Origin of the sequence: Nonomuraea typhae (assembly GCF_009760925.1) — a bacterium.
Lineage (GTDB): Bacteria > Actinomycetota > Actinomycetes > Streptosporangiales > Streptosporangiaceae > Nonomuraea > Nonomuraea typhae.
Genome location: NZ_VRLV01000005.1, coordinates 163,262 through 218,162, shown reverse-complemented (window position 1 = coordinate 218,162; position 54,901 = coordinate 163,262). Strand labels below are relative to the sequence as shown.

The 54,901-nt window shown below is 71.1% G+C and carries 56 protein-coding genes (2 of these 56 cut by a window edge); 24 read left to right on the top strand and 32 right to left on the bottom strand.

From position 1 onward, the window contains the following. A protein-coding gene (locus FVE25_RS20475; protein WP_157248613.1) for a TetR/AcrR family transcriptional regulator crosses the window boundary here: on the top strand, window positions 1-360 show its 3' portion. Its footprint begins 297 nt before the window's first position; the window shows 360 of its 657 coding nt (coding positions 298-657); its start codon lies beyond the left edge, outside the window; its stop codon occupies window positions 358-360. On the opposite strand, the gene FVE25_RS20470 is transcribed toward FVE25_RS20475, so the two are convergent. From FVE25_RS20470 to hisC, 3 genes are all read right to left on the bottom strand, one after another. Then, window positions 326-640, bottom strand: a complete 315-nt coding sequence (locus FVE25_RS20470; protein WP_157248612.1) for a hypothetical protein — start codon at window positions 638-640, stop codon at window positions 326-328. The two genes, FVE25_RS20475 and FVE25_RS20470, sit on opposite strands and share 35 nt — an antisense overlap. Window positions 641-743: 103 nt before the next feature. Beyond that, a complete protein-coding gene (locus FVE25_RS20465) occupies window positions 744-1,154 on the bottom strand; it encodes a glycine-rich domain-containing protein (RefSeq protein WP_157248611.1) in 411 nt (136 codons plus the stop codon). A 391-nt stretch (window positions 1,155-1,545) separates the two neighbouring features. Beyond that, a complete protein-coding gene (gene hisC, locus FVE25_RS20460; RefSeq protein ID WP_181019652.1) occupies window positions 1,546-2,601 on the bottom strand; it encodes a histidinol-phosphate transaminase in 1,056 nt (351 codons plus the stop codon). A gap of 90 nt (window positions 2,602-2,691) precedes the next feature. Between hisC and FVE25_RS20455 the strand changes: the two genes are divergently transcribed. Genes FVE25_RS20455 through FVE25_RS20440 form a run of 4 tightly spaced genes read left to right on the top strand, consistent with a single transcriptional unit; the run spans window position 2,692 to window position 8,672 of the window. Then, window positions 2,692-3,366: a TetR/AcrR family transcriptional regulator gene (locus FVE25_RS20455; RefSeq protein WP_157248610.1), complete on the top strand. Its 675-nt coding sequence runs from the start codon at window positions 2,692-2,694 to the stop codon at window positions 3,364-3,366. Beyond that, window positions 3,366-5,903: an ABC transporter ATP-binding protein/permease gene (locus tag FVE25_RS20450; RefSeq protein ID WP_157248609.1), complete on the top strand. Its 2,538-nt coding sequence runs from the start codon at window positions 3,366-3,368 to the stop codon at window positions 5,901-5,903. The genes FVE25_RS20455 and FVE25_RS20450 overlap by 1 nt, the downstream gene beginning before the upstream one ends. Continuing rightward, complete coding sequence (locus tag FVE25_RS20445) at window positions 5,900-7,633, top strand: ABC transporter ATP-binding protein (RefSeq protein WP_157248608.1); 1,734 nt, start codon at window positions 5,900-5,902, stop codon at window positions 7,631-7,633. Before FVE25_RS20450 ends, FVE25_RS20445 begins: the two co-directional genes overlap by 4 nt. A 40-nt stretch (window positions 7,634-7,673) precedes the next feature. Beyond that, entirely contained in the window at window positions 7,674-8,672 is a 999-nt protein-coding gene (locus tag FVE25_RS20440; RefSeq protein WP_157248607.1) for a nuclear transport factor 2-like protein, read from the top strand. Here the strand turns inward: FVE25_RS20440 and FVE25_RS20435 are convergent. The 3 genes from FVE25_RS20435 to FVE25_RS20425 form a co-directional block, all read right to left on the bottom strand. Next, window positions 8,662-10,038 (bottom strand): MFS transporter, encoded by a 1,377-nt coding sequence (locus FVE25_RS20435; RefSeq protein ID WP_246267227.1) that lies wholly within the window; start codon window positions 10,036-10,038, stop codon window positions 8,662-8,664. The two genes, FVE25_RS20440 and FVE25_RS20435, sit on opposite strands and share 11 nt — an antisense overlap. Window positions 10,039-10,136: 98 nt before the next feature. After that, complete coding sequence (locus FVE25_RS20430; RefSeq protein ID WP_157248605.1) at window positions 10,137-10,619, bottom strand: MarR family winged helix-turn-helix transcriptional regulator; 483 nt, start codon at window positions 10,617-10,619, stop codon at window positions 10,137-10,139. Between the two features lie 35 nt (window positions 10,620-10,654). After that, window positions 10,655-11,245: a DUF2867 domain-containing protein gene (locus tag FVE25_RS20425; RefSeq protein WP_157248604.1), complete on the bottom strand. Its 591-nt coding sequence runs from the start codon at window positions 11,243-11,245 to the stop codon at window positions 10,655-10,657. 95 nt (window positions 11,246-11,340) lie between these two features. Between FVE25_RS20425 and FVE25_RS20420 the strand changes: the two genes are divergently transcribed. Then, window positions 11,341-11,925: a TetR/AcrR family transcriptional regulator gene (locus FVE25_RS20420; RefSeq protein ID WP_219825580.1), complete on the top strand. Its 585-nt coding sequence runs from the start codon at window positions 11,341-11,343 to the stop codon at window positions 11,923-11,925. Window positions 11,926-12,017: 92 nt separating this feature from the next. On the opposite strand, the gene FVE25_RS20415 is transcribed toward FVE25_RS20420, so the two are convergent. The 8 genes from FVE25_RS20415 to FVE25_RS20380 form a co-directional block, all read right to left on the bottom strand. Next, window positions 12,018-12,566: a GNAT family N-acetyltransferase gene (locus tag FVE25_RS20415; protein WP_157248602.1), complete on the bottom strand. Its 549-nt coding sequence runs from the start codon at window positions 12,564-12,566 to the stop codon at window positions 12,018-12,020. A gap of 54 nt (window positions 12,567-12,620) precedes the next feature. Continuing rightward, window positions 12,621-12,938, bottom strand: coding sequence for a hypothetical protein (locus tag FVE25_RS20410; RefSeq protein WP_157248601.1), 318 nt, complete (start codon window positions 12,936-12,938; stop codon window positions 12,621-12,623). A 79-nt stretch (window positions 12,939-13,017) separates the two neighbouring features. Then, window positions 13,018-13,473, bottom strand: a complete 456-nt coding sequence (locus FVE25_RS20405; protein WP_157248600.1) for a hypothetical protein — start codon at window positions 13,471-13,473, stop codon at window positions 13,018-13,020. A 78-nt stretch (window positions 13,474-13,551) separates the two neighbouring features. Continuing rightward, entirely contained in the window at window positions 13,552-14,208 is a 657-nt protein-coding gene (locus FVE25_RS20400) for an NUDIX hydrolase (protein WP_157248599.1), read from the bottom strand. Between the two features lie 10 nt (window positions 14,209-14,218). Then, a complete protein-coding gene (locus FVE25_RS20395; RefSeq protein ID WP_157248598.1) occupies window positions 14,219-16,009 on the bottom strand; it encodes a DUF4434 domain-containing protein in 1,791 nt (596 codons plus the stop codon). A gap of 43 nt (window positions 16,010-16,052) precedes the next feature. Beyond that, window positions 16,053-17,141 carry a glycosyltransferase gene (locus FVE25_RS20390; RefSeq protein ID WP_181019651.1) on the bottom strand — a complete coding sequence of 363 codons (1,089 nt, stop codon included), beginning with the start codon at window positions 17,139-17,141 and terminating at the stop codon, window positions 16,053-16,055. 18 nt (window positions 17,142-17,159) lie between these two features. Further along, window positions 17,160-18,422, bottom strand: coding sequence for a nucleotide sugar dehydrogenase (locus FVE25_RS20385; protein WP_157248597.1), 1,263 nt, complete (start codon window positions 18,420-18,422; stop codon window positions 17,160-17,162). 115 nt (window positions 18,423-18,537) lie between these two features. After that, window positions 18,538-20,202 (bottom strand): glycosyltransferase family 4 protein, encoded by a 1,665-nt coding sequence (locus FVE25_RS20380; RefSeq protein WP_246267225.1) that lies wholly within the window; start codon window positions 20,200-20,202, stop codon window positions 18,538-18,540. Between the two features lie 57 nt (window positions 20,203-20,259). On the opposite strand from FVE25_RS20380, the gene wecB reads away from it, so the two are divergent. Both wecB and FVE25_RS20370 read left to right on the top strand, forming a co-directional pair. Next, window positions 20,260-21,390 (top strand): non-hydrolyzing UDP-N-acetylglucosamine 2-epimerase, encoded by a 1,131-nt coding sequence (gene wecB, locus FVE25_RS20375; RefSeq protein WP_157248595.1) that lies wholly within the window; start codon window positions 20,260-20,262, stop codon window positions 21,388-21,390. Between the two features lie 58 nt (window positions 21,391-21,448). Beyond that, entirely contained in the window at window positions 21,449-23,488 is a 2,040-nt protein-coding gene (locus tag FVE25_RS20370) for a glycosyltransferase family protein (protein ID WP_157248594.1), read from the top strand. On the opposite strand, the gene FVE25_RS20365 is transcribed toward FVE25_RS20370, so the two are convergent. The 5 genes from FVE25_RS20365 to FVE25_RS20345 form a co-directional block, all read right to left on the bottom strand. Beyond that, on the bottom strand, window positions 23,481-24,104 hold the full coding sequence (locus FVE25_RS20365) for a phosphatase PAP2 family protein (protein ID WP_157248593.1): 624 nt from the start codon (window positions 24,102-24,104) through the stop codon (window positions 23,481-23,483). The genes FVE25_RS20370 and FVE25_RS20365 overlap by 8 nt on opposite strands. Beyond that, window positions 24,104-25,660, bottom strand: a complete 1,557-nt coding sequence (locus FVE25_RS20360; protein ID WP_157248592.1) for a phospholipase D family protein — start codon at window positions 25,658-25,660, stop codon at window positions 24,104-24,106. The genes FVE25_RS20365 and FVE25_RS20360 overlap by 1 nt, the downstream gene beginning before the upstream one ends. After that, complete coding sequence (locus FVE25_RS20355; RefSeq protein WP_246267223.1) at window positions 25,657-26,454, bottom strand: DUF1206 domain-containing protein; 798 nt, start codon at window positions 26,452-26,454, stop codon at window positions 25,657-25,659. Before FVE25_RS20355 ends, FVE25_RS20360 begins: the two co-directional genes overlap by 4 nt. A gap of 78 nt (window positions 26,455-26,532) precedes the next feature. Beyond that, on the bottom strand, window positions 26,533-27,201 hold the full coding sequence (locus FVE25_RS20350; RefSeq protein WP_157248591.1) for a DUF1206 domain-containing protein: 669 nt from the start codon (window positions 27,199-27,201) through the stop codon (window positions 26,533-26,535). Window positions 27,202-27,253: 52 nt separating this feature from the next. Continuing rightward, on the bottom strand, window positions 27,254-28,081 hold the full coding sequence (locus FVE25_RS20345) for a helix-turn-helix domain-containing protein (protein ID WP_157248590.1): 828 nt from the start codon (window positions 28,079-28,081) through the stop codon (window positions 27,254-27,256). 103 nt (window positions 28,082-28,184) lie between these two features. Between FVE25_RS20345 and FVE25_RS20340 the strand changes: the two genes are divergently transcribed. Beyond that, window positions 28,185-28,919 (top strand): SDR family oxidoreductase, encoded by a 735-nt coding sequence (locus tag FVE25_RS20340; RefSeq protein WP_219825579.1) that lies wholly within the window; start codon window positions 28,185-28,187, stop codon window positions 28,917-28,919. A gap of 43 nt (window positions 28,920-28,962) precedes the next feature. Beyond that, a complete protein-coding gene (locus FVE25_RS20335) occupies window positions 28,963-29,388 on the top strand; it encodes a MarR family winged helix-turn-helix transcriptional regulator (protein ID WP_181019650.1) in 426 nt (141 codons plus the stop codon). Window positions 29,389-29,393: 5 nt separating this feature from the next. Here the strand turns inward: FVE25_RS20335 and FVE25_RS20330 are convergent, their stop codons facing one another. After that, entirely contained in the window at window positions 29,394-30,266 is an 873-nt protein-coding gene (locus FVE25_RS20330) for a LysR family transcriptional regulator (protein ID WP_157248589.1), read from the bottom strand. An 82-nt stretch (window positions 30,267-30,348) separates the two neighbouring features. Between FVE25_RS20330 and FVE25_RS20325 the strand changes: the two genes are divergently transcribed. Then, window positions 30,349-31,293 (top strand): quinone oxidoreductase family protein, encoded by a 945-nt coding sequence (locus FVE25_RS20325; RefSeq protein ID WP_157248588.1) that lies wholly within the window; start codon window positions 30,349-30,351, stop codon window positions 31,291-31,293. Between the two features lie 42 nt (window positions 31,294-31,335). On the opposite strand, the gene FVE25_RS20320 is transcribed toward FVE25_RS20325, so the two are convergent. From FVE25_RS20320 to FVE25_RS20310, 3 genes are all read right to left on the bottom strand, one after another. After that, window positions 31,336-31,983, bottom strand: a complete 648-nt coding sequence (locus FVE25_RS20320; protein WP_157248587.1) for a hypothetical protein — start codon at window positions 31,981-31,983, stop codon at window positions 31,336-31,338. A gap of 89 nt (window positions 31,984-32,072) precedes the next feature. Further along, window positions 32,073-33,542, bottom strand: a complete 1,470-nt coding sequence (locus FVE25_RS20315; protein WP_157248586.1) for an SPFH domain-containing protein — start codon at window positions 33,540-33,542, stop codon at window positions 32,073-32,075. A gap of 9 nt (window positions 33,543-33,551) precedes the next feature. After that, a complete protein-coding gene (locus FVE25_RS20310; protein ID WP_157248585.1) occupies window positions 33,552-33,752 on the bottom strand; it encodes a hypothetical protein in 201 nt (66 codons plus the stop codon). 133 nt (window positions 33,753-33,885) lie between these two features. Between FVE25_RS20310 and FVE25_RS20305 the strand changes: the two genes are divergently transcribed. Together FVE25_RS20305 and FVE25_RS20300 are read left to right on the top strand one after the other, a co-directional pair. Beyond that, window positions 33,886-35,853, top strand: a complete 1,968-nt coding sequence (locus tag FVE25_RS20305; protein WP_246267221.1) for an NAD(P)-binding protein — start codon at window positions 33,886-33,888, stop codon at window positions 35,851-35,853. Further along, on the top strand, window positions 35,850-36,680 hold the full coding sequence (locus FVE25_RS20300) for a PrsW family intramembrane metalloprotease (protein ID WP_246267219.1): 831 nt from the start codon (window positions 35,850-35,852) through the stop codon (window positions 36,678-36,680). Before FVE25_RS20305 ends, FVE25_RS20300 begins: the two co-directional genes overlap by 4 nt. Here the strand turns inward: FVE25_RS20300 and FVE25_RS20295 are convergent. Next, complete coding sequence (locus tag FVE25_RS20295) at window positions 36,661-37,428, bottom strand: SDR family NAD(P)-dependent oxidoreductase (RefSeq protein ID WP_157248584.1); 768 nt, start codon at window positions 37,426-37,428, stop codon at window positions 36,661-36,663. The two genes, FVE25_RS20300 and FVE25_RS20295, sit on opposite strands and share 20 nt — an antisense overlap. A gap of 153 nt (window positions 37,429-37,581) precedes the next feature. On the opposite strand from FVE25_RS20295, the gene FVE25_RS20290 reads away from it, so the two are divergent. From FVE25_RS20290 to FVE25_RS20275, 4 genes are read left to right on the top strand one after another with little or no spacing between them, the layout of a single operon-like run. Beyond that, window positions 37,582-39,678: a sensor histidine kinase gene (locus tag FVE25_RS20290; protein ID WP_181019649.1), complete on the top strand. Its 2,097-nt coding sequence runs from the start codon at window positions 37,582-37,584 to the stop codon at window positions 39,676-39,678. Then, window positions 39,675-40,082 carry a roadblock/LC7 domain-containing protein gene (locus tag FVE25_RS20285; RefSeq protein WP_157248582.1) on the top strand — a complete coding sequence of 136 codons (408 nt, stop codon included), beginning with the start codon at window positions 39,675-39,677 and terminating at the stop codon, window positions 40,080-40,082. Before FVE25_RS20290 ends, FVE25_RS20285 begins: the two co-directional genes overlap by 4 nt. After that, the gene (locus FVE25_RS20280) at window positions 40,079-40,435 is read left to right on the top strand and encodes a DUF742 domain-containing protein (protein WP_157248581.1); all 357 of its coding nucleotides are present in this window, start codon (window positions 40,079-40,081) and stop codon (window positions 40,433-40,435) included. Before FVE25_RS20285 ends, FVE25_RS20280 begins: the two co-directional genes overlap by 4 nt. Then, the gene (locus tag FVE25_RS20275) at window positions 40,416-40,988 is read left to right on the top strand and encodes a GTP-binding protein (RefSeq protein ID WP_157248580.1); all 573 of its coding nucleotides are present in this window, start codon (window positions 40,416-40,418) and stop codon (window positions 40,986-40,988) included. The genes FVE25_RS20280 and FVE25_RS20275 overlap by 20 nt, the downstream gene beginning before the upstream one ends. Here the strand turns inward: FVE25_RS20275 and FVE25_RS20270 are convergent. The 5 genes from FVE25_RS20270 to FVE25_RS20250 form a co-directional block, all read right to left on the bottom strand. Next, window positions 40,985-41,953: a DUF4331 family protein gene (locus FVE25_RS20270; protein WP_157248579.1), complete on the bottom strand. Its 969-nt coding sequence runs from the start codon at window positions 41,951-41,953 to the stop codon at window positions 40,985-40,987. The two genes, FVE25_RS20275 and FVE25_RS20270, sit on opposite strands and share 4 nt — an antisense overlap. 54 nt (window positions 41,954-42,007) lie before the next feature. Next, complete coding sequence (locus FVE25_RS20265; RefSeq protein WP_157248578.1) at window positions 42,008-42,385, bottom strand: DUF742 domain-containing protein; 378 nt, start codon at window positions 42,383-42,385, stop codon at window positions 42,008-42,010. Then, window positions 42,382-44,547: a sensor histidine kinase gene (locus tag FVE25_RS20260; RefSeq protein ID WP_181019648.1), complete on the bottom strand. Its 2,166-nt coding sequence runs from the start codon at window positions 44,545-44,547 to the stop codon at window positions 42,382-42,384. The genes FVE25_RS20265 and FVE25_RS20260 overlap by 4 nt, the downstream gene beginning before the upstream one ends. A gap of 63 nt (window positions 44,548-44,610) precedes the next feature. Then, complete coding sequence (locus tag FVE25_RS20255) at window positions 44,611-45,267, bottom strand: DUF998 domain-containing protein (protein WP_157248576.1); 657 nt, start codon at window positions 45,265-45,267, stop codon at window positions 44,611-44,613. Between the two features lie 79 nt (window positions 45,268-45,346). Beyond that, window positions 45,347-46,795 (bottom strand): PucR family transcriptional regulator, encoded by a 1,449-nt coding sequence (locus tag FVE25_RS20250; RefSeq protein ID WP_157248575.1) that lies wholly within the window; start codon window positions 46,793-46,795, stop codon window positions 45,347-45,349. Between the two features lie 104 nt (window positions 46,796-46,899). On the opposite strand from FVE25_RS20250, the gene speB reads away from it, so the two are divergent. Beyond that, the gene (gene speB, locus FVE25_RS20245) at window positions 46,900-47,829 is read left to right on the top strand and encodes an agmatinase (protein ID WP_157248574.1); all 930 of its coding nucleotides are present in this window, start codon (window positions 46,900-46,902) and stop codon (window positions 47,827-47,829) included. Next, entirely contained in the window at window positions 47,826-49,334 is a 1,509-nt protein-coding gene (locus FVE25_RS20240; protein WP_157248573.1) for a purine-cytosine permease family protein, read from the top strand. The genes speB and FVE25_RS20240 overlap by 4 nt, the downstream gene beginning before the upstream one ends. Window positions 49,335-49,397: 63 nt before the next feature. On the opposite strand, the gene FVE25_RS20235 is transcribed toward FVE25_RS20240, so the two are convergent. Continuing rightward, the gene (locus FVE25_RS20235; protein ID WP_157248572.1) at window positions 49,398-49,640 is read right to left on the bottom strand and encodes a hypothetical protein; all 243 of its coding nucleotides are present in this window, start codon (window positions 49,638-49,640) and stop codon (window positions 49,398-49,400) included. Window positions 49,641-49,761: 121 nt separating this feature from the next. Here FVE25_RS20235 and FVE25_RS20230 point away from each other — a divergent pair, with 121 nt between their 5' ends. Both FVE25_RS20230 and FVE25_RS20225 read left to right on the top strand, forming a co-directional pair. Beyond that, the gene (locus FVE25_RS20230; protein ID WP_157248571.1) at window positions 49,762-50,388 is read left to right on the top strand and encodes an ATP-binding cassette domain-containing protein; all 627 of its coding nucleotides are present in this window, start codon (window positions 49,762-49,764) and stop codon (window positions 50,386-50,388) included. Further along, window positions 50,385-52,886 carry a YhgE/Pip domain-containing protein gene (locus tag FVE25_RS20225; protein WP_157248570.1) on the top strand — a complete coding sequence of 834 codons (2,502 nt, stop codon included), beginning with the start codon at window positions 50,385-50,387 and terminating at the stop codon, window positions 52,884-52,886. Before FVE25_RS20230 ends, FVE25_RS20225 begins: the two co-directional genes overlap by 4 nt. Here the strand turns inward: FVE25_RS20225 and FVE25_RS20220 are convergent, their stop codons facing one another. Next, a complete protein-coding gene (locus FVE25_RS20220; RefSeq protein ID WP_157248569.1) occupies window positions 52,887-53,396 on the bottom strand; it encodes a VOC family protein in 510 nt (169 codons plus the stop codon). A 77-nt stretch (window positions 53,397-53,473) separates the two neighbouring features. Between FVE25_RS20220 and FVE25_RS20215 the strand changes: the two genes are divergently transcribed. From FVE25_RS20215 to FVE25_RS20205, 3 genes are read left to right on the top strand one after another with little or no spacing between them, the layout of a single operon-like run. Further along, window positions 53,474-53,932, top strand: a complete 459-nt coding sequence (locus tag FVE25_RS20215; RefSeq protein ID WP_157248568.1) for a MarR family winged helix-turn-helix transcriptional regulator — start codon at window positions 53,474-53,476, stop codon at window positions 53,930-53,932. 41 nt (window positions 53,933-53,973) lie between these two features. Then, a complete protein-coding gene (locus FVE25_RS20210) occupies window positions 53,974-54,162 on the top strand; it encodes a hypothetical protein (protein ID WP_157248567.1) in 189 nt (62 codons plus the stop codon). 45 nt (window positions 54,163-54,207) lie between these two features. After that, window positions 54,208-54,480: a hypothetical protein gene (locus tag FVE25_RS20205; protein ID WP_157248566.1), complete on the top strand. Its 273-nt coding sequence runs from the start codon at window positions 54,208-54,210 to the stop codon at window positions 54,478-54,480. A 154-nt stretch (window positions 54,481-54,634) separates the two neighbouring features. Here the strand turns inward: FVE25_RS20205 and ligA are convergent, their stop codons facing one another. After that, window positions 54,635-54,901, bottom strand: the final stretch of a protein-coding gene (gene ligA, locus FVE25_RS20200) for an NAD-dependent DNA ligase LigA (RefSeq protein WP_157248565.1). It continues 1,791 nt past the right edge of the window; the window shows 267 of its 2,058 coding nt (coding positions 1,792-2,058); the start codon falls outside the window, past its right edge; the stop codon is at window positions 54,635-54,637.

Sequence of the window (54,901 nt, the reverse complement as noted above, 5' to 3'; positions counted from 1 at the left end):
GCGCACGTGCTGCACTCGGGCGTGCTGAGCGAGCCGGTGCTGCGCATGCGATCGCTGGTCGCCACGGAGTCCGCGCGCTTCCCGGACGTCGCCGCCGACTACGTCGAGCGCAGCTGGACCCGCAACACCCAGTTGCTCGCCGACGCACTGGCCGCCCTGGCGGCGCGGGGCCTGATCAAGGCCGAGGACACGCTCGCGGCGGCGCAACAGTTCACCTGGCTGGTTCTCGGCGACCCGCTCAACCGCCGCACACTCGCCGCACAATCCGCACCGGCGGAGGACGACGAGCTGGCGCGGCAGCGCGAGGAGGCGGTCACGACGTTCCTCAGCCGCTACGGCCACGCCAGCGCGTGGCAGTGAACCCCTTCTCCTTGCCGAAGGCGAACACCTGGGCCGGCTCAAGAGCGTAGACGTGCCGGGGATCGCTGAAGGCGGAGTCGGCCGGATCGTAGAACTCGCCATCGTTGACCACTGGATGCCACCACGGATACTTGGCCGGAAACTGGTCCGCGATCTGCTGCAGCCGGGCTGCGTTCCGGACGAGATGGGCGGTGCCTTCGAGAACCACGTCGACATCCGGACCGGGCACCGTGATGGCGCAACCGTGGTTCCGCGCGAGGTTGCGGGCGGCCCCGCTCACCCCGTGGCTCCAGGCCCAAGGCCCACCAGAGCCTTCTACAGGGAGGGGGCATTGGACGTTCTCTTCTCACCCGCTCTCACCAGGATCGGGAGGTTGCCGGCCGCTACCCGTCGTCACCATCTCCCACATGGTCCCCCGAGTAGCACGAGGTGCAGTTGGCTTTGCTGGTGGCCGCCGCGTCGCGTGGCCAGAGCGCGTCCAGGACGTAGAAACCTTGTTCGCGTAGCAGGCCGGCGGTTTCGCCCACCGTGTACAGGATGAAGGTGTCCCACGCCTCGTCGACCAGTGGGGAGGGTGACAGAGCCCGTGCGGCGTCCTGGGCGGCCACGACCAGAAAGATCAGCGCCTGGTCCAACGCTTGCCGCGCCAGGCTGGGCGCGAGGTCATGCGTGGCCACGATACGGGCCGCAACCCGCTCGAACAGCGCCTCGGCCGCCTGGTCGTCGCCGGGGTGACGGGGGTCTTCCAGACGGGCCGTGCCGGTACGCAGACACCCACCGCGTACCCAGGCCATGACAAGTGAGTAGGTCTCTTGGCCAAGTCGACCTCGTACCGCCCGGTGAGGTGGTCGGCCTTGGTCTTGGAGAGGGGGTCCTTGCAGTAGAAGGTAAGCGAGAGATCGTCTCTGTTGCTGTTGGATTGCATGAGATTTCGCCCTCCTGGCCTACGCCACGGACCCCAAGGGTCACGCGAGGGTAAGCAGAGTCAACCCCTGCGGTAGACCGAACGTCCCTGCCGCACCCTGCCGCGACGATCATCACATCGCGCAAGCCGGGCGCCGAAGGCGCACGCAGAAACAGGCTGCCCGAGCGGAGCGAGGACCTCCAGGGGTCGAGCTTCAGCTCGGCTGGAGACACGCCTGGAACCCCGTGCGCGAAGCGCCCGTGGGTGTAAGACCTTGCCTTTCAGAGGAAGGCCGCGGCCGCCTTGAGGAAGGCGTCGTTCGCCTCCGGGTCGCCGATCGACACGCGGGCCCCCTCGCCCGCGAACGGGCGTACGGCCACGCCCTCCACCGCGCATGCCGCGGCGAAGTCCATGGTGTGTTCGCCGAGCCGGAGCCAGACGAAGTTGGCCTCGGTGGGCGGGACCGTCCAGCCCTGGGCGATCAGTGCCTCGCGGACCCGGGCGCGTTCCTTCACCACGCTCTCCACTCTGGTCAGGAGTTCGGTCTCGGCCTGGAGTGAGGCGCAGGCGGCGATCTGGGCCAGGTGGTTGACGGCGAAGGGGACCATGACCTTGCGGACGGCTCCGGCGACCGGCTCGTGGCCGATCAGGTAGCCGACTCGCAGGCCGGCCAGGCCGTACGCCTTGGAGAAGGTGCGCAGGACGCAGACGTTGCGTCGTTCGCGGTAGAAGTCCAGGCCGTCGGGGACGTCCTCGTCGCGGACGTATTCGCGGTATGCCTCGTCCAGGACGACGAGGACGTTGTCGGGGATCTTGTCGAGGAACGCCGTCAGCCGGTCGCGGCGGATCGAGACGCCGGTCGGGTTGTTCGGGTTGCAGACGAAGATCATCCGGGTCCGGTCGGTGACGGCGGCGGCCATCGCGTCCAGGTCGTGTTCCTCGTCCACCAAAGGCACCTGCACCGAGACCGCCCCGGCCAGGTCGGCCAGCAGCGGGTATGCCTCGAACGAGCGCCAGGCGTAGATCACTTCGGCGCCCGGTTCGCCTACGGTCTCGAACAGTTGCTGCGCCACCGTCACCGATCCCGCGCCGAGGGCCACGTGCTCGACCGGCACGTCGTAGCGCTGGGCGATCGCCTCGGTCAGCTGGGCGCAGCCAGGGTCCGGGTAGCGGTTGATCTGCCGTGCGCCCTCCGCGATCGCCTCGACGACCGAAGGCAGCGGGTCATAGGGGGACTCGTTGGAGGACAGCTTGTAGGACCGGCCGTCGGCGGTGAGTACGGCCTTGCCCGGCTTGTAGGCGGGCATCGTGTCCAGGATGGCGCGGAAACGAGGCATGTCCACACTGTAGTCCGCCCTTGTGCGCGGACGATTCGGCGTCTAAGTTATGGCCCGTAACTAAGGTTAGGCTTACCTTCGGGAGGGGTCGTGAGGACGGGCGGGCGGACAGCCACCTTCACCCACGAGGACGTCGTCGCCGCGGGAGTACGGCTCGGCCTGCGCGACCTGACCGTGCAGGCGGTGGCGGACGCGCTCGGCGTCACCACCGCGGCCGTGTACCGGCACGTGCCGAGCCGGGCCGCGCTCGAAACCCTGGTCGGGGAGGCCGTTCTGGCCGGTCTGACGCTCGAGGACGACCCTGCTCAGCCGGTCGCCGATCACCTGGTGGCGTTCGCGTGGCAGCTTCGGCGCTTCACCAAGCGGCATCCCGGCAGCGGGCCGTACCTGCAGCGGATCTTCCCGCGCGGCCCCTCAGGAGTCAGGCTGCTCGAGACGCAGATCAGGGCGCTCGGGCGGCGCGGGTACGACCCCGCCGCCGCCACCGTGCTCAGCTCCGCCGTCGCCACCGTCACCCTCGGGCTCACCGTGGTCGAAGAGGTTCAGGAGGCCCACGCGCTGCTCGATCCGCCGGGCACCGAGCAGGCCACGCGGGAGGCGAGGGCGGCCATGGCCGCCTCGCCGCTGGTGGTCGCCGCCGTCGGGGGCATTCCCGCCCATACCGCCGACGACTACTTCGACGTGGTCGTCAGCGCGCTGGCCGACGGGCTGGTGCGCAGGCTTCCGCCCGGGGCGGCCGTCGCCGTACTAAGAGAGGACCATTGATGGCTCGCGGCTACGCCGGGGCGGTGATGAAGACCTTCGGTGCGATCAACCACACCATCACCGTCGTGTCCTTCACCGACATCACCCCGCACTACCGGCGCATCACCTTCCACGCGCCGACGCTCTTCGACACCGGTCCGATCGAGGCGGCGGCCTGGGTCCGGATGTGGGCTCCCGATCCGGTACGGCCCGGCCGCGAGCACCAGCGCGGCTACACGCTGGTGGCACCGGATCCGGAGAACCTGCTGGTCAGCATGGAGTTCGTGCTGCACGAGCCGGCCGGTCCCGCGTCCATCTGGGCCAGGAACGTCCAGATCGGGGACAGCGTGGAGGTGAGCCGGTGGGGGTCCAAGCAGTTCACGGTGCCGGATCCGGAGCCCGGCGGCTACCTGCTCGTCGGGGACGCGGCCTCGTTGCCCGGGATCAACGCGATTCTGGCCGCCGTGCCGGACACGTCGCCGGTCGAGGTGCTGCTGGAGTCGCATCACGCCGACGACCGGCTGATCCCGATGACCGGGCATCCTCTGGCCCGGGTGACGTGGCTGGACACCACCGGGGATCCCGGGCTGCTGGCCCAGGCCGTCGAGGGGCGGGACTGGTCCGACTGGTACGCCTGGGTGACCGCGGAGTCGGCCGCCACCCGGCGGGTGCGGGAGCGGCTCAAGGAGCTCGGGTTCCCCAAGTCGGAGGTGAAGGCGCAGGCGTACTGGATCAAGGGCAAGGCGATGGGCGTGGACCGGAGCGCCCAGGAACCGGCCCCCGAGCCCGCCGCGGCGTCCCCTGCCCCGGAACCGGGCAGGTGGCGGTCGCGGGCCGGGGTGCGACTGCTGGCGCCGCTGCGGTCGCGGCTCATCCTCGCCGGCGTCTTCCAGGCGGTCGTCAGCCTGCTGCAGCTCGCGCCGTATCTGGTCCTGGTCGAGTTGTGCCGCAGGCTGCTGGCCGGCGGCGCCGAAGGGGTCGCCGGGCTCGGGCTGCTGGCCGTGATCCTGCTGGGCGCGGGCACCACGCTGGCCGGGCTGCTGGTGCTGGCCATGCACGTGCTGGACGCGCGGTTCGGGCACCGGGTCCGGGCCGACGTGGTCGGCAAGCTGGGGCGGCTGCCGCTGGGGTGGTTCACCGAGCGCACCTCGGGGCGGATCAAGCAGGCCGTGCAGGATGACGCGGCCAGCGTGCACTACCTGGTCACGCATGCCGTGCTGGACATCGTGGCGGCGCTGGTGACTCCGCTGGCCGTACTGGGCTATCTGTTCTCCGTCTCGGCCGGGCTGGCCGCGATCCTGCTGGTGCCGCTGCTGGTGTACGGGATTCTGACGGCGCGCATGCTGCAGGCGTCCAGCGCGGCGCTGCCGAAGTTCAGCACGTGGGAGACCCGGGTCGGGTCCGAGGCCGTCGCCTACGTGGACGGGCTGACCGTCGTGCGCGCCTACGACGCCGGGCCCGCGGGCGGCTTCCGGGCGACGCTGGAGGAGCGCGCCCGTTTCCTCGACCAGTGGCAGCGCCCTCTGGGTGGCCGTAAGACGCTGGTCGACCTGGCCACCCGGCCGCTCACCTCGTTGTTGCTGATCGTCGTGGCCGGGTCCCTGATGATGGCCGGTGGCGTGCTCACCGCCGCCGACCTGCTGCCGTTCCTGCTGCTGGGCGTGACGTTCGGCGCGCAGTTGCTGGCCGCCGGGTTCGGCCTGAGCTCGGCCCGCGAGGCGCGGGACGCCGCCCAGCGGATCGGCCTGCTCATGGACGAGCCGGAACTGCCCGAGCCCGGGACGCCCGAGCCGCTGCCCTCCGCCCGGGGGCGGTCGGTGCGCTTCGAGGGTGTGCGGTTCGCCTACACCGCGGGCCACGACGTCCTGACCGGCATCGACCTGGAGCTGCGCCCGGGTACCGTGACGGCGCTCGTCGGCCCGAGCGGCGCCGGGAAGTCCACGCTGGCCGCGCTGCTGGCCCGCTTCCACGACGTCACCGACGGCCGGATCACCCTGGACGGCGTGGACCTGCGCGACCTCCCGCTCACCGACCTGTATGGCAATGTCGGCTTCGTCTTCCAGGACGTCGCCCTCATCCGCGGCACCGTGCACGACAACATCGCCCTCGCCCGGCCCGGCGCCACCCGCGACCAGGTCGAGGAGGCGGCGAAGGCCGCCCGCATCCACGACCGGATCACCCGGCTGCCCGGCGGGTACGACGCGGTCCTCGGCGACGCGGCCCGCCTGTCCGGCGGCGAGGCCCAGCGCCTGACCATCGCCCGCGCGCTCCTGGCCGACCCCGCGGTACTCGTCCTGGACGAGGCCACCGCCTACGCCGACCCGGAGTCCGAGGACCAGGTCCAGGAGGCGCTCACCCGCCTGGTCGCCGGGCGGACCGTGCTGGTGATCGCGCACCGCCTGCACACCGTGGCCGGCGCCGACACCATCGTCGCGCTGGACGGCGGGCGCATCGTCCAGCAGGGCGCCCACGCCGACCTGCTGGCCGTGCCCGGGCTGTACCGCGACCTGTGGCAGGCGTCCTCCCCTCAGCTCACTCCCCGGAAGGCGAGCGCATGATCCTCCAGACCCTCCGCCTGGCCGGTGACCGCAAGGCGGCCGTCCGGTACGCCTGCCTGCTCGGGCTGAGCACCGTGCTGCGCGCCGGGGCGGTGCTCAGCCTGGTGCCCCTGCTGTCCGCCCTCTTCTCCCCCGCCCCGGGCGCCGCGCTCCCGTGGGCCCTGGCGCTCGCCGCGCTGGTGGCCGCGGGCTGGGCCTGCGACTACGCGGTCGCCGGTGCCGGGTTCGCCATCGGCTTCGAACTGCTCAACAAGATCGAGACGCAGATCGTGGACCGGCTGCGGCGCATCCCGCTCGGCTGGTTCACCACCGATCGCCGCACCGAGGCCCAGCGCGCCCTCACCTCCTCCGGCCGCGAACTCTGCCAGGGCATCACCCACCTGATCACCCCGACCGTCAACGCCCTCACGCTGCCCGCCCTCATCGGCCTCGGCCTGCTGGCCGTCGCCCCGCCGCTGGGCCTGGTCGCGCTGGCCGCCGTCCCGCTGCTGCTGGGCGCGCTCTGGCTGAGCGGGCGCTGGATGCGCGCCGCCGACGCCTCCTACGCCGACGCCTCCGGTGAGGTCGCCAACCGCATCATCGAGCTGGCCCAGTCCCAGCCCGCCTTGCGTACGGCCGGCCGTACCGGCGTGGAGGGGACGGCGATCGGCCGCGCGCTGACCCGGCAGCGCACGGCGGCGCTGCGCCTGATCGGCTTCGGCATCCCCGGCCAGCTCGTGTTCGGCCTGGCGACCCAGGTGGCGCTGCTCGCCCTGGCCGCCACGGCCGTCACGCAGGGCCTGGCCGGGAGGCTGTCGGCCGCCGAGGTGGTGGCCGTGATCATCGTCGTGGTCCGGTTCATCGAGCCGTTCACCACGCTGGCCGACCTGTCCCCGGCCCTGGAGAACATGCGCGGCACCCTGGGCAGGGTCCGCACGATGCTCGACGCCCCCGTGCTGAACGGCGCGGCCGAGGAGGTCCTGCCCCGGCACGAGGCCCCGGCGCTGGTGTTGCGCGAGGTCCGCTTCGGCTACGAACCCGGCAAGGACACCCTGGACGGGGTCTCGTTCACCGTCGAGCGGGGCACCACCACGGCCGTCGTCGGCCCCTCCGGCGCGGGCAAGAGCACCCTGCTCGCCCTGATCGCCCGCTTTCACGAGGTGTCGTCCGGCGCCGTCGAGGTGACCGGGCACGACGTGCGCTCCTACGATCCGGCCGTGCTGATGGGCCAGTTGGGCATCGTCTTCCAGGACGTGTACCTGTTCGACGCGACGTTGTACGACAACATCCGGCTGGGTAATCCCGGCGCCTCCGACGAACAGGTCCGCGCCGCGGCCTCGGCGGCCCAGCTCGACGAGGTCGTCAGCCGCCTGCCCGACGGGTTCGAGACCCGGGTGGGCGAACGGGGCGCCGCGCTGTCCGGCGGCGAGCGCCAGCGGGTCAGCATCGCCCGCGCCCTGCTCAAGGACGCGCCCCTGCTGCTCCTGGACGAGGCCACCGCCGCCCTGGACACCACCAACGAACGCGCCATCGTCGCCGCCCTCGAGTCCAGCGGCCGGGACCGCGGCACCCTGATCATCGCCCACCGGCTCAGCACGATCGCCCGCGCCGACCAGATCGTCTTCCTGGAGGGCGGGAAGGTGGCCGAGTGCGGGTCGCTGGCCGAGCTGATCACGCTGAACGGCCGGTTCGCGAGCTACTGGCGCCACCGCGAACAGGCCGCCGACTGGACACTCGTACCGTCACCGTGACGGATTCGGGCCCGCCGCCCCGATCCCTAGCGTCTTCCCCATGAACGCGATGACGAAGAAGACGTGGGTGCTGAGCACGGCCGCGCTGGCGGTCGTCCTGGCGGCGGGGCCGGTCCACGCCGAGTCCGTCCCGGTCGAGGGGCGGCTCACCCCGGCCGCCGCCTCGCACATCGAGCGGCAGACGACGTTCGGCGCCACCCCCACCTACGAGATCCTGCCCGACGGCACGAAGAGCATGGAGAAGCGGATCGCGGCCTACCGCGCGGAGTTCGCCCCCGACGCCACGCTGTGGGAGGCGGGCTCCCCCGTGATCCACGGCTGGGCGAACATCGAGCCGGCCATCAGGAGGACGCTCGGCCTGGTGCCCTCCTTCAGGTTCGTCCCGTCCCGGGTGGCGGCCGGCGAGAACACCGTCTTCTACTCGGCCGACAACTCCGTCGAGATCAACGGCACGCCGATCAGGTACCCGTCCATGTACCGCGTGGTGATCAATGACAAGGGGGACGTCGTCCAGGGGCGCCGGTACTACGACAGGTTCGCCTGGTTCAACCCGATCGCGCCGCCGGAGATGGAGCTGGGCGACCCGTTCGGGGGCATCCACGACCGTCCCGGCGCCTCGGCGGCATCGGCGGCTCCGGCGGCTCCGGCCCGGGGACTGCTCGGGCGGGCCGCCTTGTGGACGGCGCGCGACGCCGAGGCGCTGGTCGCGGCGACGGGCGACGCGCCGCTGTCGGGTCCGGGCCTCGGCTCTCGCAAGCTGTACACAGGGGCGGCCAAGCTGGAGTACGTCAGGAAGCTCGTCAGCCTGTTCGCCGCCCCCAAGCTGGCGCCCGGCCAGGTGATCCGCACCCGCAGCGCCACCTACGTGGAGACGCACGGCGAGGTGGACGCCCAGGGCAGGACGCTCGGGTTCGGCATCATCGAGCGGTTCGGCACGAAGGGCGGCAGGGTGACGGACTGGTCCCTGACCTTCGACTCGCTCCCGCTGATCGCCGACCAGGAGAAGATCCAGAAGCTGTTCGGCCTGATCAAGCCCTGACCGTCGACTCCTTGGGCTGGCGCAGGACCACCACCGACAGGACGAACGCGGCCACGAGCAGCCCGGCCGAGATGGTGAAGGCCAGCCGGTACCCGCCGGTCAGCGCCACCGCCTCCGTCGCACCCCCCGCCAGGGCGCCCTTGGTCTCGGCGGCGGCCAGCGTGGACAGCAGCGCGACGCCGAGCGCCATGCCGATCTGCTGCGTGGTGTTGAAGACCCCCGAGGCCAGGCCGGCGTCGTCGGCGTTCGCGCCCGACATGCCGAGCGTGGTCAGGGCTGGGAGCACCAGCCCGCCGCCCGCGATCAGCAGCATGACCGGGAGCAGGTCGGTGGTGTAGTTCGCGGCGACGGGCACCCTGGTCAGCCAGGCCATCGCCGCCACCAGCAGCACCAGCCCGGCCAGCAGCACGTTGCGCTCGCCGAAGCGGGTGTTGAGCCGGGCGGAGACGAACAGCGAGATCCCGCCGATGGCCACGGCCGCGGGCAGCATCGCCAGGCCGGTCTGCAGCGCCCCGTAGCTCAGGACCCGCTGCATGTAGAGGGCGACGATCACCTGGAAGGCGAACATGGCGGACAGGCTGAGGATCTGGGCGAGGTTGCCGCCGACGACGTTGCGCGAACGGAAGATCCGCAGCGGCATCAGCGGCGCCCTGGCCGTGGCCTGGCGGGCGACGAACCCGGCCAGCAGGACCACCGTCAGCGCGCCCAGGCCCAGGGTGTGCCCGGACAGCCAGCCGTACTCCTCGATCTTGACGGCGGTGTAGATGCCGAGCATGAGGCCGGCCGTGACGAGCAGCGCGCCGATCACGTCCGCGCCGGCCGACAGCCCGAGCCCGCGGTCGCCGGGAAGGGCCGGGATGGCGAGCAGGACGGTCACCAGCCCGATCGGCAGGTTGATGAAGAAGATCCAGTTCCAGCTCAGCGCGTCGGTGAGCACCCCGCCCACGACCTGGCCGATCGAGGCTCCGGCGGCGCCGGTGAAGGCGAACACCCCGATCGCCTTCGCCCGTTCCTTCGGCTCGGAGAAGAGCGTCACCAGGATCCCGAGCACGACCGCGGAGGCCATGGCGCTGCCCACCCCTTGCAGGAACCGGGCGGCCACCAGCATCCCGGGGCCGGTGGCCAGGCCCGCCAGCAGGGAGGCGGCGGTGAAGACCGCGTTGCCGGCCAGGAACATCGTCTTGCGCCCGATCAGGTCGCCCAGCCGTCCGGCGAGGAGGAGCAGGCCGCCGAAGGGGATCAGGTAGGCGTTCACGGTCCAGCTCAGCTCGGCGGGCGAGAACCCGAGTTCGCGCTGGATGGCGGGCATCGCCACGGTGACGATGCTGCCGTCGAGGATGGTCATCAACGCGGCGGACGAAAGCACGATGAGTGCTAGCCAACGAGACATATCGGTTTCTCCCGTTCGATAGGAACAAGAGGAACCGTAGCAGATAGTTTTGTTGTAGACGATCCTTTGTGAACCTATTTCTGGCGAGCCCGCCGTACCACCTGAGGCGCCTCGACCGGCGTGCCGAGATGCTCCCTGGACAGCCGCGTGAGCGCCCGCACCAGCACCTCCCGCTCGTCGTCCGGCAGGGAGTCGATGGCGTCCCGATGCACCCGATCCACGATCACCTGACTGCGCTTGGCCACCTCGGCGCCCTTGTCGGTGACCGCGATGATCCGCGCCCGCCGGTCCGTGCTCGACGGCCGCCGCTCCGCCAGCCCCTCCTTCTCCAGCGCGTCGACGGTGACGACCATGGTGGTCTTGTCCATGTCCCCGATCTCGGCCAGCTGGATCTGGGTGCGCTCCTCCTCCAGCGCGTGGACCAGCACGCAGTGCATCCGCGCCGTCAGCCCGATCTCGGCCAGCGCCGCCGCCATCCGGCTGCGCAGGACGTGGCTGGTGTGGTCGAGCAGGAACGACAGGTCGGTGCTGGTACGCGCTGGCGCCATGGCAGTCATGCCGCCATCTTAGGTCCGTTGCGGATAATCCGGCTTCAGAGGAGCAGGGCGCGGTCTCGCCAGGCGCGTTCCCATTGGCGGGTGAGGGCCGGATAGACGATCCAGTAGCGGAAGGGCGCTATCAGGGCCATGTAGAGCCGCCCGAACAGGCCGTTGGGCTTGACCAGGGCCGCCATTCGCAGTTCGTATCCGCCGTCGCCGGCCGGCACCCAGCCGAGGTGCATGATGTCGTGGACGGTCCTGTTCGCCAGCTCACGGGCGGCCTCCCTGTCGAGCAGGTACACCTCGGTGAACGGGTCGGAGCAGGGGGCGGCGCCGTCCGCCGTCCGGGCGAGGTCGTCCGGCAGGCGGTCGCGGAGCGAGGAAACCCGCCCGCCCAGGCCCGCCTTGGGCGTGTCCCAGCCCAGCAGGGCGCCGAGCTTCCAGCGCACCGCGAACAGGAACCGGACCACGGCCGGCTCCTTGACGGTGTCGTAGGCCACCCGCAACGCGGCGAGCATCACGGGGAAGTCGTCCGGCCCGGCGCCGGGGGTGCGGAAGGACCAGACATCCTCGATCCGGAAATCTCGGGTGAACTCGTGGATGCGCCACGGCTGTTCGGCGTGTGCGCTTTTGGGGAGTCTCATCGCGATTACGAAACTACAGTTCCGGTACTCATGTTCCGTATCATGCAGGCATGGCAGCGAGAAATCAACGGGGTGGGCGGCCCCGAGACAGTCGCGTGGATCACAAAATCCTGGAGACCGCCCGCGAGCTCATCGACGAGGCCGGTTACCCGGCCCTGACCATCGACCAGGTCGCGGCCCGCGCCGGGGTGGGCAAGGCGGCGATCTACCGGCGCTACGCCTCCAAGGCCGAGATGGCGTTCATCGCCACGGTCCACGGCCAGTGGCCGCCCCCGCTGCCCGACACCGGCTCGCTGCACGGAGACCTGCTGGAGCTGGCCCGCACGTACCACACCCTCCTGGCCGCCCCGGCATCCCGCCATGTGGCACCGGCCCTGATGAGCGAACTCGCCGTTAATCCCGAGCTGGTCACCCGATTCCAGGACCACTTCCAGGCCCCCGAACTCGCCGGCCTGGCCGAGATCATCCAGCGCGCCGTGGCCCGCGGCGAACTGGCCCGGCCCGTCGACCCCGCGATCGCCCACCTGCTGCTGATCGGCTCCCACGTGGCCGCCCTGTACCTCTTCCACCAGCACGTCGACGACACGACGATCACCAACCTGGCCACCGCCACGACCGCCGGCCTCACCGCCCTGGCCGGCCGTACACCACCCGGAGAAAGCGTGATGGGACTAGATTGACCCGGAGCGGGGCCGTACGGCGGGAGCACCCCGTCGACCTTGTACTCCCTGATCGTCTGGTCGGCGTTGGGCACGCGCCCCGAACATGAGGATCAGAGGATGGCCTTCGAGTCCGGCTTCCAGTCCTGGACGAGGAGCCCGAGCAACACCTCGTCCAAGAACTCGCCCATCACCCAGGCCGAGGAGCGCAGTACGCCCTCGCGGACGAAACCGTTGCGCTCGGCCGAGCGCAGCATCGCGTGGTTGTCCGCCAGCGTCTCGATCTGCAGCCGATGCAGGCTGCGCACGACGAACCCGTAGTGGCACAACACCGCGACCACGTCGGTGCCGTAGCCCTTGCCGCGGGCGGCCGGCAGCAGGCCCAGCCCGACGTGCGCGGACCGGTGGTGGGTGTCGATGCCCCACAGCGTCGCCGCGCCGATCAGCGTGCCGCCCTCCAGCTCCACCACCGAGAACGGGACGAGCCCTTGCTGCGTGTCGTCCACCACGAGCCGCGGGTCCTTCGAGCCGGGCGTGATGGGCCGCCACGGCTGGCTGTCGGCCCGTGCGGAGTTGACCACGTCGTCGAAGAGCTCGGCCCGCAAGACCGGGATGTCTTCCTCATGCCGGGCTCTGAGCCCCACCTTGTTCCCTTTGAGCATGCAGGCTTCCTATCCGGCCCGGCGCTGCGGCGGCAAACCGCGTTTCCCCGGCGGTCAGCGTGGGCGGCTGAGGGCGGCCTCGGCCAGGTCCGTCCAGGTCGCGACCGAGGAGTGGGGGACGACGACCCAGTCCTTCACGGCCCTGCCCTGCCCCGAGGGGTCGAACAGGCGAGCCCCGGGCAGCTTGAGCGCTGCCGTGTGCTCGGGGGTGTCTCTGACCAGCCGGAACACCATCGCGCCGTCGCGCTGCAGGCTTGCGAAGACCTTCCCCGCCTGATCCTTGAGCGCGGGACTGCCCATCATCCTGGAGATTCGTACCCCCAGGTCGGCCAGCTCGGCGCCGACCTGCTGAAAATCCTCTTCCGCGCTCATCGTCGGTCCCCCGCCTTTCAGTTGAACGGCGCTCAGGGTAGTCGTCCCGATGGCACCGATCAAGGCCGGATGCGAGAACTCAGCCTCGGAACCAGGCGGAGATGGCCGGCTTGTACAGCAGGACGAGTGCCGTGACCGGCAGCGCGCTCATGAGGGTGGTCACCACGAGGCCGAGGAAGGCGCCGCCGGCGACGAACAGGCCGACCAGGCTCAGGACGAAGGAGAGTGCGTAGACGACCGCCAACACCCACTGCACCACCACCGCGACGGTGCGCCCCCAGCGCCGGTGGAGCCACACCAAGGCGACGGCGAGGGCGACGGTGACGCCGGCGCCGAATATGGCGGTGAGCATGTCGAAGAGCACCACCTGGCTGTACACCGACCGGTTGCGGCCGAGGTGGTCCAGCACCCTCAGGGCGGAGCTCACGGTGGCGGCGGCGAAGATGAGCGCCTGTAACCAGTGGATGACGAGTGTCACCCGGGCGCCGCCGGGCATCGGGGCAGCGGGGAAGGCCGAGTGGCTGGCGGGGTCCATGGACACCTCCGGGATGCGGCTGCGGACACGACCGCACGCTAGCCCGGCCCGGGCGGGACCCGTCCCGGCTTCCGAGGGTCAGGAGCGGAGCATGGGAGGGTGGAGGAGTTCGGCGGGGCCGCGTTTGTAGAGTTTGGCGGGGCGGCCGCCGTCGCGGGTGGTGGATTGGCCGGTTTCCATCAGGAAGCCTTCTGCCTTGGTGACCTTGCGATGGAAGTTTCTCGGGTCCAGGCTGCGGCCCCAGACGATTTCGTAGACCCTTCGCAGGTCGGCAACGGTGAACTCCGGCGGGCAGAAGGCCGCGCCCAAGGAGGTGTATTCCAGTTTGGCCCGGGCGCGTTCGATCCCGTCCAGCATGATGCGGCGGTGGTCGAAGGCCATGACGGTCAGTTCGGATACCGGGACCCAGGCCATGTGCGCCTTTTCCGAGGCGGGGAGGTCGGGGGCCAGGCCCAGGTAGGCCACGCTCAGGACTCTCTGCCGGGGGTCTCGGTCCGGGTAGCCGTAGGTTTGCAGCTGCTCGAGGTGGACGGGCGCCCCGGGGAGTCCTGCGCGTTCTGCGAGGATACGTCGGGCAGCGTCCGGCAAATCCTCATCTAGCTGGATAAATCCGCCGGAAACCGACCAACGCCTCAAAAAGGGTGGGTTGTCGCGGCGCCACACCAGAGCCGACAACGCCTGGCAGCGCACCGTGAGCACGACAAGGTCCACGCTGACCGGGACGCTCGGGACCATGCCCCGCACGTTACACGCTGATACGGACCCGGAGCGGCTCCGTCGTCTCCTGCCCGGACGGTAGCCTCACCCCGACCCGGATCCACTCGCCCGGCGGCACCAGCGACCAGTCCAGCGGAACCCAGGCGGTCTGGAGCCCCTCGGCCAGGCCGGCCTGCGGGTTCTGGTCGAGCCAGCCCACGGCGGCGATGTCGAGCTCCTTGCTGCCGCCGGTCCACTCGATGGTGACGGTGCCCCCGGTCAGGTTGTAGCCACGGATCTCGATGCCGTCCTGGATGTCGCGGTTTCGGCGGATGGCGTCCACGGCGATGGGCCGCTCGTGGTCCTTCATGATCTCCTTCTCGAGGGACGGAGACCCACATGTCATGAAATCGCTCCACATATAGGAGACGACCTTCTGTACATAACGGCCGGCCATCGTGACGGCCTCGTCCAGGCGCTTCTTGTCCGTCTTCCCGCGCGTGCCCTGCGGGGCGCACGGCTGGTCGCCGGAGGGCTCGAACGCCTCCACGTTGGCCCACAACTCCACCTGGTACCCCTCGGCCATCACCTGCTCCCGGGCGATCGACATCTCCCGGTAGTAGTCGCGCGTCGAGCCGTGGTACGCGTCGCCGTACGTCGTCTCGCCGACCACGGGGCGCAGGCGGGGGTCCACCTCGTCGTCGCGCTGGTCCGGCCAGAACAGGCCCACCTTGCCCGTGCCCCGGCTGTCCTGGGGGGCGATGATGCCGACCCCGGTGCGGGCCAGCGCCTTGAACGCCTCCGCCACCTGGGCCGGGGTCTGGCCGAAGCCCACCCGCTTGCGGGCGTCCAGGTAAGGGCTGATCAGGATGGGCTTGTCGGGCAGCTCCTGCTCGACGATGTTGTGCTGGTTGGCGTAGACCTGGAGCGTGGGGTTGCTGGCCAGGGTGGCGCCCATCTGCACCTCGAAGGGCTGGTAGACCCCGCCCAGGGAGTCGCGGCCCTCGAAGCGGGCGCCGTAGTCCTGGAGGATGCGCCGGGTGAGCGTGGTGAGGACGCCGATGTGCTGCGGGTTGGCGCGGGTGGGGGTCTTCGAGTCGCGGGGGGCCAGCGGCAGCGCGGGGAAGACTCGGACGCCGAACTGGTCGCCGAGGTTCAGCAGCTGGGTGAGGCTGTCGACCTCGGAGGCCGCGATGAGGATCATGTCGTACTTGCGGGGCACGGAGAGGTTGCAACTGGCGTCGTCCGAGCCGTCCTCGGGGGCGAGGATCCGGTAGTAGACCCGCTTGCCGGCCTTGATGGTCTTCTCCACGTCGGTGCAGCGGAACAGGCTCGGGCTGAACGCCTCGTCGGTGCGGTAGACGAAGGTACGGGAGACGCGGTTGGCGGGGTTGAAGCGCTTCAGGTCGTCGTCGGCCGCCTGGCGGCAGGTCTTGCCGTCCTCGACGCAGCCGGCGTAGAGGTCGTCGACCTGGTTGTTGTCGCGGCGCAGGATGCGGCCCTGGTCGTCGGTCGGCCGGTACTGCATGCCGTACCCGATCCTGATGACGGTGTCGCCGCCCAGCCGGTGGATCTCCTGGAGCTGGTGGCGCCAGGTGCACGGGTTGGACTTGGGCATGATCCAGTAGCCGGTGACGGCGTAGGTGTACTTCTCGTCGGTGTCGAAGGTGCCGCAGGGGTCGGTGAACTCGCTGACCTTCGGCGTCGGCAGGCTCGGGGTGGGGCTGGCCGAGGGTTTGGCGACCGGCTTCGGCTTCTCCGACGAGGAGGGCAGCACGAGGACCACCGCCGCGACTGCGGCCAGAATGGCCACGCCCAGGAGAACAAGGAGCCAGCGCACGATCAGGAACCTACCCGCGGGGTGATGTGCCGGAAATAAACAGCTACTTCGCCACCCCGGCCCATGCCTCGAGCTGAGACACGAAACGCTTGGCCGAGTTCGGCCAGTGGTGGTTGGCGCGGGCGGCGGCGTAGCCACGGGCGCCCTGACCCTGACGTTCGCGCACGTCGTCGCGGAGCGTCAGGACGGCCTGGGCCACCGCCTTGGGATCCTGCCAGGGGACGACGACGCCGCTCTCGTAGCGCTCGACGAGCTCCACCGCGCGCGGCGACGGGGTCGTGATCACGGGGATGCCGTGCGCCATGTACTCCACGATCTTCGTGGGCATGGAGTGGCGGTAGTTCGGCTCGTCGTGCAGCAGCGACAGGCCCGCGAGGGCACCGTCCAGGCGCTTCAGGGCCTCGTCGTTCGGCATGAAGTCGCGCCATTCCAGCACGCCCTCCGCCACGGCCTCGTTGAGCATGGGCCGGCTCTGCGGGTCGGCGTAGCCGATCAGCTCGACCGCCACCTTGTACGGCTGCAGGATGCGGGCCACCTCGACCGCCTCCCGCACGCCGCGGGCCCACGACAGCCAGCCCAGGTAGACCACCCGGTCGCCGCCCGGGGCGGTGACCGTGTCCGGCACCCAGGTCTCGTTGGGCACGATCAGGTGCGCGTGCTTGAACCGGCCCGCGTAGGCGGTCTCGGCCAGCAGCAGGTGAAGGTGCCGCTCCGCCGTACCCTCGAGAAGCCGGGCGAGGAAGCGGACCGGCGGGCGCAGGAACGACGGCAGCCACGGCTTGAGCGACAGCGTGGCCGGCGTGTCCTCGTGCACGTCCCACACCACGGGCGGGCGCTTGCGCACGCCCCAGATCGCGAAGAGCAGCTCCGGGTCGTGGATGAGGACCAGGTCGACCTTGGTCCGCATCTTCTTGAAGACCTTGCGCGCGGCCATCACCGCCGAGAACCGGCGGCGTTCGGCGGCACGCGGAAGGTCCACGCCGTTCACCCACGAGCGGGGGACGACCCCACGTGCGGTGTACGGCGCGGCGTACGTGACTTCATGACCGGCATCGACGAGCGCACGGATCTGCCGATGCAGGATCCTGGCGTCCTCGGGGTGATGCACCACCGTCATGACGAGCACGTGCACTGCGCGCAGCCTCCGTCGCTACAGCCGCTCGACCCGTTCACCCTCGGTGAGCACACCGCGGGTGTCCAGCACGAGCCGGGCCTTCTCCTCGATCATCCCGAGGTCGAAGGCGGCGTGCTTCTGCAGGAGCAGGGTCACGTCCGCCTCCACTACCGCCTGGGCCAGTTCCTCCTCGCGCGGCACCGGAGTGCCGTCGACGATCCATTCCTTGACGTGCGGATCGACGTAGGAGAGGTCGGCGCCCAGTTCGAGCAGGGCGCGGGCCACCGGCAGGGCCGGCGTCTCGCGCTCGTCGGCGATGTCCTCTTTGTAGGTCACGCCGAGCATGACCACCTTGGCGCCGTTGACCGCTTTCTTGTCGCGGTTGAGCAGGCGCTGAACGCGGGCCACCACATAGGACGGCATGCGCTCGTTGATCTCCTGGGCCAGCTCGACGAAGCGGAACGGGTAGCCGAGCTTGCGGACCGTGTACGACAGGTACGACGGGTCGACGGGGATGCAGTGCCCGCCGACGCCGGGGCCGGGGAGGAACTTCTGGAAGCCGAACGGCTTGGTGGCGGCCGCCTCGATGGCTTCCCAGAGGTTGATGCCGAGCTCGTCGCAGAAGATCGCCATCTCGTTGACGAGGGCGATGTTGACGTGCCGGTAGGTGTTCTCGAGAAGCTTGGCCATTTCGGCCTCGCGGGTGCCGCTGACGGGCACGACCTGCTCGATGAACTGCGCGTAGAAGGCGGCGGCGCGGTCGCGGCAGGCGATGGTGTAGCCGCCGACGACCTTGGGTGTGTTGCGCAGGCCGAACTTCGGGTTGCCCGGGTCGATGCGCTCGGGCGAGAAGGCGAGGTGGAAGTCCTGGCCGGCCTGGAGACCGGAGGTCTCGAGCAGGGGGCGGGCCACCTCGTCGGTGGTGCCGGGCCAGGTGGTGGATTCGAGCACGACGAGCGTGCCCGGGGTGAGGTTGCGCGCGACCGTGCCGGTGGCGCCCTCGACCGCGGACAGGTCCGGGCGGTGGTCCTCGTCCAGCGGCGTGGGTACGCAGATGACGATCGTGTTGCTCTGGGCCAGCACGGACTCGTCGAGTGTGGCGCTGAAGCCGTTGGCCAGCATGTGCTCGAGGTCGGCGTCCGTCAGGTCATCGATGTAGGACTGCCCGGCGTTGAGCGCGTCGACCTTGCGGGGGTCGACGTCGACGCCGACAACCCGCAGTCCAGCCGCCACGGCCTCCTTGGCCAGCGGCATGCCGACGTATCCCAGACCGATGACAGCCAGGTCGATTTCTGTCACAGCTGTACCTTGGCAAGCCGGAAACAACACTTCATGGTGGCAAAGGCTATCTCAAGTCCACTCAGCTCACGCCTAATGCGACAGAACCCATCGCATACGGAAGCCAAATCGCGAGTCATTTTTCGGCAATGTTTCGATAGAGTGTTCGATAAGTCTCGGCGACACGGCTCCAGGTCCGCTTGGCCGCCACTTCCGCCCGTCCCGCCTCACCCATCTCAGCGCGCCTGGCCGGGTCCTCACGCAGCCCGGCCAGCGCCTTGGCCAACGCCTCGGGGTCCCCGGGCGGCACCAGCAGGCCGGCGCCGTCGGAGCCCACGAGCTCGGACAACGCGGGCAGATCGCTGAGCACGACCGGCTTTCCGAGTGCCATCGCCTCGACGGGTTTCAATGGCGTAACGAGTCGGCAAACCCGCAGGTCCTCTCGCGGGCAGACGAAGATGTCGATGGCCGCCTGAGCCTTCAGCGCTTCTTCAGGAACGACTCGGCCGGGCAGGATCGCGCTGTTCAGGCCCAGTTCCTCGACCAGGGCGAGGAGGTTGTCCCGCTCGCTGCCGTCGCCGACGATGAGCGCCCGCACCGGCGTGCCCTCGTCGCGCAGGAGCGCGGCGGCGCGCAACAGCGTGGCGAAGCCCTCGTAGCCGACGATGCTGGAGACCGATCCGACGACGATCTCGCCGTCGGCGATGCCCATCTCCCGGCGGAACGAGGCGCCGTCGTAGGCGACGCTCAGCAGCGAGTCGTCCACCGCGTTCGGCGCCAGGTAGATGTTCTCGCGCGGCACCCCGCGCTCGACGATCTCCGTCGCCATCGTCTCGGCCAGCGTGACGACCGCGTCGGCCTCGCGCATGAGGAACGCCTCGCGCTCGCGCTGCAGCACCGCCCGCTGGCTGCCGGTGCGCACCTCGGGGTCGCGCGAGACCCAGGTCTCCTCCAGGAAGCCGCGCACCTCGTAGACGAACGGGGTCCCGGTGCGCTGCCGTACGGCCTGCGCGACCGAGCCGTTGCGGTGGTCGGTGGCGGCGTGCAGAACCTGGGGCCGCAGCTTTTCGACGAGCTTGGTCACCTCGTCGGCGCCGCGGATGATGCGCCCGGTGGTCTCGAACGGCATCTCACCGCGCCCGTCCGGCAGCAGCCGGTAGTACGGGATGCCTTCGACCTCCTCGTACGGCGTGGCGTCGGCGTGCCCCTGCAGCATCGGCCAGCCCCAGCTCGTGACCACGTGCGGGTCGAGCCCGGCCGCCTTCTGCGCGGTGACGATGCGGTGCGTCCGCACGGTGTACCCGGCCTGTGTGTACGGCAGGGCGTTGGTGACGCAGTGCAGCACGCGCCCGGTGACCCGCTCCCCGATCTCCACGGGCGGCTTGGGCGGGATGGGGTCCGGGCTGATCGCGGCCAGTTCGCCCCGGTAGTAGGCGGCCCGCCGGTGCACGAAGGGGTATTTGGTGTGCGGCTCGAGCACCTGTGCGGCCTCGGTGATGCGCCCGGCGTCCCAGTGGTCCTTGGCCTCGTTCCACGGCTGCTGGACGGCTCGCATGCTGACCTTGCGGATGGCCCAGCGCAGTTTGCGCGCGGCGGGCCAGGCGACCTTGCCCACGAAGGGGCGCAGCCGCGGCGGAAGCGCGTCCGCGGCCGCCTGGGCCACCCGCACCGGATCCGACTTCACCTTCGTCACGACGACGCGGGAGACGATGATCGGGTGCTGGACGAAGCCTTTGAGTAGCCCGCCGACGCCCGCTCGGGCCGACTTGGCGGAAACCTTACGTCTGGCGTCGGATACCACGCCAGGACCGTACCATAGGCAACGTTTTTCCCCTTTTCGCAATGAAAGGCGAGGTCAATGAGGGAGAACCCCCTGGTCCTCCACGTGCTGGGCGCCCGGCCCAACTTCGTGAAGGCCGCCCCGGTCGTCCGGGCTCTCGGCGAACTCGGTGTGCGTCAGGGCATCGTCCACACAGGTCAGCACTACGACGAACTGATGTCGGACGTGTTCTTCCGTGACCTCGCGCTGCCCGACCCGATCGCCAACCTGGCCGTCGGCTCCGGCACCCACGCCAAGCAGACGGCCGCCCTGCTCGTCGGCCTCGAAGAGGTCTTCACCGGGCACGAGCCCGACCTGGTCGTGGTCTACGGCGACGTCAACTCCACGCTGGCCGCGATCCTGGTCGCCGCGAAGCTCGGCATCAGGACCGCGCACGTCGAGGCGGGCCTGCGCTCCTTCGACCGGGGCATGCCGGAGGAGGTCAACAGGATCGTCACCGACTCGCTGTCCGACCTGCTGTTCACCACCTCGCCGGACGCGCTGCAGTTCCTGGCCCGCGAGGGCGTGGCGCCGGAGAAGGTGCACTTCGTCGGCAACCCGATGATCGACAGCTTGTTCTCGGCGCTGCCCAAGCTGGACCCGGCGCCGGTGCAGAAGCGGCTGGGCGTACCGTCTCGCTATGCCGTGGCCACCCTGCACCGGCCGGCCAACGTGGACACGCCGGAGGCGGCCAGGGAACTGGTCGACGGCGTCCTGGCCGTGGCCGAGCGCATCCCGCTGGTCGTGCCGATCCATCCGCGGGGCCGTGCGCGGCTGGCGGAGGCGGGGCTCGTGGACGGGCCGGGCGTGAAGGTCGTCGATCCGCTGGGGTACGTGGACTTCCTGTCGCTGGTGCGCGGCGCGACGCTGGTCGTCACCGACTCGGGCGGGGTGCAGGAGGAATCGACCATGCTCGGCGTCCCCTGCCTGACCGTGCGGCCCAACACCGAGCGCCCGGTCACCATCACCCACGGCACGAACCGCCTGGTCACTCCGGCCTCGCTGCCCGCCGCGGCGGACAAGGCGCTGGCCGACGGGGCGGCGACGCCGTCCGGTGAGCTGCCGCCGCTGTGGGACGGCGCCGCGGGCCCGCGCATCGCCCGGGTCGTGGCCGCCTGGCTGAAGGGCGACAACCTTTCTCCGGCCTCGCAGGGCACCCGTTTCGAGTGATTCGGTACGGCTTCCGCCGTACCATGACAAAACCCCACGAAGCGATAGGCGAGCGACCATGGCCGAAACCCCAGAAGAGCCGACCTACCAGCGCCTCGGCCCCGTCAACTGGCTGCCGGAGGAGCGCAAGCTCGTCGAGCGCTACGAGGCCGACATCAGGGAGCTGCGCAGGCGGCTGGAGATCGCCGAGGCCAAGGCCGCCTACGCCACCTGGAAGCTGGCGGCCACACAGGCCAAGCGGACGTTCAAGCTGGGCGAGGCCCTGGGCGCCAAGAGCCCGGGGCAGATCATCAAGGCGGTGCGCTCGCACGACAAGGCGCCCAAGGCGCCCGAGCAGGCGGTGAGCGAGATCACCGAGCTGGCGGGCAAGCGGCCGCCGCCGGTGGAGGTCCCGGCGGTCAAGTGGCCGCTGGGGCCGGTGAACCGGCCCGACCTGCGCGTGGCCGTGATCCTGGACGACTTCTCCCGGATGGCCTTCCGCTACGAGTGGGACCAGATCGAGTTCGGGCTCAAGGACTGGCCGGAGATCTTCGCGGACAAGCGGCCCGACCTGCTGTTCTGCGAATCCGCCTGGCACGGGAACCAGGGCCGCTGGCGCTACCAGATGACCGGGACCAACGCGCCCAAGGAGCCGCTGCGGGAGCTGGTGGCCTGGTGCAAGCAGGAGGGCATCCCGACGGTCTTCTGGAACAAGGAGGACCCGCCCAACTTCGACTTCTTCATCGACACGGCCAAGCTGTTCGACTACGTGTTCACGTGTGACGGCGACATGCTGCCGAAATATCGGGAAACTCTGGGACACGACCGGGTGGACGTACTGCAGTTCGCCGCCCAGCCCCGCGTGCACAACCCGATCCAGCAGAAGCAGGGCCGCCTGCACGACGTGGTCTTCGCCGGCATGTACTTCCGCGACAAGCACCCCGAGCGCCGCGAGCAGATGGAGACCGTCCTCGACCCGGTGCGCGAGCTGGGCCTGCACATCTTCGCCCGCAACGGCGAGGTGGACGAGAAGTACGCCTGGCCGGAGAAGTACCGCCCGCACATCGTCGGCGAGCTCCCCTACGACCAGATGCTGGCCGCGTACCGCATGTACAAGGTCTTCCTCAACGTCAACTCCGTGCTCGACTCCCCGACCATGTGCGCCCGGCGCGTCTTCGAGCTGTCGGCCTGCTCCACCCCGGTCGTCACCGGCTGGTCCCGCGCGATCGAGGAGACCTTCGGCGAGCTGATCCCGATCGCCCGCGAGCCGATCGAGTCCTACAACCAGGTCCTCCACCTCATCAACAGCCCCGAGCTGCGCGCCCGCATGGGCCACCTGGCCATGCGCGAGGTCTTCGACAAGCACCTGTTCTCCCACCGCGTGGACCAGATCCTCCAGGTCCTGGGACAGCCGGTCACCCCGCGCAGCCGCTCGATCTCCGTCGTGCTGCCCACCAACCGCGCCGCCCAGATCGAGCACGCGATCTCCTCGGTGGCCAGGCAGATCCACCGCCCCCTCCAGCTCGTGATGGTCCTGCACGGCCTCGACATCGACCCCGTCGTGGTGGCCGACAAGGCGCGCATGGCCGGCATCTCGGACGTGACCGTGTTGCCCGCCTCGGCGGAGCTGTCCCTCGGCGCCTGCATGAACCTCGGCATCGCCGCCGCCGACGGCGAGCTGATCGCCAAGATGGACGACGACAACCTGTACGGCGAGCACTACCTGTCGGACCTGGTCCGGGCCTTCGACTACACCGACGCGCAACTGGTCGGCAAGGGCGCCCACTACAGCTACTTCGAGGGCTCCAACACCACGATGCTCCGCCTGCCCGGCCTGGAGCACCGCTACTCCTTCCTGGTCCAGGGCGGCACCTTCCTGGGCAAGGCCGAGATGTTCCACGCCTACCCCTTCGCCGACATCACCCGCGGCGAGGACACCCACCTGGTCCGCCGCCTGAAGGAGGACGGGGTCAAGATCTACTCGGCCGACCGGTTCAACTTCGTCTACTGGCGCAGCGCCGACGCCAGCATGCACACCTGGCAGGCCGACCACATCAAGCTGACCCGCAACGCGCAGTTCTCCTTCGTGGGCCACCCGGGCGACCACGTCCTCATCTGACCGGCGCCGGGGCGCGCCCGGCCGCGAAGGCGGCCGTCGTGACACTCAGCACGAGCAGGCCGAGCAGCACGCCGCCCACCGCGTCGCTCAGCCAGTGCACGGTCAGCGCCACCCGGGTGTAGGCCACGGACACCGCGAGAAGGGCGGCGATCCCCCAGGCCAGCGCCCTGGCGTGGGGGCTCAGCCGAGACCGGAGCACCAGGACGAAGATCCCGGCGCCGATGGTGGCGGCCACCGCGTGCCCCGAGGGGAAGGCGGCGTCCGGCAGCGCCGACGAGAGCGGGTCGGGCAGCTCCGGCCGGGGCCGGGCGGTGACGATCTTCACCAGCCAGCCCAGGACCCCGCCCGCGGTGATCGCGGTCAGCGCCCAGGCCGCCTGCCGTACGGCGCCGCGCCACGCCAGGTAGGCGGCCACCGCACCCACGGCCAGCCGCCACGGCCAGGGACCGAACACGTCCGTCCACACCTGGGTGAACGCGGTCACCTCCGGATGCGCCACGCCGAAGGAGTACATGCCGCTCATGACCGACCAGTCCAGTGCCATGAGCACCGGAAGGCACGTCTCCACGAGCACGGCGACCACCGCGAAGAGCACGCCGGCGACAAGCACGAGCATCAGAACTCCTCGGTACGGCGCAGCCGCGGCGGCCGGCCGTCGGGGTCGACGACGAGGCGGTACAGCGGCATGGCCAGCGCCTTGCGCAGCCTGCCCAGCTCGGGACGGCGGTGGCGGCGCAGGCGGCCGGGCGGCCGGGCGCCGCGGCAGCCGCGCTGATGCCAGGTGTCCAGGCGGCGCGCGCACTCGGCGAACGCCTCGAAGGCCGCCTTCGGGTCGGACAGCGCGTCCACCTCGCCCGGACCGCGGTCGAGGTGCTCGGCGGCCAGCAGGAGGCGCAGGTCCCGGGCGAAGCGGCGGGCCCCGGCCGGCGGCCTGGGATCGGGCGTCTCGTCGAGCACGGCGCAGCTCAGCTCGGAGTCGAACGTCCACGAGCGCATGTTGACGTTGTCGGAGCCGATCGTGGCCCAGACGTCGTCCACCACGCAGACCTTGGCGTGGACGTAGACCGGGATGCCCGCGTGGTTCTCCAGGTCGTAGACGGCGACGCGCCCCGGCCCGGCCCGGAGCAGCCTGGCCAGCGCCTCCGCGCGGCCGATGAGACTGGCGGGCCCGGCCAGCCAGCCGTCCTGGTCGGGATGCCGTGGCACAACAATGATCATATGCAGTCCCGGCTCCCGCTCGAGCGCCTCGGCGAACGGTTCGATGACCTCCGTGGACCACAGGTACTGGTCTTCCAGGTAGATCAGCGAACGCGCCCGGCGCAGGACCTTGTGGTACGCCCTGGCCACGCTGCGCTCCCCCTCGGGGGCGAACGGATAGGCGTGCCGCAGGTGCGGATAGGTCCGCAGGAACTGCACGGCATGGGTGCCCGCCGGAGCCGGGGGCGGCCCGGGTTCGGGCAGCGGCGGGGCGTCGTGCATGCGGTGCAGGCGGTCGCGCAGCCGTCGCAGCGGCTGACGGGTCTCGGGCGCCGGATCCCCCCAGCGCTCGCGGAAGACCTGCTCCGCCTCCGCCACCGCCGGGCCGCTGATCGCCGCCTGCGCGTCGTGCCAGGGCGGACGGCTGCCGTAGGCGTCGGGCATCGGCGCCGCCTGCGGGTCGCCCAGGTGGCGGACGTCGTCGCGGCGGCTGTGGCACAGGTCGATGCCGCCGACGAAGGCCACGTCCCGCTCCGGGTCGCGGTCGTGGCGCAGGACCACGAACTTCTGGTGGTGGGCGCCGCCGTGCCGTACGCGGGTGTCGAGGAGGATCTGGCCGCCCGCGCGCTCGATCTCCTCCCCGAAGTGGCGGTTCTCCGCGGCGCTGAAGCGCAGGAAGTCCAGGTGTGACCGCCAGATCAGCCCTCTGACCAGGACCCCGTTCTCGGCGGCGGCGGCCAGTGCGGCGCCCACCTCCGGCCCGTCCGGGCCGAGCCGCTCGTCGGGGTCGCCGCGCCAGTCGGTGAACAGCAGCAGGTCGCCCTTCTCCTGCGCCGCGACGCGCTCACTCAGCTCGGCGAAGTACGGCCCGCCGTGAATGAGCGGGCGCACCAGGTTCCCCCGCGTCCAGGCGCCGAGCCGGGTGGCGGAGTTGCCCCGTTCCTCGTCGGTGAGGAACCAGTCGTCGAATCTCATGTATGGCGCCAGCGAGCCTCGCCGAAGCAGTATCCGGCGAACAGCAGCAGCCCGAGCGCCACCGCCCAGAGCGCCCACGGGCCCGCGGGCGTGTCGGCGAAGGCCCGGAGCGTGCGGTCGATCCCGCCGGCCTGCTTCGGATCGTCGTTGACCGCCGCCAGGACGACGAAGATCCCGGCCAGTCCGGCGATGAGGCCGCGGACCACGTATCCGGCCAGGCCCAGCCGTACCATCACCGTGCGGGCGCGCGGGGACATCCGGCCGACGGCCAGCTCCTCCTGGAACTTCTTCGTCACGCCGCGGTGGATCGAGTACGCCCCGAGCCCGACCAGCACCAGGCCGATCGCGATCACGATGACCGGCCCGCCGGGCAACTCCAGCAGCGTGTCGGTGAGGGTCTGCGACTTCTTGTCCTCCGAGCCCGCGCCCTTGGCCATCAGGACGCTCCAGAGCGTCACCACCACCAGCGCGTACATCACCACCCGGCCGGCCGACTCCACGCGGTCCAGGACCCGGTGCCCGCCGAAGAACACCTCCGACACCTGCCAGAGCGCCAGCGCGGCGAAGCCGGCCAGCATGACCCACAGAAGCGCGGCGCCGAAGGGGAGCTGGGCCACCACCGAGATGGCGCCCGCCTTGTCCGCTTCGCGGCCGCCCTGGCCCATCGCGATCTGGATCGCCAGGACGCCGATGAGGCCGTAGAGCACGCCGCGGCAGGCCAGCCCGACGCGGGCCAGCCGGTCCATCACCGTGCTGTCGGCCGCCCGCCTGACCGTGCTCTCCGCCTGGCTCACCGTTCCTCCCTAGGGTTGTCGAGGACCCCCAAGTGCCCAGGAACGATCGCTTTAGACCCGGTTGGGGCCGCGCAGGGCTCAAACCCGGCGCCAGCGGGCCTCGGCGAAGCAGTACGCGGCGAACACCAGCAGGCCGAGCGCCACCACCCACAGCGTCCCCACTCCGGCGGGGGTGCGGGCGAAGGCCCGGAGGGCGCCGCCGATGCTGTTGGTCCCCTGCGGGTCGGCGGTGACCGCCACCACGACGACGAAGGACCCGGCCAGGATGGCGATGAGGCCGCGGGCCACGTATCCGGCCAGGCCCAGCCGTACCATCGCGGCCCGGACGCGCGGGGACATCCGGGCGACGGCCAGGTCCGCGCGGAACCGGGAGGCCGCGCCGCGCTGCAGCCAGTAGAGGCCGAGCGCGATCAGGCCGAACCCCATCCCGGCCAGGATGACCGGGCCGCCGGGCAGGTCCAGGAGGTCGCCGCTCAGGGTCCGCCGGGCCGTCAGGACGCTCCGGAGCGTCGCCGCCATGAGCACGTAGACCGCCACGCGGCCGGCCGACTGCACGCGGTCCAGGGCGCCGCCGTCGCCGAAGCACGCCTCGGACAGCTGCCAGAGTGCCAGCGCCACGACGCCGCCCAGGATGATCCACAAGAGGCGGGGGTCCGGCAGTCCCGCGGCCAGCTGGATCGCGAGCAGGCCGATGAGGGCGTACAGCATCCCCCGGCAGACCAGCCCGGTCCGGGCCAGCCAGGCCATCACCGCACCCCCAGCGTGACCCACGGTTCCTCAATGCCCGGGAACGACCAGGTTAGACGCGGGTGGCATGCCAACTCGCCAGGAACCGCAGGGCCTCCTCGGTACGTGAGCCGGGCTCGGCCAGGTAGGTGATGAGCACCTGATCGTCGTCGTCGCCAGGGCGCAGGCTGTCGTAGTCGAGGACCAGCTCGCCCGCGAGCGGGTGGTCGAGCACGTTACGGCCGGCCGCCCGCTCCCTCACCTCGTGCTCGGCCCACAGGCGGCGGAAGTCCGCGCTCTTGACCGACAGCTCGCCGACCAGCGCCGCCAGCTCGCGGTCGTCCGGGTGGCGGCCGGCGTCCAGGCGCAGGAACGACACGGTCTCGCGGGCCTTGTGCTCCCAGTCGCGGAACAGGGTGCGGGTGTGGCCGTCCAGGAAGACCAGGCGGGCGCAGTTGTGCGGGCCGGGCGGCGGGGTGGGCTGGTTCCAGAACAGCAGGGCGGCCAGGCGGTTGCAGGCCACCATCTCGGTCCTGCGGCCCATGACGAAGGCGGGCGTGTCGCCGAGGGCGTCCAGGACCCGCCGCAAAGTCGGCCTGACCCGCACGCCTTCGGCCGCTCTCCTGCCGGGCGGGCGGGCGAGGTTGCGCAGGTGGGCGTGTTCGGTGGCGTCCAGGCCGAGGACGCGGCCGACGGCGGCCAGCACCTCGTCGGAGACGTTCCCGGCCCGCCCCTGCTCCAGCCGGACGTAGTACGGCACGCTGACCCCGGCCAGCAGCGCCACCTCTTCCCTGCGCAGCCCGGCCACGCGGCGCCGCTCGCCGTACGTGGGCAGGCCGGCGTCCTCGGGCCGCACCCTGGCGCGGCGGGACCGCAGGAACTCCCCCAAGTCCTTCGACATGCTCATATTGTCGGACATTTCCCTAAGTCTCTGCCTGACCCTGTCAGAACCACCCTCAACGGTGTCCTGGCTGACCGCAAGCCCCGCCATCAGCATCGATGCCATGAACAATCGCACCGCAGTCATCACCGGCGCCTCCTCCGGCATCGGCGCCGCCATCGCCACCAAGCTCGCCGCCGACGGCGCCCGGGTCGCGCTCGTCGCCCGCAGGAAGGACCGCGTCGACGAGCTCCGCGCCCGGATCGGCGAGCGGGCCATCGCCGTCACCGCCGACGTGAGCGACCCCGGCGAGGTCGCGGCGGCCAGGGAGCGCATCGCCGCCGAGCTGGGCCGGGCCGACCTCGTGGTCAACGCCGCCGGCATCCTGGTGCCCGGCCTGCTCGACGGCGAGCACGCGCCCGAGGAGTGGCGCCGCCAGCTCGACGTCAACGTCTCCGGGCTGCTGCACGTCTTCCGCGCCTTCCTGCCGGACCTCCGGGCGGCCGCGGCCGACGGCCTGCGGGCCGACCTGGTGAACGTCTCCTCGATCGCGGCCACCAGGATCGAGCCCGGCGCGGCGGTCTACGCGGCGACCAAGGCGGCGGTCAGCCACCTGTCGCGCAACCTCCGCAACGAGCTGGCCCCCGCCAACATCCGCGTCACGAACCTGGAGCCCGGGGTGGTCGTCACCGAGCTGCTGTCCGGCTCCGAGCTGGGGGTGGCGTGGCTGGAGGACATGAAGACCCGCATCGACCCGCTGGAGGCCGCCGATCTGGCCGAGGTGGTGGCGTTCGTGACCGGCCGGCCGATCCACGTGAGCCTTCCCCAGATCGTGGTGGTGCCGACGAAGCAGATTTAGATGTACATGCATGTAGAGTGGAGGTGACCGGGAGGAGGCAGGGATGCCGACAGTCGACGACGACATGTGGGTCGGGGTGATCCGCCTGCACGCCAGGGTGGAGCACGAACTGGCCCAGGCGCTGCAGCAGCACGGCCTAGGGCTCTCGGAGTACCGGGCGCTGTGCCACCTGTCGCTCGCCGACGGCGGCTACCTGCGCATGCAGGAGCTTGCCGACCTCCTCGGCCTCAACCAGAGCTCGGTGACCCGCCTCGTGGGCCGCCTGGAGAGCAGCGGCCTGTCGCGCCGCGACTTCTGCCCCGATGACCGGCGCGGGGTCTACACGCTGATCACCGACGCCGGTCGCGCCCGCCGGGACGGCGCCGCCCGGATCTACGAGGAAACCCTCTCGGCCGCCCTGGACCGCGCCGCCGGCGAGGGCCTGGCCGACACCGTCGCCGCCCTGCGCACCCCGGTGCGGCACGCCTGACGCGCTCAGCAGGCGGCGACCGGCCGGAGCGTCCGCAGTTCGCCGAGCAGGTCGCGTACGACGGCCGACCCGGCCAGCTCCGCCGTGGTCACGTACCCCACGCGGCGCAGCGGCGCACCCTCGCCCAGCCCGGCCGTGGCCACCTTGGGCGGCGCCCCCACGGCCGACAGCTGGGGCACGATCGCCGCCCCCAGCCCGTGCCCCACCATCGACATGACCACCCCGTCGTCCTCGACCGTGATGTCACCGGGCGGGATCCACTCCTGCCGGGCCAGCCAGCGCCGCGTCTCGGCGGAGCAGTTCTCGTGCCAGTCGATCATGGGCAGCGAGCGCGGATCCGGGTGCCCCTTCGGATAGGCCAGCACGTACGGCTCGGCGTACAGCTCCTTGGTCACCAGCCCCTCCACGTACACCGGCAGCGAGACCACCCCCACGTCGGCCCGCCCGTCGGCCACCTCCCCCGCGATCCCCCTGCCCAGGTCGGCCACGATGCGCACGTCCACGGTCACCCGCGGATGCCGGTGCCCGAACCGCACCAGCACCCGGGGCAGCAGGTGGAAGGCGGCGCTGCGGAAGGCGGCCAGCCGGATGGTCCCCCTGGCCGCGCCGCGGGCGGCGGTGTGCGTGTCGGTCTTCATGACCTCCATGAGCCGCAGGATGCGCCGCGCGTGCCCGACCGCCGCCTCCCCCGCCGGGGTCGGCCGGGCACCGCCCCGGCCCCGATGGAACAGCACGGCCCCCATCTTCTTCTCCGCGGCCCGCAGGGCGTGCGAGACCGCGGACTGGGTCAGCCCCAGCCGCACCCCGGCAGCGGACACGCTGCCCTCCCCGTCCACGGCGACCAGCACCCGCAGCTCGGCCGCGCTCAAATCTGTCATATGAGAAACCTTCATACATTCCCGGCCAACCGCAAATCCGGCCCCCTGTCCGGCCCCGACTCCCGCTCCTAACGTCGGGGACATGAGAGCGATGATCGCCGAACGACTCGGCGGACCCGACGTCTTGACCCCCGCCGACCTCCCCGACCCCGTGCCGGCCCCCGGCGAGACGCTGGTGGAGGTGGAGGCCGCCGGGCTCAACTTCGCCGACATCGAGCGGCTGCGCGGCACCTACATGCCGCCCGAGCTGCCGTTCGTGCCCGGCCACGAGGTGGTGGGCCGCGCCCCGGACGGGCGCCGCGTGCTCGCCTTCGCCGAGCGCGCCTACGCCACCAAGGCGCTGGCGCAGACGCCGGTGGACATCCCCGAGGACCTGCCCGCGGGCGCCGCGCTCGCGTTGCTCGTGCAGGGCCTGACCGCCTGGCATCTCCTGCGTACGGCGGCGCCGCTCACCCCCGGCGCCACCGTCGTGGTCAACGCCGCGGCCGGCGGCGTGGGCCATCTGGCGATCCAGCTGGCCAGGGAGTTCGGCGCCGGCCGGGTCATCGGCACCGCCTCCACGCCGGACAAGCGCGACCTGGTCCTGAGCCTGGGCGCGGACGCGGCGATCGACGGCGACGCGGACGGCTACGCCGAACGGGTCGTCGCGGCCAACGGCGGCGCACCGGTGGACGTCATCCTGGACGCGGTGGGCGGGGCGGTCTTCGACGCCGCCCCGGAGGCGCTGGCCCCCTTCGGCCGCCTGATCGCCTACGGCGTCTCGGGCGGGGTGGATCCGCGGCCGGTCGATCCCGGGCGGCTCAGCGAGCGCAACATCGGCGTGGGCGGCTACTGGCTCGGGGCGCACCTGCGCCTGCCCGGCGGTTCGGCCGCCGCGCCGCTGGCCGAGCTGATCGCCCTGACGGCCGCCGGGCGGCTGCGCCCGCTGACCGGCGCCGAGTACTCCTTGGAGCAGGCACCCACGGCCCTGGCCGACCTGGCGGCCCGCCGTACCGTGGGGAAGCTCGTCCTGCGCACCGGAGGGTGAGCCGGGGTCGTGATGGGGGCGCTCAGGTCGTGATGCGGGCGCTCAGGCCGTGATGCGGGCGAGTTTTTCGTCGGCGAGGCGGCCCAGCTCGGCCAGCCCGTCCTTCTTCACCTCCTTGCCCAGCACCAGCAGGCTCGTGACCACGCCCTTCCTCGCGATCATCACGGCCCCGATCTGGGCGGAGCTGCCGCGGCTGGTCGCGGTGGTCAGGAAGGCGCGGGACTGGTCGCCGCGCTTGGGCATGTCCACGGCGTCCGTGCGGTAGGTGACCTTGGTCCCGTCCACGTCGGCCTTGTAGGAGGCGCAGCGCGCGGGGATGGGGCCGGGGAAGGCGCCGGTGACGACGATCGCCTGGGTGATGGAGCCCTGCTTGGAGGAGTAGGCGACCACGGCGGCGGGGGCGGTGCCGAGCTTGGCGGGGTCGAGCTGGCCGAGTCCCGCGCAGCCCGGCTTGTCGACCTTGGCCGTGCGCAGCGCGTCCAGGCCCTGCTTGGTGGCCTTGAGGGAGCCGTACGCGCCGGTTTCCGGGCCGTAGGAGACCGTCATGCCCTGGGGGGTGGGCAGCAGCGCGGCGCGGAGCCGGGCGGCGTCGAGCGGCGCCGGGGTGGCGGAGGGGGCGGCGGCCTGCCCGCCCGAGCAACCGGACATTACTACTACGCCGAGAATAAGTCCGGAAATGGCCTTAATCATGAATTCTCCAGTTCGCTCCGGCGCCCCTTTCTCAAGACGCTAGATGAACCGGACCGGCCGTTTTCCGGACTTGAAGAAACGCCCTGACTTTACGGCTTCACGGGTGTTTGTGGTTTTTCGGGGGAAGCCGCCTGCCCAGTCAGCAGCGCCCTGGCCAGCCCCAGCCCGGTGCCGCCCAGGGTGAGCGCCTTGGCCAGCAGTTCCTCGACTCCCTGAGCCCCGTTGAGCACCACCATGTGGTCCACGTTGCCGAACGCCTGCGCGCCCGCCTTCACCACCTCCGGCCAGCGCTCGGCCAGTTGCTGGGCGATGACCGCCTCCTGGTTCTCGGCCAGCGCCTCGGCCCGCGCCCGGATGGCGGTCGCCTCCGCCAGGCCCTTGGCCTGCTCGGCCTCCGCCTGGGCCAGGCCCAGCGCCTTGGCCGCCTCCGCCTGGGCCAGGCCGCGGGCCTTCGCCGCCGCCGCCTCGGCTTCGCCGCCGACCCGCGTGGCCGCACCGGCCGCCTCGCCGCGCAGCCGTACCGCTTCCGCCTCCGCGGCGGCGGCCTGTTTGACCTGGGACGCCTGCGCGACGGCGCGCAGCTCGGTCTCCCTGGCCTCCGCCTCGGCCTGGGCGATGCGGGCGTCGCGCTCGGCCTGGGAGAGGGTGACGGTCTCGTACGCCTTGGCGTCGGCCGGTTTGCGCACCTGCGACTGCAGGCGCTGCTCGGCCAGCTGGGCCTCCAGCTCGGCGGCCCTGGTCTCCTGGACCACGACCTCCTGGCGGGCGCTGGCCTCCGACAGCGGCCCGGCCTGGCGGGAGGTGGCCTGGGCGCGGTCGATCTCGGCCTGGTAGGACGCCTGCTTGATCTGGGCGTCGCGCCAGGCCGCCGCCTTGTTGGCCGCCGCGACCTGCTCGGCCTCGGTGGCCTCCTGGTCGCGCTGGGCCTCGGCGATGCGGGCGGTGGCGGCGACCTTGGCGGCGTGGGGTTTGCCGAGGTTGGCGATGTAGCCGGTCTCGTCGTCGATCTCCTGGATCTGCAGCGAGTCGACGATCAGGCCGAGCTTGCTCATCTCGTCGGCGGCCGAGGCCCGGGTCTCACTGGTCAGGCGTTCGCGGTTGAGGATGAGGTCCTCGACGGTCAGGCCGCCGATGATCGAGCGCAGGTGGCCGGTGAACAGCTCGTGGATCGCGCCCGTCATGAAGTCCTGCTGGTCCAGGAAGCGGCGGGCGGCGTTGGCGATCGAGGTGAGGTCGTCGCCGACCTTGTAGATGACCACGCCCCTGATGTGGACGGGGATGCCCTGCTGGGTGACGCAGGAGACCTGGAGGTTGGCCGAGCGGGTGTCGAGGCGGAGCCGCCTGGCGGTCTGGAACCCGGGCAGCACCGCCGAGCCCTTACCGGTGATGATCTTGAATCCCAGGCTGTCGATCCCCTCGCCCCGGCCACGCGCGCCGAGGCCCGAGATGATCAGCGCCTCGTTCGGCTCGGCCACCCGCCAGACCGCCTTGAACAACAGGATCAGCACGACCACGGCGACGAGCACCCCGACGCCGGCGATGATGAGCTCAGGGGACATCCGGCCTCCTCAGACCAGCGCGTTGGCCACGTAGACCGTGCGCGGCGGGAAGTACTCCACCACCACGACGATCGTCCCGACCGGGAACTCCTCGTCGGCCACGCTCGGGTGGGCGTAGAAAGCCTCGACGCCGCCCCGCACCGGGACCATCACCTCGCCGACCAGACCCGGGCCGATCCTCCCCGTGACCCTGCCCTGCTTGCCGACCATCGGACTCCCCCCGTCGGTGATATTCCGGACGCTACTCCAAACAGGCATTCGCGGTAATAGGCCGCGCAAAATGTTCCTCCAGGGGCTGCGTGCCGTAGCGGGGGAATTACCCCACGAACTCATGATCGCGACCATGAGCGACATCAACCCACGCAGGGCGCGCGAGCTCGGGATGGGCCGGAGCATTTCACGCCGGGACTTCTTCGACGGCGTCGCGATGGCCGCTGGGGTGGCGGCGCTCGGAGCCGTGGCCGGGTGCGGTCCCAGCTCGGGCGAGCCGGGCGTGATCGGCACCCCCGACCTCGAGGTGCCGGCCGATGTGAAGTTCCCGCCCACGCTCACCGGTCTGCAGGGCAACACGCCCCAGGCGCTCAGCGTGCCGCACGCGCTGCGCGACGACCGCTTCTGGGAGTACGCGGGCACACCCGAGTTCACCGGCGAGATGTACGACCTGGTCGTGGTCGGCGGCGGCATCAGCGGCGTCGCGGCGGCCTTCGAGTGGCTGCGGCTCAACCCCGGCGCGCGCATCCTCATCCTGGACAACCACGACGAGATCGGCGGCCACGCCCGGCGCAACGAGTTCACCCCGAAGGGCCGCCAGGGCCCGCTGATCGGCTACGGCGGCTCGCAGTCGATCGAGGCGCCCTCGGTGTGGACGCCCGAGGGCAAGACCCTGCTGCAGCAGCTCGGCGTCGAGGTCAAGAAGTTCGACAAGTACTTCGACCAGAAGCTCTACGAGCGCTTCAAGATGTACGACAGCGTCATGTGCGACCGGGAGACCTTCGCCACCGAGCGGCTGATCAAGTACACCCCGGGCATCAAGGCGGAGGAGTGGGTCGCCCAGCTCCCGATCGCCGAGCAGGCCAGGAAGGACCTCCTGCGGCTGTACAAGAACCCGCCCGACTGGTTCCCCGGCCTGTCGCAGGCCGAGAAGGAGCGCAAGCTGGCCGACCTGACCTACTCGCGTTTCCTGCTGGAGGTGTGCAAGGTCCACCCCGACGTGGAGCGGTTCCTGCGCACCCAGTCGAGCGACGAGTGGGCCTACAGCACCGAGGCGTTCGGCGCGATCGACGCCTGGGGCAGCGCGGAGGAGTGGGAGTACCCGGGCCTGCAGGGACTCGGCCTCGACGCCGGCAAGCCCTCCCGCTTCAACTCCCCCAGCATGATCAAGGAATGGGACGCCGACGACCCGTACATCTACCACTTCCCCGAAGGCAACCAGGCGCTCGTGCGCATGATGGTCGGCCGGATGATCCCCGGCTTCGCCAGCGCCGTCGACATGGACGGCATCACCACCGCCTCCTTCGACTACGGCAAGCTCGACCAGCCCTCGAACCGGGTGCGCTTCCGGCTGTCCAGCCCCGTGGTGCTGGCCCACAACGACGGCGCCCCCGAGACCGCCACCACCGCCACGGTCGGCTACTTCGACGGCCACCAGATCAAGACCGTGCGCGCCGGCGCGGTCGTCATGGCCTGCTGGAACATGGTCATCCCCTACCTGGTCACCTCCCTGCCGCCGGAGCAGAAGGCGGCCCTGCACCAGGCGGTCAAGATGCCGCTGCTGTACGCGATGGTCCAGCTGCGCAACTGGGAGGCGTGGCAGCGGGTCGGCATCCACCACACCCGCTGGACCGGCGCCTACTGGTGCGTCTCCGAGCTCGACTACCCGGTCAGCATGCCCGGCTACGAGTGCCCGAAGGACCCGAGCCAGCCGATCAACGTGCACATGATCGCCACGCCGTGCAGGTCGGCCATGGGCCCGGCCGACGGCGCGATCGCCGGGCGGCACGAGCTGATCAAGACGGACTTCTCCTTCATGGAGTACTCCATCCGCGACCAGCTCACCCGGCTGCTCGGCCCGGGCGGCTTCGACCCGGCCAAGGACATCGAGGCGATCACGGTCAACCGCTGGGGCCACGGCTACGCCCCCGAGTACTGCAGGCCGTGGAACGCCTTCTACCCCGAAGGCCCCTTCCCGGCGGAGACGGCCCGGCGCAGGCACGGGCGGATCACGATCGCCAACTCCGACTCCATCCCGGCCGCCTACGCCGACGCCGCCGTCACCGCCGCCTACCGAGCCGTCGCGGAGCTGTCCAAGTGAGACCCTGGCTGAAGATCTTCCTCATCGGCCTCGCCCTGTGGGTGGCCACCGTCCTGGTCACGATGTGGACGGACAACTCCAACCTGGTCCCCACCGTGGTGCTGCTCGGCAGCTTCCTGGTGCCGGTCACGTTCGTGGTCTGGGCGTACGGCCACGCCCGCGGCGAGGAGGTGACCGTCGAGCTGATGTTCAAGGCGTTCGTCGTCGGCGGCATCCTCGGCGTGCTGGGCGCCTCCGTCCTGGAGAGCTACCTCAGGCCGTCGCTGGTCATGTTCGTCGGCGTCGGCCTCATCGAGGAGGGTGTCAAGCTGGGCGCCCTGATGCTGCTGACCCGCGGCCTGAAGCACCGCAGCGTCAGGGACGGCCTCGTGCTCGGCGCCACGGTCGGCTTCGGCTTCGCCGCCTTCGAGAGCGCGGGGTACGCCTTCAACGCCATGTTCACCAGCGAGGGGCTGTCGCTGGCGCAGATGGTGGAGACCGAGATCCTGCGCGGCATCCTGGCGCCGGTCGGCCACGGCCTGTGGACGGCGATCGCCGGCGGCGTGTTGTTCGCGGCCGGCGGGCGCCTGACCGGCAAGGTCATCCTGACGTACCTGGGCGTCTCCCTGCTCCACGCGCTCTGGGACTCGATGAACGGCCTGGCGATCGCGATCACGTTGCTGCTGACGGGCCAGCCGTGGCAGTTCCAGCTCATCCGGATCGGCAAGGTGCCCGACGTCACCGACACGCAGGTGCACGTGTTCACGGCCCTGAACTGGGGCGGGCTCGTCGTCATCTCGGCCGCCGCGCTGCTCTGGCTGCGGGCGATCAGCCGTTCAGCGCGCTGAGGCTGGCTTCCCAGAGCCGCTCGGCGAGCCCGGGGTCGGCGTTGGCCCGCCGCGGCCTGGCCTTGACGTAGTAGCGCCCGCTCTCGGCCGGGGTGGTGGCCAGGCGCACCAGCGTGCGCGCGCCGGTCTCGGGCGACTTGGCCAGCCCCGGAATGGCCAGGTAGAAGCGCATCAATCCGGTGTCACCGGCGAAGCCGGTCCTGATCACGCCCGGATGGAAGCAGGTGGCGTGCACGCCGCGGGCGGCCAGGGCGACGGTGAAGAGCATGTTGGCCTGCTTGGTGTCGCCGTACTGCAACCAGCCGTTCCATGAGCGCCGCTCACGACTGAGGTCGGCCGGATCCAGGCGCCCGGTACGGCCGGCCATCGAGGAGGTGGTGACGACCTTGTCAACCCGGTCGGTCAGGGAATGGGTCAACAAGAACGGTGACAGATGGTTGACCTGAAACATCAGCTCGTGACCGTCTCCGGTCACCTGGCGGCGGCTGCTCATCACGCCGGCGTTGTTGACAAGCACGTCGATGCGGTTGTAACGCTCGCGTAAGGTCGCCGCCAGCTCCCTGACGGCGTCGAGCGAGGCGAAATCGCAGGTCAGAACGTCAGGTTCGGGCCCGCTGAGCCCTTTCGCCACGGCTTCGAGCCGGGCGGCGTCCCGTCCGACCAGCACGAGCGTGTGGCCGAGCCGGGACAGTTGCGTAGCGGCGGCCGCGCCGATGCCGGCGCTCGCCCCAGTTATCACGGTAATCATCACGTTCCTCCCACTGCGCCGGAACCTTAATAGGTGCTAGTCTCCTGTGCGATCTTCCGGAGGTGTATTTACACAAACTGTGGATATGCACCTCGACCCTGAGGTTGGAACATGGGCTCGCGACACCGGTCAATTCGGTTCAAGATCTTCTTATTGTTGCTGCTCCCCCTGCTGTCCCTGAGCGCGCTGTGGGGATTCGTCCTCAACCTCACCGTCGGCGACGGCCAGTCTCTCCTGCGGGCCAACACCCTGTACCAGACCATCGGCGTGACCTCCACGGACCTGGGCCTCCAACTTCAGGCCGAGCGCACCCGCTCCGTCGCCGCGGCCACCACGCGCAAGCTCACCGAGGATCTGGGCGAGCAGCGCGCCAGGACCGACAAGGCCGTCGGCGAGTTCGGCAGGGCCGCCGCCAGCGCCGGTGACGCCATCACCGACGACATGCGCCCCACCCTCGACACGCTCACCGCCGAACTGGCCCGCCTGTCGTCCATCCGCAACGACCTCGACACCGGCAACAGCTCCCGGCTGGCCGGCATGAACGCCTACAACCGGGTGCTCGACGCGCTGTTCCGCCTCTACGACCACCTCGTCACCGTCCCCGACCTCGCGCTCTTCCAGGAAGCCTCCTCCCTGCAGGCCATGGGCAACGCCCGCGAGCTCATCGCCAGGGAGCAGGCCCTCGTCGGCGCCGCCCTGATCAACGGGCGCCTCAGCGAGGCCGAGGTCACCGCCGTGACCGAGTACGTCGCCTCCCGCAAGTTCCTGCACGCCCGCGGCCTGGCCGGGCTCGACGTCGAGCTGCGGCAGCCGTACGAGCAGGTCTTCGGCACCGAGCCCTTCCTCAGCTTCAGCGCGGCCGAGCTGAACATCGTCAAGACCGGCAGGCCGCCCGCCGACGCCGGCGCCTGGAACGCCTCCGTCACCGCGCTCGCCGACCGCCTGGACAAGATCGGCGTCACCTCCACCGGGGTCATCGCCGACCGCGCCGCCGCCGGGGCCACCTCGATCATCGTGCGCATCGCGCTGGCCGGCGGCGTCGGCCTGATCGCGGTCATCGCCTCCATCCTCATCTCCGTGCGCTTCGGCCGCCGCCTCGCCGCCGAGCTCGCCGGTCTGCGCACCGCCGCGCTCGACCTGGCAGAGGTACGGCTGCCGCGCCTGGTCGGGCAGTTGCGCGAGAGCGCCGAGGTCGACGTGCGGAAGGAGGCCAAGCCGCTCAGGATCACCGGCTCGGCCGAGATCACCGACGTGGCCGGCGCGTTCGGCTCCGTCCAGCGCACCGCCGTCGAGGCCGCCGTCGGCCAGGCGTCCCTCCGCCAGGGCGTCGGCCAGGTCTTCCTCAACCTCGCCCGGCGCAAGCAGGGCCTGCTCCACCGCCAGCTCACGCTGCTGGACGCCATGCAGCGGCGCACCCACGACCCCGACCGGCTGGACGAGCTCTTCCGCCTCGACCACCTGACCACCCGCATGCGCCGGCACGCCGAGGGCCTGATCATCCTGTCCGGCGCCGCGCCGGGCCGCGCCTGGCGCAAGCCCGTGCCCGTGCTCGACATCGTGCGCGCCGCCGTCGCCGAGGTCGAGGACTACTCCCGGATCAACGTCGACGCCGTGCCGCCCGCCGCGCTCGACGGCGCCGCCGCCGCCGACTTCACCCACCTGATCGCCGAGCTGATCGAGAACGCCGCCATCTACTCCTCGCCCGAGACCGCCGTGCAGGTCCGCGGCGACCTGGTCAGCAACGGCTACGTCATCGAGGTCGAGGACCGCGGGCTCGGCCTCACGCCGGAGGAGTACGCGGCGATCAACGCCCGCCTGGCCGACCCGCCCGAGTTCGACCTGGCCGACAGCGACCGGCTCGGCCTGTTCGTCGTGGCCAAGCTGGCCGAGCGCCACGGGCTGCAGGTCACCTTGCGCGCCTCGCCGTTCGGCGGCACCACCGCGATCGTGCTCGTCCCCCGGCGGCTCGTCACCGAGCAGGAGGCGTTGCCCGCCGCCCCTGAGGGTTTCCCCGCCGAGCTGCCCAGCCGTACCAGCAAGAAGAAGCCGCTCGCCGTCGTAGGGCAGCTCCACAACGGCCTGCCGCGGCGGGTACGGCAGGCCAACCTGCCCGCCCAGCTCAGCCGGCCGCCCGAACCACCACCTAAGCCCGAACGCTCTCCCGACGAGGTACGCGACCTGTTCTCCGCGTTCCAAAGGGGAACCCAGCGCGCCCGAGAAGAAGCCGACCACGAGGGGGACGACACATGAGCACGCCAATGACGAACACCGGGGAACTCAACTGGCTCCTTGACGACCTGACCAGCCGGGTCGCCGCGGTACGGCAGGCCGTGATCCTGTCCACCGACGGCCTGGCGGTCGGCCATTCCAAGGGGTTGACCCGCGAGGACGCCGAGCATCTTGCCGCCGTGGCCTCGGGTTTCCACAGCTTGGCGCGCGGCACCGGCCGGCATTTCGAGTGTGGCGACGTGCGCCAGACCATCGTGGAGATGGAGTCGGCGTTCTTGTTCGTCACCGCCGCCGGGCAGGGCACCTGCCTGGCCGTCATGGCCGAGGCGAACGTGGACGTCGGCCACATCGCCTACGAGATGGCGATGCTGGTCAAGCGGGTCGGGCAGCACATCACGACCAACCCCCGATCGGGCCTGTCATGACGATGTGGATGGACGACGAGGCCGGGCCGCTGGTCCGTCCTTATGCGCTGACCGGGGGCAGGACACGATCCGCCTCCGGTGAGACGCTCGACCTCATCGCCTCCGTGACCGCGATCGGCGACCCGCCGGGCGGTCTCGGCCCGGAGCAGCTCGCGATCCTGCGGGCGGCGCGCACGCCGATCTCGGTCGCCGACGTGGCCGTCGAGCTCGACCTGCCGGTCGGCGTCGTCCGCGTGCTCCTGGGCGACCTGCGCGACCACGGACTCATCTCGGTGACCGCTCCCAACGCGGCAGGACCGCGGCCTAACGAGCGACTTCTCAAGGAAGTGATCAATGGACTCCGCGCTCTCTGACGACCCGGTAGCGCTGAAGATTCTCATCGCGGGCGGTTTCGGCGTCGGCAAGACCACCCTGGTCGGTTCGATCAGCGAGATCAGGCCGCTGCGGACCGAGGAGGTGCTGTCGGACATCAGCATCGGCGTGGACGACCTCGACGGGGTCGAGGGCAAGACGACCACGACCGTGGCCATGGACTTCGGCCGCATCACGATCCGGGAGGGCCTGGTCGTCTACCTGTTCGGCACGCCCGGACAGGAGCGGTTCTGGTTCATGTGGGATGAGCTGTCCCACGGGGCCCTGGGCGCGGTGGTGATCGCCGACACCCGCAGGCTGACCGACTGCTTCCCTTCGGTGGACTACTTCGAGCAGCGCGGCACGCCCTTCGTCGTCGCCGTCAACTGCTTCGACGGCGCCTCCAGGCACAGCGTCGAGGACGTGCGCGTCGCGCTGGACCTGGACGAGGACGTGCCGGTGATGCTCTGCGACGTGCGGCGTCGGGCCTCTGCCAAGGAGGTCATGGTCTCCCTGGTGGAGCACTCGCTGCGCACGCTGACCGCCGCGGGTTAGGCGTGCGGCGGTCCGGTGTACGGGAAGCCGGGCAGCAGGTCGGTGTGCGGCCCGATCCCGTCGCCCTGGATTTTGCCGTTGCTGATGAACTGCAGGCGGAGGTCGGTGATGTCGTCGTCCAGCCGCCTGCCGTTGGGGTACCCGGCGGGCTTGGAGCGGTCGAAGCGCAGCACGTCGGGTAGGACGGTCTCCAGGGCCTTGGCGGCCTCTTCCGGGGTGTAGCCGCCGGTGTGCTCCAGCACCTTCACCCACGCGTCCCGATATTTCACGACATCGTCGATGGGTTCCCCGGCGTTGTACGCGTCTTTGGCGTCCTCGGGGTTGAAATAGGCCGTGAGCGACGGATGGGCGCCCCGGTCCACCGAGACCCACTGACCGTCCCGTTCGACCACCACGCGGCCCCACAGGCCGATCTGGGGCGATTCGCCGAGGATCCAGTCGGGCATCTCCAGCGCGATGCTGATGACGTTGTTCCGCGCCATCGTGTCGTTGCCGGTCCAGGTGAAGTTGTTGCCGATGCCCTCGAGGTCGGCGAAGAACGGGTCGCTGCGCAGGCCGACCGCGAGCGTGAGCCAGCCCTCCCGGACGATGTTGGGCTCGGCGCCGAAGCTCACCGGCACGTCCCGGAGCAGCACCTCGCCTCCGGCGTGGTGCTCGTCGGCCCGCTCGCCGATGGCGTGGTAGACGGTGACGGTCTGCCCGCCCCCGGCGTCGGGCTCGGAGAAGACGAAGCTGAAGGCCACGTCCGCGCGGACGTCGCCGTCGGTGTCGACACTGAGCCGGTAGACCGCCCCCGGATACGGATGCGGCCCGGCCGAGGGATCGAACCCGTAGGAGTTCACATCCATGATCAACACGGTGTGTCCCTGGCGATCCGGCGACTGGAAGGCGAACAGGTCGGTGAGGTCCAGGCGGGCGTCCTCGGCCGGCGGCCGCAGGTTGGGGCCGCTCAGATGATGTGACATGGTCGGCTCATCCCCCGGCCGCCACCGCCGTTACCCCAGCTCAGGGCAGTTTTTCTACAAGGCTCTGAGCCCGTTGATGACCTCTCTGAGCAGGTTCTCCGTCGGCGTGTTCGCCCGGCTCGGCGGCTGGCGCACCTGGATCAGGCCGTAGTCGAGAAGATCGCCCAGCAGCACCCTGACCACGCCCACCGGCAGGTTGAGGTCCGACGCCACCTCGGCCACCGGCGTGCCGCGCCCCCGCGCGACCTGGCCGAGGATCCTGCGGTGCTGCGCGCTCAGCTCCGCCTGCGCGGGCACGGGCAGCCCGGTCCCCGCCACCGTCGCCAGCAGGTCGAGAGCCGCCGAAGAGGAGCGCGTGCGGCCACGCGCCACCGCATACGGTCGCACCACCGGCCCCGCGTCCTCGTCCACCCACTCGTGCTCGCGACTCACGATTCAGATCCCCCATCCTTCTCGCTGTCTTCACGTCCGCGCTGCCAGCCCGACTGCAGTGAGGAGAGCAGCGCCCTCGTCTCCTCGGGTGAGCGTTCCTCCGGCTGTTGATCGTGGTTTACCCGTTGTGGAACGTTTGCCTGCCTTACCCGGCGGGGCAGTTCCGGTTGCTTCGCCGGCTCCGGCTCCCGCTTCACCGTCCTGGTACGGCGGGGCAGCCCGGTATCGGTCGTCTTCACCACCGACACCGAGACCGAGACCGACTCCAGCTCCGGCGGCGCGTCGGCCACCACCATGGGCAGCGGCTCGATCAGCGCCGTGGGCAGGAGCACGATCACCGTCGTGCCCCCGTAAGGCGAGGGCTTGAGCGTCACCGCCACGCCGTGCCGCGCGGCCAGCATGCCCACGACCGCGAAGCCCAGCCGCTCCGTCTGCGACGGGTCGAACTCCTGGGGCCGGGTCAGCCGCTCGTTCACCGCCGCCCTGGCCTCGTCCGTCATGCCGAGACCCCGGTCCTCGATCTCGACGGCGAAGCCCCGGCCGACCAGCTCGCCCCTGACCGACACCTCGTTGCCCGGCGAGGAGAAGGCGGCGCCGTTCTCCATCAGCTCGGCGAACAGGTGCATGAGGTCGGCCACCGCGGCGCCGGAGACCCCGCACTCCGGCATCGGGTAGACCCGGACCCTGGTGTACTCCTCCACCTGCGCCGCCGCTCCGCTGAGGACGTCCTCGATCGGGATCGTCGAGCGCCATCTGCGGCCCGCCGTACCGCCGGAGAGGAGCACGAGGCCCTCGGCGTGGCGGCGCATGCGGGTGGTCAGGTGGTCGAGGCGGAACAGGCGCTCCAGCGCCTCGGGGTCCTCGGTCTGGCTCTGCATCTCATCCAGCAGCTTGAGCTGGCGCTGGACCAGCGTCTGGCTGCGCCGGGCCAGGTTGCGCAGCGCCTCGGCGATGCCCTGGCGCAGCCTGGCCTGCTCGACGGCGGCGTCCACGGCGGTGCTCTGCACACTGTCGAAGGCGGCGGCGAGGTCGGTCACCTCGCTGCTGGAGCCCGGCGGGACCACGATGGGCGGCACCGCGGCCAGGATGTCCACGTGCTCGCCCTTGCGCAGGCGGGAGCTGCGCAGGCGGGAGATCAGCTCGGGCAGCCGCAGCTCGGCCAGCTCCAGCGCGCCGTGGCGGAGCGTGGCAAGTTCGCGGGCGATGCGGCGGCCGACCCTGATCGAGACGACCACCGAGACGAGGACGGCGATCAGGCCGAGCACGCCCGCGCTGACGGCGCGCACCACGACGGCCATGCCCGCGGGCTCCATGCGGGCCAGCAGGGCGTCGCCGTTCTGCCAGACGCCCTGGTCGTAGCCCTTGAGGACGGGCTCGGCGATGCCGCGCCAGAGCTCGACGTCCGTGGTGCCGCCGTTCAGGTAGCCGGCGATCGTGCGGTCCAGGGTCGTGGTGTCGATCTTCTCGAACGGCGCCCGCAGCTCGGCGTCGAGGTCGCCCATGGCCCGTGGGTACTCGTAGATCCTGGCGCCGTCGAGGCGGGCCAGGAGCTGGCGGTCGGCCTCCGCGGGGCGGCCGGCGGCCGCGACGATGAGGGCGTGCTCGCGGTGGAGCAGCTCGCGGAGCTGGTCGGCGGCGATCAGGCCGCGAGCCTGCCGGTAGAGCTGGAGGTCGGTGCTGGTCGCGACGGTCGCATAGAACTGGTGCACCGAGTCGGAGATTTCCCCGTACGAGGTGATGAGCGTGGCCGGGGTCAGGCCGCCCGAGTCCACCCTGCGCCGGGTCTCACGGAGGTTCTCGACGACGGAGACGGTCTCCTTGAGCTGCGCGGCCATCTCGGGGGTCAACGCCTCGGCGGTGTCCTCGGAGGCGGTCTGCTCGAGAAAGGTCTTGCGGGCCTTGTCCGTCTTGCTGCGCGTGCCCGCGATGTCGGCGGAGCCGCCGGCCAGCTTCTCGGCGGCGGCCAGCCGTTCCTGCTGCAGGGCGCCGACGAGGACGTCGGCGTGGTCGATGGCGCCCCGCCACAGGTTGTCGATCCTGAAGAGGTTGAGGGCGTCACCCGAGGTCGTGCCCGCGGCGAAGCCCCAGAGCGCGATGAGGGAGCCCAGTGGGATCACGAGCAGCGCCGAGATCTTGAATCGGATGGATCTGCCCGATGCCATGACACCTGCTCCCGGATAGAAGATCGCGGGAGAGGATAGCATCTATGTAGTAGCTATTTATGATCAATTCGTGAGAAATTTGTGATATGTCAGGATGCGGACATTCTTTCCCCAGCTCAGCCTGACTAGCCACGCGGCCACAACAGCGAGTACGGCCACCTCCGCGCCCAGCAGCGCCCGCTCCACGAGCCCGATCATCACCCGGTCGCCGGGCAGCGCCACGTACGTGATCGCCAGGAGCCCCAGGCCGCCGGCGAGCGCCAGCCACTCGGTGATCCGCGCGATCGGCTTCCAGCGCGCGTCGGCCGCGAACCTCGGCACGAGCAACGCCGCCGCCGCGGGCAGGCTCACGAACGCGGCGATCGACACCAGGCGATGAATCTGCCCGGTCGTCGTGAGGTCCACCCCGATCGGCGTGGTCGGGACGGCCGCCGCCACGACCAGCGCCCCCGACCAGATGCCCAGCAACCACTGCGGCAGCCCCCGGATGGGCGCCCCCGCCGCCCGGAGCGCCACCAGCAACACGAACGACCCCAGTCCCAGGACGGCCATCCCCGCTTCCGTGACGCCCCCGCGGTCGGCCACGGCGTACTCGCTGACGGTCACGTTCACCGGGTCCAGGTACGGGTCGGGCACCAGTTGCCCCACCACCACGGCTGCCACGGAGAACGCGATCGCCAGGAAGGCGATGTGCGGGAAGAACCTCTTGACTGCGGCCATGGCCCCAGCCTGCCGCCCGGCGTGATCGGCGGGCATCGGGCCACATCCCTGAGGCGACCCTGATCCCGGTTCAGGGGACCTAGGGGTTCAGCCCCAGGTCGTAGGCGGCCCGGATGGCCAGCCACACCTCGGCGAAGGCGGCGCTGGAGGACAGATCCCGCCCGGTCAGCGCGGCGAACCTGCGCAGCCGGTAGGCCAGCGTGTTCGGATGGACGTGCAGCGCCTCGGCCGCCTCCTCGGTGCGCCGGTCACGCTCCATCCAGGTGCGCACGGAGGCCACCAGCCGCGAGCCGTGCGCCTTGTCGTAGGCCAGCGCCTCCCCCAGCACGTGCTCGACCAGCGCCGACAGCGTCCGGGGGTCGTCGGGCAGCCAGCGGCCCGTGGTGTCGGCGCCATAGTGCACCAGCGGCCGTCCCGACTCGGCCGAGCGGGCCGCCGCCCAGCCCGCCTCGCGCTGGGCCACCCGCGTGGACTCGCCCGGCGGGAAAGGCCGGGAGGCGCCCGCCGAGACGCCCGGCAGCGCGGCGACAGCCGTACACACCTCGGGGGCGCCGAGCACGTGGTGGTCGTCGCCGCGGCGCAGCAGCAGGTGGGGCAGCGCGTCCAGGGCGCGGTGCAGGGCCTCGTCCGGCACGCCGCGCACCACGAGCAGCACGACCTCGCCGGCCAGCCCCAGGCGGGCCAGGCGGCGCCGCGCGGTGGCCGGGTCGAGCACGTCCTGCAGCAGTTCGGCGAGGGTTTCCGCGCCTTCGCGGCGCAGCGTCTCGCGGTCGTGGCGGTCCATGGCCACCTGGAGCGCGGCGACCGTGGCGATGTGCTGGGCGACCGCCAGCCCGGCCGGCCGGGCGCCGTCGCGTTCGAAGGCCACGATGAACCCCGCGGGACCGCCCGGCGCGGGCACGGGCAGCACGAACCCGCCCGCGATCGTCGGCGGCGCGTCGGGCTCGGCGGGGATGACCGACAGGTCGGGCACGGGCACGCCCGTCAGCAGCGGGCGCCCCTGGGGCGTGCAGGCGTAGACGTCGTAGCCGGACAGCCGCTCCAGCCGCCGGAAGAGGGTGGCGGTGTCGAGGTCCTCCGCCGCCAGCCAGCGCAGCGCCCCGAACACCTGCAACTGGGCGCCGAGCCGCTGCCGCGCGTCCTCCTGCACGGCCGCCGCCACCTCCTGCGCGATGGCGATGAACGGCACGGCCAGCGGCACCTCCAGCACCGGCATGCCGCGTTCGGCCGCGGCCGCCGTGAACTCCGGGTGCAGCGGCGGCACGTGCAACTGCGCCGACAGGGCCAGCGCGGAGACGCCGGCGTCGTCCAGGCGTTCCAGGTAGGCCCGCTGCTCGGCGGCGCCACGCGGCACGCCGAGGCCGGTGGTCATGATGACCTCCGCCCCGAGCAGCCAGGGGGTCGGGTCGTCCAGTTCGCTGACGTGCGCCCACGACACCGAGCGCGACAGCCCCGTCTCCCCGGCCAGCACCCGCAGTTGCAACGCGGGCGAGCGGACCAGATCCTCGACCGAGACTTTTGTGGTCACCCACAAAGCATAAGCACTCTTTCCATGGCAGCCACAATTGCTTCTCGCGGGAACCGGCTTGCACACTCTCCGAATAAGACCTGCTACGGAAAGGATCTCCGCCCATGCCCCGGGGGCCGCTCGACTCCTCGAAGATCCCGCGTTTCGCCGGACCCGCCACCTTCGCCCGCCTGCCCCGCCTCGACGAGGTCGGCCGCGCGGACGTCGCCGTGGTGGGCGTGCCGTTCGACAGCGGGGTCTCCTACCGGCCCGGCGCCCGGTTCGGCCCCGCCGCGGTCCGCGAGGCGTCCCGGCTGCTGCGTCCCTACCACCCCGGCCTCGACGTCGCTCCCTTCGAGACCGTCCAGGTGGCCGACGCCGGGGACATCGCCTGCAACCCGTTCAACATCGACGAGGCGGTGGAGACCATCGCCGCCTCCGCCGCCGCCATCGACGCCCGCCTGGTGACCATCGGCGGCGACCACACCATCGCCCTGCCCCTGCTGCGCGCGGTCGCGGCCGAGCACGGCCCCGTCGCGCTGCTGCACTTCGACGCCCACCTCGACACCTGGGACACCTACTTCGGCGCCGAGTACACCCACGGCACCCCGTTCCGCCGGGCCGTCGAGGAAGGCATCGTCGACACCTCCGCCCTCAGCCACGTCGGCATCCGCGGCCCGCTGTACGGCAAGCGCGACCTGGAGGAGGATCGGCGGCTCGGCTTCGGCATCCTCACCTCCCGCGACGTCATGCGCAGGGGCGTGGACGAGGTGGTCGACGCCCTCCGCCAGCGGATCGGCGAGCGCCCGCTCTACATCTCGGTCGACATCGACGTGCTCGACCCCGCCCACGCCCCCGGCACCGGCACCCCGGAAGCGGGCGGCCTGACCAGCCGGGAACTGCTGGAGATCCTGCGCGGCCTGGCCGGCTGCCGGATCGTCGGCGCCGACGTGGTCGAGGTGGCCCCCGCCTACGACCACGCCGAGATCACCTCCATCGCCGCCTCCCACGTGGCCTACGACCTGGTCAGCCTGCTCGCCCTGGAGTCGCCTTGAGCACCATCACCGAGATCGAGACCTACGGCGTCGAACGCATCCCCGACGCCGACCGCACCGCCACGCCGTTCGACCTGTTCCGGCTGGCCTTCGGCGGCGCGAACACCTTCGCCACCTGTGTGCTGGGCGCCTTCCCGATCCTGTTCGGCCTGTCGTTCTGGCAGGGACTGACGGCGACCGTCCTCGGCCTGGTCGTGGGCGCCCTGATCCTCGCCCCGATGTCGTTGTTCGGCCCGCTGAACGGCACCAACAACGCGGTCTCCTCCAGCGCGCACCTCGGCGTGCACGGCCGCATCGTCGGCTCGTTCCTGTCGCTGCTCACGGCGATCGCCTTCTTCTCGATCTCCGTCTGGTCCTCGGGCGACGCGCTCGTCGGGGGCGCGCACCGCCTGGCCGGCCTGCCCGAGAGCGACCTCATGTACGGCCTCGCCTACGCGATCTTCGCCGCCCTGGTCCTCATCGTCTGCGTGTACGGCTTCCGCTTCATGTTGTTCGTCAACAAGATCGCGGTGGCCGCGGCGTCCCTGTTGTTCGTCGTCGGCGCCATCGCCTTCGCGGGCGACTTCGACCCCGGCTACGCGGGCAGCCTGGCTCCCGGGGATCCGCTGTTCTGGCCCTCGTTCATCGGCGCCGCCCTGATCGTGCTGTCGAACCCCGTGTCGTTCGGTGCCTTCCTGGGCGACTGGTCACGCTACATCCCGGCCACGGCGCCCAAGCGCCGGGTGATGGCCGCCGCCTTCCTGTCGCAGATCGCCACCATCCTGCCCTTCACCTTCGGCCTGGCCACCGCCTCGATCATCGCCGTGAAGGCGGCTCCCTACGTGGACCCCGCCGCCCCGAACTACGTCGGCGGCCTGCTGGCCATCTCGCCCGCCTGGTTCTTCGTCCCCGTCTGCCTCATCGCGCTGATCGGCGGCATGTCCACCGGCACCACCGCCCTGTACGGCACCGGCCTCGACTTCTCCAGCGTCTTCCCCCGGTTCTCCCGGGTCCAGGCGACGCTGTTCATCGGCATCCTGTCGATCGTCTTCATCTTCGTCGGCCGGTTCGCGGCCAACCTGACCGCCAGCATCTCGACCTTCGCGACGCTGATCATCACGTGCACCGCGCCCTGGATGGTGATCATGACGATCGGGTACGTCACCCGGCGCGGCTGGTACGACCCGGAGGCCCTCCAGGTCTTCAACCGCCGCCAGCGGGGCGGCCGCTACTGGTTCACCCATGGCTGGAACTGGCGGGCCATGACCGCCTGGCTGGTCTCGGCGCTGGTGGCCCTGCTGTCGGTCAACCTGCCCGGCCAGTTCGTGGGCCCGCTGGGCAGCATGGCCGGCGGGGTGGACATCTCCCTGCCCCTGGGGCTCGCCCTGGCGGCCCTGCTCTACCTCGCGCTGTTGTCGCTCTTCCCCGAGCCGCGCGAGGTCTTCGGCCCGGCCGGGCCACGCCTGGTCCGCGCCGCCGACACCCCCGTCCCGCCCATCGTCCCCGCAGCCCTTCACCGGGCTTGAAGCCCCTCCTGAAGCCCCCTCCTGAAGCCCCCTCCGATCGAGGGCCCGGCCCCGGTTGCCCCCTCAGCGCCGGTCGTCCGGGCCCTCGATGATGCTGTCCAGGGCCCGCTCGATGGCCTCGCCCACGGGCCGCAGCACGCTGCCGACCGCGCTGGCCAGCGGGGCCACGATCTCGGCGAGCTCGTCGAACAGGCCGGGCTCTTTGGTCTCCGGAGGCGCCCAGCGCATCGAGTCGGCGCTCGTCGCCTCCCAGTCGTCGATCACCCCGTCGATGGCGTCGACGATGTGTTCAGGATCGCTTGGCATGACCTTCTCCAAAGCGAGTCAGTCGGATATGCCCACGGTAACCCGGAATTTGGCAAGATCGCGGAAAGTGATGGCGGCGGAACCCGGGTGACGCTTCCGTCCTCTGGCAGCGTGGGGCGGGATGAACGGCGCGCGGGTCGAGGCGGTGGACCTGTCCCTCAAGGGGCCTCAAGGGTGGGTTTTCCGGGAAATTTCGGTTGAAGCCGATCCTGGGGAACTTGTCTGCCTTGCCGGGCCCTCCGGGAGCGGGCGCACCTCCCTCCTGCTCACCCTGGCCGGGCGGATGCGGCCACGGGAAGGCAGCGTCCGCATCGACGGGGAAACCCGGCCACGCCGCCTGCACACCCTGGCGGCCCTCGCCGTACTGCCTGGTGTCAACGACCTCGAGCCGCGGCTGACGATCAGTGAGCACGCCAGGGAGCGGCTGACCGGCCAGGGCTGGCTGCATCCCCGGACAAAACGGGCGCGGATCGAGGAGGCGCTCGCGGCGGTCGGGCTGGATCTCGAGCCGCGCACCCCCACGGACGCCCTGCACCCGGTCCAGCTCACGTTGTTCGGCGTCGCGCTGGCGCTGCTCGACCGGCCGCGCGTGATCATGGTGGACGACGTCGGCCGGGGCATCACCGCGGACCGGCTGGCCGAGGTCTGGGAACCGCTGCGCGCGCTGGACCACACCGTCATCGCCGCCTGCGTGGACCCGCCGCCGCACGCCCACCGGGTGGTGGACCTGCCGCTGGAGCGCGGGTGAGCCCGGCGCTGGACCTCGGCGGCTTCGAGCTGCGCCGGTTCACCCGCACGCCGCTGACCAGGGCGGCGGTGGTCACGATCGTGCTGCTGCCGCTGCTGTACTCGGGCCTGTACCTGTGGTCCTTCTGGAACCCGCAGGACAACATCGACCGCCTGCCCGTCGCCATGGTCATGCTCGACGAGGGGGCCGTGGCGGATGGCGAAGAGGTCCGCGCCGGCCAGGACCTCGCCGACGAGCTGGCGGACCGGCGCGTCTTCGACTGGCGTGCGGCCACCCCGGAACAGGCCGAGCGCGGGGTCAGGGACGGCACCTACTACGCCTCCCTCACCATCCCCGCCGACTTCAGCCGCCGCGTCTCCTCGCCCTCGGGCACGGGCGAGCCGGAGCCCGCCTACCTGGACGTCCACCTCGACCAGGCGCGCAGCTACCTGTTCGAGACCATCGCGAAGGCGGTCTTCAACGAGGTGCAGGCGTCGGTGAACCGCACCACGATCCAGCGCTACCTCGACAAGATCTTCCTGTCGTTCGGCAAGCTGCACGACTCGACCCAGGAGGCGGCCGACGGCGCGAACGAGCTGGCCGACGGCGCCGGCCGGGCCCGCTCGGGCGCCGGGGAGCTCACCGACGGCATCAGCTCGGCCCACGACGGCGCCGGCGCCCTCTCCCGGGGCCTGGGTACGGCCAGCCGAGGCGCCAGAACGCTGGCCGGCGGCCTCGACACGGCCAAGGACGGCACCGGCACCCTGGTCGACGGCGCCCTGAAGCTCAAGGCGGGCTCCGGCGAGCTGGTGAAGGGCCTGGGCACCGCCCAGCAGGGCACTCACAAGCTGGCCCGCGGCCTGCACGACGCCGGTCAGGGCGTCGCCAAGCTCGCCGCCGGGGCGGCCAAGCTGGAACGCGGCGCCGCCGAGCTGGCCAAGGGCAACGCCGAGGCGTACGGCCAGGTGCACCGCTACCGCGCCCTGGTGAACCGGACCGCCGACCAGGCCGGGCCCTTCCTGCGCCGGCACGCGGGCGACATCGGGCGTCTGGCCGAGTCCGTCACCGTGGCCGCCGCCTACCTGACCGACTGCCTGGAGAGCCTGCCAGAGGCGGTGCACGCGGCCAAGGTCAGAGCCGATCGGGCTTATGCCGCGTTGCAGGAGTACCTGGACACCCATCCCGACCTGGACCCCGAGCTCAGGGCCTTGCTCGCGGCCGCCGTGGACGCCGCCCAGCGCCTGGCCGAGCTGGCCGACGGGGCCGACGCCCTCCTCCGCGAGCACCTCGCCAGCCTGGAGGACGTCGCCGCCAGGGCCCGCCAGGCCGGCGCCCTGGCCCGCGCGCTGGCCGCCACCGCGCCCTCACTGGCCGACACGCTGGACCGGGCCCGCAACCAGTTCAACAAGCTCGACGACGGCCTCGGCAAACTCGCCGGCGGCGCGGCCAAACTGCACAAGGGCACCGGCGAGGCCGCGGCGGGCGTCGGCAAACTCACCCGGGGCATCGCCGAACTGGACACCGGCGCCGCGAAGCTGGACGCGGGCATGGCCGAACTCGTCACCGGCGCGACCCGGCTCGACACCGGCATCGGCACGCTGACCGGCGGCGCGACCAAACTGAACGCCGGGATGACCAAACTGGCCGGCGGCGCCGGCTCCCTGAACACGGGCCTGATCCGCCTGTCCTCCGGCGCCGGGCAGCTCGACACGGGCCTGGCCAGACTGTACGGCGGCGCCGGGGAGTTGACCGGCGGCCTGGACGAGCTCGACCGGGGCGCGGGCACGCTGGCCGACGGCCTCGGCGACGGCGCCGAGCAGATCCCGGACTACTCCGCCGGGGAACGGGACGCGCGCACCGCGATGATGAGCGACCCGGTCCGGATCAACACCCGCGTCGACGACCCGGTCCCGAACTACGGCACCGGCTTCGCCCCCTACTTCCTGCCGCTGGGCCTGTGGGTCGGCGCCCTGATCACCTACATGCTGCTGCGCCCCCTCAACCCGCGGGTCCTGGCCAGCGCGACGCCGAGCTGGCGGGCGGCGCTGGCGGGCTGGCTGCCGGCCACGGGCATCGGCGCCCTTCAGGTGGCCGCGCTCTGCGCGCTGCTCAAGTGGGGCCTCGGCATGCAGGCCCAGCATTGGCCGGCGCTGACCGCGTTCCTGGTGCTGACCTCGGCCGCCTTCATGGCGATCATCCAGGCGCTCAACGCCCTGCTGGGCGCGGTCGGCAAGGTCGTGGCGCTGGCCGCGCTGATGCTCCAGCTCACCTCGGCCGGCGGCACCTACCCGGTGGAGACCTCGGCGCCGTTCTTCCAGGCGATCTCCGCCTTCCTGCCGATGACCTGGGTGGTGGCGGCGTTGCGCCACCTGATCAGCGGCGGTTACCCGGTGCCGGTGTACCAGGCGGCGGGGGTGCTGGTGGTCTTCCTGCTCGGCGGCCTGGCGTTGTCCACGGTCGCGGCGCGGCTGGGCCGGATGTGGAACATCACCCGGCTGCACCCGGTCCTGTCGCTCTAGCTACACGGGGACGGAGACCCCGACGCCGCCACGCGTCCGCCCGCCGTACCGCTCGATGTCCTTGGCCAGGTCGAGCGGGCGGATCGAGGAGCGGCCGGCCCGCACGGCGTCGTCGATCAGGGTTGCGGGCAGCAGCCACGAGACCTCGAACTCCAGCCCGTCGGGGTCCTTGGCGTAGAGCGCCTTGGTGGTGGAGTGGTCGGAGGCGCCGACGAGCGCGCCGAGCTCGCCGAGCCTGGTGGCGATGCGCTGGAGCTCGTCGAGCGTGTCGACCTCCCAGGCGAGGTGGTACAGCCCCACGGAGGTACGGCCGGCCGTGGTGGGACCGGCCTGGGAGCCGAGCTGGAAGAGTCCGAGGTCGTGGTCGTTGCTGGACCCGGCGGCCTGGAGGAAGGCGGCTCCCGGCATCTCCATGACCACCCGGAATCCCAGCGCCTCGCGATAGAAGTCGACGCTGCGCGCCACGTCGCGAACGTAGAGGACCGCGTGGTTGAGCCGCTGGACCGGCATGTTGATCCCTCCAAGGAAATTTGAACTTTCAAGAAACATACTCCGGCTTGCATGAGAGTTCAACTAAACTGAGCGTTATGACCCGATGGCTGGACGACGACGAACAACGCATCTGGCGCAACTTCCTGGCCATGACCCAGCTGGTCAACGAACGCCTGGACCGCCAGTTGCAACGCGACTCCGGCATGCCGCACACGTACTACATGATCTTGGTAGCGCTGTCGGAGGCCGACGACCGCGCCATGCGCATGACCGACCTGGCCCGTCGCGCCCAGTCATCCCAGAGCCGCCTGTCGCACGCGGTCGCCCGCCTGGAGGAACGCGGCTGGGTCCGCCGCACCCGCTGCGCCGACGACCGCCGCGGCAACACCGCCGTGCTGACCGACGACGGCTTCGCCGCCCTGGCCGCCGCCGCCCACGGCCACGTCGAAGAGGTCCGCCAGGCCCTCTTCGACGCCCTCACCGCCGAACAGCTCAAAGCCCTCGACGACATCAGTACGGCGGTGCGGGGCCAAACTGTCGGTGGCTCGTCGTAGCGTGACCCGGGGAGCATCATCGACGAGGAGACGGGGGTCGCATGCACGACACGGACAAGGCGCTGTTCCAGGCCGTTCACGGCATCGCGGGGAGCCTGGCCGGCCAGCCGGTGCCGGTGGTGATGGACGCGCTCCTGCGCCATCTGCCCAAGGCGCCGGGCATGGAGGTCTCGGAGATCCGCCGCATCGCCGAGGAGATCAGCGTGGGCCGCGATCCGTCCGGTCTCTGAGGCAGCCCTGGAGGGATCTCGGCGGCGTGCGGCATGCTTGGAGGCATGCCACATGATCAGGTAACCGCCGAGGTCCGATCGCTGATCAACGGATATGACCCGGAAGGTCTGCTCGGCATGGGGGCGCCCGAGGACGAGTACGAGTCCGAAGTGGGTGATCTCGCAGCCCTCGTGCACGCCGGACAGGAAATCACCGCCGCCGCGGTCAGCTCCGTCTGGAACCGCTGGTTCAACGTCTCCCCCAACTGGACCACCCGCCACCCCTCGCAGGTCGGCGAGGTCGCCGCCGCCCTGGACCGGCTCCGCGCCGGACGCTGACCCTTTCCGCCGAACGCTGCCCCCCACCGGACGCTGCCCCCACCGGACGCTGCCCCCACCGGACGCTGCCCCCACCGGCCGCTGTCCCTTCCGCCGACCCAGCCCTTGGGTCTGGCCCCACTCCGGCTTCCGCTCCGGCCTCCGCGACCCCGGCTCAGACCCCCGCGACCAGCTCCGCGAACTCCTCCGGTGACACGATCCGCACCCCGAGCGACTCCGCCTTGGCCCGCTTGGACCCCGCCTTCTCCCCCGCCACCAGCAGCGAGGTCTTGGCCGACACGCTGGAGGACGCCTTGCCCCCGGCCCGTTCGATCAGTTCGTTCATCTCGTTGCGTGACAGCGACTCCAGCTTGCCCGACATCGCGCCGGTCACCACCACGCTCATCCCCGACAGCGGCAACGCCTGCGACGGCTCCTCCTC

Excerpts from the sequence above, each read along its gene's own strand:
- FVE25_RS20465 (WP_157248611.1), bottom strand. The coding sequence starts at position 1,154 with ATGGCCTGGGTACGCGGTGGGTGTCTGCGTACCGGCACGGCCCGTCTG.
- hisC (WP_181019652.1), bottom strand. The coding sequence starts at position 2,601 with ATGCCTCGTTTCCGCGCCATCCTGGACACGATGCCCGCCTACAAGCCG.
- FVE25_RS20450 (WP_157248609.1), top strand. The coding sequence starts at position 3,366 with ATGGCTCGCGGCTACGCCGGGGCGGTGATGAAGACCTTCGGTGCGATC.
- FVE25_RS20445 (WP_157248608.1), top strand. The coding sequence starts at position 5,900 with ATGATCCTCCAGACCCTCCGCCTGGCCGGTGACCGCAAGGCGGCCGTC.
- FVE25_RS20440 (WP_157248607.1), top strand. The coding sequence starts at position 7,674 with ATGAACGCGATGACGAAGAAGACGTGGGTGCTGAGCACGGCCGCGCTG.
- FVE25_RS20430 (WP_157248605.1), bottom strand. The coding sequence starts at position 10,619 with ATGACTGCCATGGCGCCAGCGCGTACCAGCACCGACCTGTCGTTCCTG.
- FVE25_RS20425 (WP_157248604.1), bottom strand. The coding sequence starts at position 11,245 with ATGAGACTCCCCAAAAGCGCACACGCCGAACAGCCGTGGCGCATCCAC.
- FVE25_RS20415 (WP_157248602.1), bottom strand. The coding sequence starts at position 12,566 with ATGCTCAAAGGGAACAAGGTGGGGCTCAGAGCCCGGCATGAGGAAGAC.
- FVE25_RS20410 (WP_157248601.1), bottom strand. The coding sequence starts at position 12,938 with ATGAGCGCGGAAGAGGATTTTCAGCAGGTCGGCGCCGAGCTGGCCGAC.
- FVE25_RS20405 (WP_157248600.1), bottom strand. The coding sequence starts at position 13,473 with ATGGACCCCGCCAGCCACTCGGCCTTCCCCGCTGCCCCGATGCCCGGC.
- FVE25_RS20400 (WP_157248599.1), bottom strand. The coding sequence starts at position 14,208 with ATGGTCCCGAGCGTCCCGGTCAGCGTGGACCTTGTCGTGCTCACGGTG.
- wecB (WP_157248595.1), top strand. The coding sequence starts at position 20,260 with ATGAGGGAGAACCCCCTGGTCCTCCACGTGCTGGGCGCCCGGCCCAAC.
- FVE25_RS20370 (WP_157248594.1), top strand. The coding sequence starts at position 21,449 with ATGGCCGAAACCCCAGAAGAGCCGACCTACCAGCGCCTCGGCCCCGTC.
- FVE25_RS20365 (WP_157248593.1), bottom strand. The coding sequence starts at position 24,104 with ATGCTCGTGCTTGTCGCCGGCGTGCTCTTCGCGGTGGTCGCCGTGCTC.
- FVE25_RS20360 (WP_157248592.1), bottom strand. The coding sequence starts at position 25,660 with ATGAGATTCGACGACTGGTTCCTCACCGACGAGGAACGGGGCAACTCC.
- FVE25_RS20350 (WP_157248591.1), bottom strand. The coding sequence starts at position 27,201 with ATGGCCTGGCTGGCCCGGACCGGGCTGGTCTGCCGGGGGATGCTGTAC.
- FVE25_RS20345 (WP_157248590.1), bottom strand. The coding sequence starts at position 28,081 with ATGTCGAAGGACTTGGGGGAGTTCCTGCGGTCCCGCCGCGCCAGGGTG.
- FVE25_RS20340 (WP_219825579.1), top strand. The coding sequence starts at position 28,185 with ATGAACAATCGCACCGCAGTCATCACCGGCGCCTCCTCCGGCATCGGC.
- FVE25_RS20335 (WP_181019650.1), top strand. The coding sequence starts at position 28,963 with ATGCCGACAGTCGACGACGACATGTGGGTCGGGGTGATCCGCCTGCAC.
- FVE25_RS20330 (WP_157248589.1), bottom strand. The coding sequence starts at position 30,266 with ATGACAGATTTGAGCGCGGCCGAGCTGCGGGTGCTGGTCGCCGTGGAC.
- FVE25_RS20325 (WP_157248588.1), top strand. The coding sequence starts at position 30,349 with ATGAGAGCGATGATCGCCGAACGACTCGGCGGACCCGACGTCTTGACC.
- FVE25_RS20320 (WP_157248587.1), bottom strand. The coding sequence starts at position 31,983 with ATGATTAAGGCCATTTCCGGACTTATTCTCGGCGTAGTAGTAATGTCC.
- FVE25_RS20315 (WP_157248586.1), bottom strand. The coding sequence starts at position 33,542 with ATGTCCCCTGAGCTCATCATCGCCGGCGTCGGGGTGCTCGTCGCCGTG.
- FVE25_RS20310 (WP_157248585.1), bottom strand. The coding sequence starts at position 33,752 with ATGGTCGGCAAGCAGGGCAGGGTCACGGGGAGGATCGGCCCGGGTCTG.
- FVE25_RS20305 (WP_246267221.1), top strand. The coding sequence starts at position 33,886 with ATGAGCGACATCAACCCACGCAGGGCGCGCGAGCTCGGGATGGGCCGG.
- FVE25_RS20295 (WP_157248584.1), bottom strand. The coding sequence starts at position 37,428 with ATGATTACCGTGATAACTGGGGCGAGCGCCGGCATCGGCGCGGCCGCC.
- FVE25_RS20285 (WP_157248582.1), top strand. The coding sequence starts at position 39,675 with ATGAGCACGCCAATGACGAACACCGGGGAACTCAACTGGCTCCTTGAC.
- FVE25_RS20280 (WP_157248581.1), top strand. The coding sequence starts at position 40,079 with ATGACGATGTGGATGGACGACGAGGCCGGGCCGCTGGTCCGTCCTTAT.
- FVE25_RS20275 (WP_157248580.1), top strand. The coding sequence starts at position 40,416 with ATGGACTCCGCGCTCTCTGACGACCCGGTAGCGCTGAAGATTCTCATC.
- FVE25_RS20270 (WP_157248579.1), bottom strand. The coding sequence starts at position 41,953 with ATGTCACATCATCTGAGCGGCCCCAACCTGCGGCCGCCGGCCGAGGAC.
- FVE25_RS20260 (WP_181019648.1), bottom strand. The coding sequence starts at position 44,547 with ATGGCATCGGGCAGATCCATCCGATTCAAGATCTCGGCGCTGCTCGTG.
- FVE25_RS20255 (WP_157248576.1), bottom strand. The coding sequence starts at position 45,267 with ATGGCCGCAGTCAAGAGGTTCTTCCCGCACATCGCCTTCCTGGCGATC.
- speB (WP_157248574.1), top strand. The coding sequence starts at position 46,900 with ATGCCCCGGGGGCCGCTCGACTCCTCGAAGATCCCGCGTTTCGCCGGA.
- FVE25_RS20235 (WP_157248572.1), bottom strand. The coding sequence starts at position 49,640 with ATGCCAAGCGATCCTGAACACATCGTCGACGCCATCGACGGGGTGATC.
- FVE25_RS20230 (WP_157248571.1), top strand. The coding sequence starts at position 49,762 with ATGAACGGCGCGCGGGTCGAGGCGGTGGACCTGTCCCTCAAGGGGCCT.
- FVE25_RS20220 (WP_157248569.1), bottom strand. The coding sequence starts at position 53,396 with ATGCCGGTCCAGCGGCTCAACCACGCGGTCCTCTACGTTCGCGACGTG.
- FVE25_RS20215 (WP_157248568.1), top strand. The coding sequence starts at position 53,474 with ATGACCCGATGGCTGGACGACGACGAACAACGCATCTGGCGCAACTTC.
- FVE25_RS20210 (WP_157248567.1), top strand. The coding sequence starts at position 53,974 with ATGCACGACACGGACAAGGCGCTGTTCCAGGCCGTTCACGGCATCGCG.
- FVE25_RS20205 (WP_157248566.1), top strand. The coding sequence starts at position 54,208 with ATGCCACATGATCAGGTAACCGCCGAGGTCCGATCGCTGATCAACGGA.